The sequence below is a fragment of the Virgibacillus sp. MSJ-26 genome (assembly GCF_018918075.1).
In the GTDB taxonomy this organism is placed as follows: domain Bacteria; phylum Bacillota; class Bacilli; order Bacillales; family Amphibacillaceae; genus MSJ-26.
The window spans coordinates 57,672-115,342 of the sequence record NZ_JAHLPW010000002.1 but is presented as its reverse complement, the minus strand read 5'-3'; the positions used below and the strand labels follow the sequence as shown (position 1 = coordinate 115,342).

At 36.8% G+C, this 57,671-nt stretch carries 43 protein-coding genes (2 of these 43 cut by a window edge); 6 read left to right on the top strand and 37 right to left on the bottom strand.

Annotated features, from left to right (window positions below; translation table 11 throughout):
* The 20 genes from KQI49_RS01175 to KQI49_RS01080 all read right to left on the bottom strand — a co-directional run.
* Window positions 1–1,948, bottom strand: partial view of a glycoside hydrolase family 84 protein gene (locus KQI49_RS01175; protein ID WP_216485993.1) — the 5' end (the start) only. Its footprint begins 2,348 nt before the window's first position; the window shows 1,948 of its 4,296 coding nt (coding positions 1–1,948); its start codon is at window positions 1,946–1,948; the stop codon falls past the left edge of the window.
* Between the two features lie 66 nt (window positions 1,949–2,014).
* Window positions 2,015–2,602 (bottom strand): CalY family protein, encoded by a 588-nt coding sequence (locus KQI49_RS01170; RefSeq protein ID WP_216485991.1) that lies wholly within the window; start codon window positions 2,600–2,602, stop codon window positions 2,015–2,017.
* Between the two features lie 104 nt (window positions 2,603–2,706).
* Window positions 2,707–6,834 (bottom strand): endo-alpha-N-acetylgalactosaminidase family protein, encoded by a 4,128-nt coding sequence (locus KQI49_RS01165; RefSeq protein ID WP_216485989.1) that lies wholly within the window; start codon window positions 6,832–6,834, stop codon window positions 2,707–2,709.
* Between the two features lie 405 nt (window positions 6,835–7,239).
* Window positions 7,240–8,172, bottom strand: coding sequence for a 1-phosphofructokinase (pfkB, locus tag KQI49_RS01160; protein WP_216485987.1), 933 nt, complete (start codon window positions 8,170–8,172; stop codon window positions 7,240–7,242).
* Between the two features lie 142 nt (window positions 8,173–8,314).
* Window positions 8,315–9,172, bottom strand: coding sequence for a tagatose-bisphosphate aldolase subunit GatY (gene gatY, locus KQI49_RS01155; protein WP_216485985.1), 858 nt, complete (start codon window positions 9,170–9,172; stop codon window positions 8,315–8,317).
* A 100-nt stretch (window positions 9,173–9,272) separates the two neighbouring features.
* On the bottom strand, window positions 9,273–10,691 hold the full coding sequence (locus tag KQI49_RS01150) for a PTS galactitol transporter subunit IIC (RefSeq protein WP_216485983.1): 1,419 nt from the start codon (window positions 10,689–10,691) through the stop codon (window positions 9,273–9,275).
* A gap of 29 nt (window positions 10,692–10,720) precedes the next feature.
* A complete protein-coding gene (locus tag KQI49_RS01145) occupies window positions 10,721–11,023 on the bottom strand; it encodes a PTS fructose transporter subunit IIB (protein ID WP_216485981.1) in 303 nt (100 codons plus the stop codon).
* Between the two features lie 20 nt (window positions 11,024–11,043).
* A complete protein-coding gene (locus KQI49_RS01140; RefSeq protein WP_216485979.1) occupies window positions 11,044–11,517 on the bottom strand; it encodes a PTS sugar transporter subunit IIA in 474 nt (157 codons plus the stop codon).
* Between the two features lie 149 nt (window positions 11,518–11,666).
* A complete protein-coding gene (lacB, locus tag KQI49_RS01135) occupies window positions 11,667–12,182 on the bottom strand; it encodes a galactose-6-phosphate isomerase subunit LacB (RefSeq protein WP_216485977.1) in 516 nt (171 codons plus the stop codon).
* An 11-nt stretch (window positions 12,183–12,193) separates the two neighbouring features.
* Window positions 12,194–12,622: a galactose-6-phosphate isomerase subunit LacA gene (lacA, locus tag KQI49_RS01130; protein WP_216485975.1), complete on the bottom strand. Its 429-nt coding sequence runs from the start codon at window positions 12,620–12,622 to the stop codon at window positions 12,194–12,196.
* A 24-nt stretch (window positions 12,623–12,646) separates the two neighbouring features.
* The gene (locus KQI49_RS01125) at window positions 12,647–13,405 is read right to left on the bottom strand and encodes a DeoR/GlpR family DNA-binding transcription regulator (RefSeq protein WP_216485973.1); all 759 of its coding nucleotides are present in this window, start codon (window positions 13,403–13,405) and stop codon (window positions 12,647–12,649) included.
* A 176-nt stretch (window positions 13,406–13,581) separates the two neighbouring features.
* Window positions 13,582–14,445, bottom strand: coding sequence for an HAD family hydrolase (locus KQI49_RS01120; RefSeq protein ID WP_216485972.1), 864 nt, complete (start codon window positions 14,443–14,445; stop codon window positions 13,582–13,584).
* A gap of 80 nt (window positions 14,446–14,525) precedes the next feature.
* Window positions 14,526–15,695: an SIS domain-containing protein gene (locus tag KQI49_RS01115; RefSeq protein WP_216485970.1), complete on the bottom strand. Its 1,170-nt coding sequence runs from the start codon at window positions 15,693–15,695 to the stop codon at window positions 14,526–14,528.
* 71 nt (window positions 15,696–15,766) lie between these two features.
* Entirely contained in the window at window positions 15,767–16,483 is a 717-nt protein-coding gene (locus KQI49_RS01110; RefSeq protein ID WP_216485968.1) for a GntR family transcriptional regulator, read from the bottom strand.
* A 137-nt stretch (window positions 16,484–16,620) separates the two neighbouring features.
* On the bottom strand, window positions 16,621–17,037 hold the full coding sequence (locus tag KQI49_RS01105; protein WP_216485966.1) for a PTS sugar transporter subunit IIA: 417 nt from the start codon (window positions 17,035–17,037) through the stop codon (window positions 16,621–16,623).
* Window positions 17,038–17,151: 114 nt separating this feature from the next.
* Window positions 17,152–17,970 (bottom strand): PTS system mannose/fructose/sorbose family transporter subunit IID, encoded by an 819-nt coding sequence (locus KQI49_RS01100; RefSeq protein WP_216485964.1) that lies wholly within the window; start codon window positions 17,968–17,970, stop codon window positions 17,152–17,154.
* A complete protein-coding gene (agaW, locus tag KQI49_RS01095; RefSeq protein ID WP_216485962.1) occupies window positions 17,960–18,721 on the bottom strand; it encodes a PTS N-acetylgalactosamine transporter subunit IIC in 762 nt (253 codons plus the stop codon). The genes KQI49_RS01100 and agaW overlap by 11 nt, the downstream gene beginning before the upstream one ends.
* A gap of 92 nt (window positions 18,722–18,813) precedes the next feature.
* Window positions 18,814–19,293, bottom strand: a complete 480-nt coding sequence (gene agaV, locus KQI49_RS01090; protein ID WP_216485960.1) for a PTS N-acetylgalactosamine transporter subunit IIB — start codon at window positions 19,291–19,293, stop codon at window positions 18,814–18,816.
* Between the two features lie 401 nt (window positions 19,294–19,694).
* Entirely contained in the window at window positions 19,695–20,660 is a 966-nt protein-coding gene (locus tag KQI49_RS01085) for a LacI family DNA-binding transcriptional regulator (RefSeq protein ID WP_216485958.1), read from the bottom strand.
* Between the two features lie 49 nt (window positions 20,661–20,709).
* Window positions 20,710–21,984 carry a Gfo/Idh/MocA family protein gene (locus KQI49_RS01080; protein WP_216485956.1) on the bottom strand — a complete coding sequence of 425 codons (1,275 nt, stop codon included), beginning with the start codon at window positions 21,982–21,984 and terminating at the stop codon, window positions 20,710–20,712.
* Window positions 21,985–22,210: 226 nt separating this feature from the next.
* Here KQI49_RS01080 and KQI49_RS01075 point away from each other — a divergent pair, with 226 nt between their 5' ends.
* On the top strand, window positions 22,211–23,887 hold the full coding sequence (locus KQI49_RS01075; RefSeq protein ID WP_216485953.1) for a peptide ABC transporter substrate-binding protein: 1,677 nt from the start codon (window positions 22,211–22,213) through the stop codon (window positions 23,885–23,887).
* Between the two features lie 501 nt (window positions 23,888–24,388).
* Here the strand turns inward: KQI49_RS01075 and KQI49_RS01070 are convergent.
* The 10 genes from KQI49_RS01070 to KQI49_RS01025 form a co-directional block, all read right to left on the bottom strand.
* Window positions 24,389–25,375, bottom strand: a complete 987-nt coding sequence (locus tag KQI49_RS01070; protein ID WP_216485952.1) for a formylglycine-generating enzyme family protein — start codon at window positions 25,373–25,375, stop codon at window positions 24,389–24,391.
* A gap of 12 nt (window positions 25,376–25,387) precedes the next feature.
* Window positions 25,388–26,848 carry an arylsulfatase gene (locus tag KQI49_RS01065; RefSeq protein ID WP_216485950.1) on the bottom strand — a complete coding sequence of 487 codons (1,461 nt, stop codon included), beginning with the start codon at window positions 26,846–26,848 and terminating at the stop codon, window positions 25,388–25,390.
* An 82-nt stretch (window positions 26,849–26,930) separates the two neighbouring features.
* Window positions 26,931–27,668 carry a GntR family transcriptional regulator gene (locus KQI49_RS01060; RefSeq protein ID WP_216485948.1) on the bottom strand — a complete coding sequence of 246 codons (738 nt, stop codon included), beginning with the start codon at window positions 27,666–27,668 and terminating at the stop codon, window positions 26,931–26,933.
* A gap of 271 nt (window positions 27,669–27,939) precedes the next feature.
* Window positions 27,940–32,055 carry a discoidin domain-containing protein gene (locus KQI49_RS01055; protein ID WP_253286598.1) on the bottom strand — a complete coding sequence of 1,372 codons (4,116 nt, stop codon included), beginning with the start codon at window positions 32,053–32,055 and terminating at the stop codon, window positions 27,940–27,942.
* A 422-nt stretch (window positions 32,056–32,477) separates the two neighbouring features.
* Window positions 32,478–34,637 carry a 1,3-beta-galactosyl-N-acetylhexosamine phosphorylase gene (gnpA, locus tag KQI49_RS01050; RefSeq protein WP_216485946.1) on the bottom strand — a complete coding sequence of 720 codons (2,160 nt, stop codon included), beginning with the start codon at window positions 34,635–34,637 and terminating at the stop codon, window positions 32,478–32,480.
* Between the two features lie 70 nt (window positions 34,638–34,707).
* Window positions 34,708–35,610: an ROK family protein gene (locus KQI49_RS01045; protein WP_216485944.1), complete on the bottom strand. Its 903-nt coding sequence runs from the start codon at window positions 35,608–35,610 to the stop codon at window positions 34,708–34,710.
* Window positions 35,611–35,681: 71 nt separating this feature from the next.
* Window positions 35,682–35,849: a DUF6903 family protein gene (locus KQI49_RS01040; protein WP_216485942.1), complete on the bottom strand. Its 168-nt coding sequence runs from the start codon at window positions 35,847–35,849 to the stop codon at window positions 35,682–35,684.
* A 68-nt stretch (window positions 35,850–35,917) separates the two neighbouring features.
* Window positions 35,918–36,799, bottom strand: a complete 882-nt coding sequence (locus KQI49_RS01035; RefSeq protein WP_216485940.1) for a carbohydrate ABC transporter permease — start codon at window positions 36,797–36,799, stop codon at window positions 35,918–35,920.
* 15 nt (window positions 36,800–36,814) lie between these two features.
* The gene (locus tag KQI49_RS01030) at window positions 36,815–37,600 is read right to left on the bottom strand and encodes a carbohydrate ABC transporter permease (RefSeq protein ID WP_253286610.1); all 786 of its coding nucleotides are present in this window, start codon (window positions 37,598–37,600) and stop codon (window positions 36,815–36,817) included.
* Between the two features lie 401 nt (window positions 37,601–38,001).
* Complete coding sequence (locus tag KQI49_RS01025) at window positions 38,002–39,363, bottom strand: carbohydrate ABC transporter substrate-binding protein (protein ID WP_216485936.1); 1,362 nt, start codon at window positions 39,361–39,363, stop codon at window positions 38,002–38,004.
* A gap of 159 nt (window positions 39,364–39,522) precedes the next feature.
* On the opposite strand from KQI49_RS01025, the gene KQI49_RS01020 reads away from it, so the two are divergent.
* Entirely contained in the window at window positions 39,523–40,377 is an 855-nt protein-coding gene (locus KQI49_RS01020) for an AraC family transcriptional regulator (protein WP_216485934.1), read from the top strand.
* Window positions 40,378–40,598: 221 nt separating this feature from the next.
* Here KQI49_RS01020 and KQI49_RS01015 read toward each other — a convergent pair whose 3' ends face one another.
* The 5 genes from KQI49_RS01015 to ganS all read right to left on the bottom strand — a co-directional run bounded on the left by KQI49_RS01015 (window position 40,599) and on the right by ganS (window position 48,669).
* Entirely contained in the window at window positions 40,599–42,857 is a 2,259-nt protein-coding gene (locus KQI49_RS01015) for a glycosyl hydrolase 53 family protein (RefSeq protein ID WP_371817491.1), read from the bottom strand.
* 195 nt (window positions 42,858–43,052) lie between these two features.
* A complete protein-coding gene (locus KQI49_RS01010) occupies window positions 43,053–45,125 on the bottom strand; it encodes a beta-galactosidase GanA (RefSeq protein ID WP_216485932.1) in 2,073 nt (690 codons plus the stop codon).
* Window positions 45,126–45,163: 38 nt separating this feature from the next.
* Window positions 45,164–46,015 carry a galactooligosaccharide ABC transporter permease GanQ gene (gene ganQ / locus KQI49_RS01005; RefSeq protein WP_216485931.1) on the bottom strand — a complete coding sequence of 284 codons (852 nt, stop codon included), beginning with the start codon at window positions 46,013–46,015 and terminating at the stop codon, window positions 45,164–45,166.
* Window positions 46,016–46,020: 5 nt separating this feature from the next.
* On the bottom strand, window positions 46,021–47,274 hold the full coding sequence (gene ganP, locus KQI49_RS01000; protein ID WP_216485930.1) for a galactooligosaccharide ABC transporter permease GanP: 1,254 nt from the start codon (window positions 47,272–47,274) through the stop codon (window positions 46,021–46,023).
* A 105-nt stretch (window positions 47,275–47,379) separates the two neighbouring features.
* A complete protein-coding gene (gene ganS / locus KQI49_RS00995; protein ID WP_216485929.1) occupies window positions 47,380–48,669 on the bottom strand; it encodes a galactooligosaccharide ABC transporter substrate-binding protein GanS in 1,290 nt (429 codons plus the stop codon).
* Window positions 48,670–49,150: 481 nt separating this feature from the next.
* On the opposite strand from ganS, the gene KQI49_RS00990 reads away from it, so the two are divergent.
* From KQI49_RS00990 to KQI49_RS00975, 4 genes are read left to right on the top strand one after another with little or no spacing between them, the layout of a single operon-like run.
* Window positions 49,151–50,332 carry a galactokinase gene (locus tag KQI49_RS00990; protein ID WP_216485928.1) on the top strand — a complete coding sequence of 394 codons (1,182 nt, stop codon included), beginning with the start codon at window positions 49,151–49,153 and terminating at the stop codon, window positions 50,330–50,332.
* Window positions 50,333–51,325, top strand: a complete 993-nt coding sequence (gene galE / locus KQI49_RS00985; protein WP_216485927.1) for a UDP-glucose 4-epimerase GalE — start codon at window positions 50,333–50,335, stop codon at window positions 51,323–51,325.
* Window positions 51,326–51,332: 7 nt separating this feature from the next.
* Window positions 51,333–52,826, top strand: coding sequence for a UDP-glucose--hexose-1-phosphate uridylyltransferase (gene galT / locus KQI49_RS00980; RefSeq protein ID WP_216485924.1), 1,494 nt, complete (start codon window positions 51,333–51,335; stop codon window positions 52,824–52,826).
* Between the two features lie 10 nt (window positions 52,827–52,836).
* Window positions 52,837–53,868 (top strand): aldose epimerase family protein, encoded by a 1,032-nt coding sequence (locus KQI49_RS00975; RefSeq protein ID WP_216485922.1) that lies wholly within the window; start codon window positions 52,837–52,839, stop codon window positions 53,866–53,868.
* A 111-nt stretch (window positions 53,869–53,979) separates the two neighbouring features.
* Here the strand turns inward: KQI49_RS00975 and KQI49_RS00970 are convergent, their stop codons facing one another.
* Entirely contained in the window at window positions 53,980–54,912 is a 933-nt protein-coding gene (locus tag KQI49_RS00970; RefSeq protein ID WP_216485920.1) for an ROK family protein, read from the bottom strand.
* A 160-nt stretch (window positions 54,913–55,072) separates the two neighbouring features.
* Window positions 55,073–57,671 carry the 3' portion of a GH92 family glycosyl hydrolase gene (locus KQI49_RS00965; RefSeq protein ID WP_216485918.1) on the bottom strand. 1,610 nt of this gene lie beyond the right edge of the window, so the window shows 2,599 of its 4,209 coding nt (coding positions 1,611–4,209); the start codon falls outside the window, past its right edge; its stop codon occupies window positions 55,073–55,075.

The following is a 57,671-nucleotide window of genomic DNA, read 5'->3' as shown; positions in this document are numbered from 1 at the left end:
TCGTTGATACGTCACTTATTAACGTTTTAATGAAGGGGACAATGTGCTGGACGCCGACTTCAGCGTATTCGTAATGATCAATGTAACTAAAGGGATGATTCTTTGATGCTTCAAAAGAAGCCTGTCCTTGACTATAGTTCTCCCATACCTCGGCTTCCTCGCCTTGTTCATCAGCAATTTCAGCGTTTAACAGATATATGGCTGCATCTGCAGTATCCAAAGCACTATCCAACCAGTAGATGATTTGATCTCTTATTCTTTCATTTCCAGGATTATCTTTATATGTTTGCGCCGCATCACGGATAACCTCAAATTCCTGAATTAAGTCTTGTGCTTTTTCAGTAATTTCTTCTTTCCCAAGAGCATCTTTAAAGTCATTTAATTTTGGTGCTAACTCTACTGACTCTTCCAATTTTGCCACACGACTATCCATATCTTGATTAATCATATGCTTGGAGAGCTCTCTCAAAGCATTGGAAGCAGGTGTTTCATTAATATTTAAATGATCCATATAGGCAAATGAATCATTCCAATTTTCCTGTGCTTGCTCTTCGTTATCCCAGATATTCCATGAGTAATCAGCATTGGCAAAAATAGCTGTTTTGCTTGGTTCTGACTGTTGCATTGGATTTAAGACAATTCCTTCAATGTTTTCAGGATCGACTCCTGGCTGTAGAAATACTTCATTTCCACCCATAATTAAATGATTCTTCGAGTTATCTGTTACGGGCCAGTTAATCCACATATAGGGTCCTCTGCCAGCATTTTCTGTAAATGTCTGAGTAAAATTATCAGAAACTTCTCCCCAAACTTTTCCACCTGTTTGAACTAAACTCACAGATTCAGGTAATTCTTTTAATGTTTGAATTTGCTCACTGTCTCCCCACCCCATATAATCATTTGGAGTGAAAATCATATCGGTTACTAACCCATCATAATTCTCTTCTTGCTCAATTAACCAATCCGTTAAATCAGTCATTAATGTGACATAGTTTTCTGCATCACCTTGAGGTACACCTGCATCATCACCTAATATGCCAAATTTCCTAACACCAGCATCTAATAACTGAGTGAATTTTTCTTTAATTATATTTAAATCGGTCTGATAGTTTTCTTCCGTATCAAATTTCATGGCATCATTCATAAATGGATGGAGGGTATAAACAAATCGAGTTTTACTCGCATTACCCGCTTCAGCAAGTTTACGAATATCCTCTAATTCATCTTCGGAATATAATTCTTTCCATTCGCCATTATGTTTCGGGTCATCTTTGGGTGCATAAACATAGGAGTTCATCTTAAAGTCGCCACCAAAAGTCATTAATTCGGCACGATCTTGCGTAGACCATGGCTCTCCATAATAACCTTCGATGAACCCTCTTCCTTTAACATCTGCATAATCGTTAATGGTCAATTCCTCAATCGAGCGATCCTCCATTTGTTTAAAAATATGCTTGATGGTTGTGACTCCATAAAAAGCGGAATCCACATCTTTGCCTAATACAGCAATCACATTATCTTTAATTGAAACAATATTGCTGTCCAACTCTTCTAAAGTCGTTTCATCGATCAAGCCATTATCTGCAAAATAATGTTCTACGTATTCATCTGACTGATATGTACCAACCAAAAAGTTTGTTGCCTCTGAAACGATTTCATCAGATTCGGAGTAGTCTATTCCTTTATCATTTAACAATTCTTCTACTCTATCCTTAGTATATGAATCTATTTTTGACTCATAAACAATATTTACCGTATCACTTACATCAAATTGTTGACCATGATAGTCAATATCATGTGGAGTTGGATAAATGGTATATGGTTCTGTTTCACTTGTGTTATCCGCTGCAAGTGCTGAAAAAGCCATTCCATTTGATCCAAATATCATACTTATGATCATGGTAAAAGCTAAAATTAAATTTAAGATTGGGTTTCTTCTTCTTTTCAATTTCCTTGCCTCCTCAACAATTGAATCACCAGTGTTTAAACACTGGTGATTCAATTGTTTTTTATTTTACTTTTCTTCTCCACTTCCTTGCTCAGCAACAAAAGTCCACTCTAATTCTAGTGAATCGCCTTGGAATTGGTTTTGATCTTCTCCATTATCTAAGAAATTAAACTTAACTACGAAATCATGATCATCCCCAGCTTCTAAGCCTTTTCCTCCAAGAGTTGGATAGAAAATATGCTCGTTTACCGCCTCTGGAGTCATATCTTTTAGCTCAGCTAAAGTCGTTTCATATATCACTTCATCTAAATTATCCGCGTTATATAAAAATTCTACTTGGATATGTTCACCAAAATCTTCCGTGTTATCTCCTTCTGCATCTATAACATTATAGTCTGTTTCTAGAAACACCTTTTCAATGTCTAGCGTCCCTGAGTTTTGTAGCTCGAAGTCTCGAACAATCGAATCTCCAGGCGCAAGATTGTCCACATCAATAATTGTTGTAGGCTCAGCTGTTAAATCTAGTGTACCAGCAGCAAATGTATTGTTCGTTTGTTCCGTATCGCTAAAATAAGCATAAGTTCCTCCACCAATTAACGATAAACCTAAAGCTAACGACATAACTCCTACACCTAGTTGTTTTTTTATTTTCATTTTTATATTCTCCCCTTATTTTTTGTTTTAGTCTCCGGACTACCAAGTCATGATTAGACGATAATCCGAAGACTTAACTTGTTTAATATCTCTTTGCTTATAGCTTAATCTAGTTTTTCAATTAACGTATCTGCACCTTTTGTTAAAGTTTCATAGGCTTCTTCAGAAATCTGTTCTTCTTCATTTTGATGACTGAGTAAGTCTTTAAATCCATTCAAATGCTTGACTACCTTTTCATCATTTCCGATTCTTTCAAAATGTTCTAATGCCGTTAAGTGAAGTTTTAATGCACGGGCTGCTTCATCACTTGAAATGTCGCCTGTTTCTTCAAACTCTTCAACTAATTCTTTTAAGTCGGATATCGTTGACACAGGTGGAGTTGCATCCAGTTTTTCAATGCGTAAGTTATCCAACATAAACGTCCCTTCGCCCGTATGCATATTTACTTCGGTTCCATCATTAAATATACCGATATAGGTTTGTCCATTGTCAGATCCTATAACAGTGAATTCTACTCTGTTTGTATCTGTTGACGAGGACAGTTGTTCATTCACACTCAAACCTTTTGCATCGTCGATATCTTTCACATCGATTTCTTCATCTCCGGAAATAAATCGGTAAGAGTCAGCCGTTGTTTGATAGTCAAAACTAACCTTGTACTCTGCGCCAGGTTCAAATTGATAGTGTTGTGGAATTGTACGGTAGTTCAGACCACTGTTACCGGTATTCACTTTAAGGGACCAGTTACCATCGATAACATCATCAACTAAATTGTCAGCCCAGCCTTTTTGTGTATATGGATCATGAAGCTCTGACAAGTGGATACGGTTATCCTCTACATTTTCCGTATTACCGATAACAAATGGGTAAATCCCCTGGACAACAGATTCAAAGTCTTGTACAAACACATCGTCTGATTCATAATTTGTCAACGTTTTTTGGACAATTCTAATATCATCAAATTTCGTTTGCCCTTCGCCTGCTTCACGGCCAAGCTTAAGAGTCGCTGTATCATCTACTGCTGTGAAGCTCACTTGCATTCGCTGCATTTTACTGTCATAGCCATTGTTTGTAGCATGTGAATCAGCTTTAACATAGTTTTTCTGTAAACTACGCAATGTAAAGTTACTTACGTCTTCTTCCCCACCAAGAACTTCAATCGTTGCTTTTACATCACTTTTATTTTCGACATAAACTTCTGCTACATAATCCTTACCTGGTTCTAAATCCGTTAACGTTCGCGTAACAGTTGTATCCTCATCTGGGTTTTCAAAATTTAAGTAATAATCCCCACTACTTAATTGACGAGCACTGCCTGTTTGATCTGTTCTATTAACACTTACAGATTCACTATCCCCGTCAATTGTTGTGTAATCATCATCGATTGTTCCCGTATTGAATCCTGAATCATGAATATGAGCATCCGTGCTCCATTCATCAACTTGGACACCGTCATCATTACTGGCTACAACAATATATGGTGTTGCTGCTTCAGCAGTTAATGTAATTTTATTATCGTTCACTTTAACTTCTTGTTTATTAGTTCTACCTTGGTCAGTCAACTCATACACATCGACACTTGAGACACCTTCATACTCTTCAGGTAAGGTCCACGTAGACTCACCACCTTCTAAATTCCAATGATATAACTTATCAGAATCAGGAGTAGGTGTGTCAAAATCTTGTTCTACCCAAGGAAGTAAATATTTGTGCTCATCAAGAACGACATTATCATTTAGCGTTATGACGCGTTCTCTGGAATCGTCTTTTCTTGTAACTGCAACAATGTCTCCATTGCTAGGATCTTTCAATTTAATTTCCTTTTCTAGATTCGTTTCTGTTGGATCCCCATCCGTTTTTTCCCAATTCGTTACATAATATTTCTGTAAAAACTTAGTTGGTAAGTTCGTATCAAATGTCATATGGATAAAGTTGTCAAAGTTTTTATCAGATTGCCAACCTTCAAAACCAGCTAATTCAAATCCACCAAGTAATGGGTGATCAGCCGTTCCGCCGGCTTCTGGCCAGTTTAATACCCAAGAATCCTTTTGGTGATTGCTGACAAAACGTAATGCATCGGAGTTGAGTCCCTTGCTTTCTGGTCCCCCATAGTTCTTATCTGTCGCCCAATGCTGCCAAGTCGAGTTATTTGGTAATGCATCACCAAATTCTGACGTTAATCTTAAACCCATGCCATTTAGTTGTTCTGCAATTCGATTAGATTCCCATTGATCCTGATACCAGACATCTAAATAAACAAAGTCAAGACCTGGTGCTGCTTCGTCTAGTTCAGCAAGTCTCGCTGCCCGTCTACCAGAGGATAAGTCATACAATTTATCAATGACGTAAGATTGATCTAACCAGCCCCAACCGTGGGAATTTGGACCTTCAATGAGGTCTTCATCAAATGCTTTTGCTTCTGGGTAAGTTTCTTGTGCGTTAATATGGACACCAATTTCAGCATTGTATTTATGTCCTTCATCAATGAGAGTATTTAAATCTTCTTCACCACCCATTTTTTCACCAACATCCCCATAATCAGGATGGGCACTATCATGTCCTTCGTTTCCATATCCTTTTAATAACACAGGTTGTCCCAATCCATCTGTTGCAAGGGCTACTTTTTTCACATTATCCAAAGTTTTTAGGAATGGTTGTTGTGCTTGTGAACCAAAGTTCATAGCGATCCGTGTACCCACATTATTATTGACATCTTCTGAACCTTGAATGTCTTGCATGATATCCCGATAAGCAATCGCAGCATCCTGCCAGTCGACTTTATCATCATCATTTAAATCTTCTGCAATCGCAATTTTGATAGTAGGTTTGTTTGATGAAGGTTCTGGCATAAAGTCTCTGTGATAAAAGAGTGTGTTAGAACTTATCCCCATCGCCTTATCACCATCTTCAGTTTCATAACGATTTGCGATCAGGTTATTGTGTCCATCAACCTCAGAACTGGACCATACCCCTGCACTTAATTCCCCTGTTGTTAAGAATGCCATATAATGACCAGAGGAAGTCCCTAGATTATCTAATGATGAATCAATATCAACATCAGTATCACCAGGCTTAGTAACGTCAGTGCTAATATTTGCTAATTTTGCTTGAGCATCAGATTGACTTGAATCAGCTGAAATAAGATTCATATCAGCAAATTCAATTTTTTCGATGTTAGCGTCTCCATCATTTGTAATATCTTCAAAACTATAAATTACTTTGTTATCCTCTACTTTTAGTAACAATGTAAATTGAGCATCAATGTCTTCATAACTGTCTTCAACAGTCATTGTGTATTCTGCTTCACTTTCGCTCACCTTTTCAAAGCTAACTTCAGGGTAGTATGGCATGTCGTTTATTTTCAGCCCATAAACAGGTGATTCTTGTCCAGACATTGTTTTATCATCCACATCATACTTAATGACTCTTGGAAACGTTTCGTCTATCGTGACATCCATATAATCAGAACTTAGAACTTGTTCGACTGGATCCGTTTCGGGTGGATTGGGTGCGTCATATTCTTCGACTTTAACATTGGATATAGTAATATTTGCTGTACCGCGGGATTTTTCAAAACCAATTGCACCTGCCTTGTCGACTCCTTCTGCCTGTGACCAAGACCCTATTTTTTCATCATCTATATACAAAGCAGCCATATCATCTATAAATTTAATTCGCAGACGATAGGTTTTATCTGCTTCAAGTGGAATCCCCTTGGTCATAGAGGTCCAATTGTTTTCTTCACCAAAGATTTCGCTGAAGTACTGGTTGTTCTCATCTCCAGTTCCAACATACTTATATTCTGACGTATCTTGGACTCGATAAATAAAACCAAATCGATTCAAATTTTTGTCTGCCTTTATATCGGCCTCAAAAATACCATCTTTTATTTCATCCGCTTGATTATATACAATTTTGTTCTTTTCATTAGAATCAACTCCAAAGGTTACGGAACCATCGTCATTATATGTTAAGGTACCATCGCCCTGAATAACCTCAAAGTCACCTTCTTCAAGCTCACTACTTTCTGTTATGGTGTTGATGCTTACATTTTCATAACTATTTACCTCATCGTCTGATTTACTATCACTCTCTGTTAATTTTTCTGTATTTGTTGTCTCAGTGTTTTCATCCGCATGTGCAATAGATGAGAAGACACTAAACATTGGTGATAGTAACAACATGAAGGTAAATAACAAGGCAAAAGTCTTTTTTGTCAAGTTTTTTGACATTAATTTTTACCTCCCTAATTAATAATCATCTTAAACATGCTCTGCATTCTAAAATTTACTATTCACTCCTTCTTTAATAATATTTGCAGCGTGCACCATCTGCAGAGCAACTCACTAGATTAAAAGATAACTAAATAAAAGCGCTTTCACAATAAGGATGTTGTTGATTTTTTTATGTTTATTGCTAAATTATTTGACTCTTTAGAAATGTGGGTATATAGTACTGGGTCTTTCTTTAGACGGCATAGATTAAAAGTCCTCTACCTAAAAATGCAGAGAGACTAATCGACTAGGATGTTTCGGCTGGTCATTTTCTCTAAATATATAGTCCGCTCTTTTCTAAAAAAAAAGCTTGAAAACTAATCTTTATTAGTTTTCAAGCTCTTTTAGAGTGTTATTTTTTGCTTAACGTTTCTCAATTTGCAATTGTTCTTTACACCACTCAACCTTATCCGGATCAATATGTCCTGTCTTCTCTTCCATAGCATTAAGGACACCCATACTTAATCCATGTTTAATCAATTGATGTGGCTCAAGTTTTTTCGAGAGTCCATCCGCAAAGCCGGCGATCACAGAATCTCCTGATCCTACTGGATTAACTGCTTCAACCTTTGGAATCGATGCCCGGTAGATATTTTTCCCATGTTTAATAATGGCACCTTCCGCACCGAGGGTGACGACTACCCATTCAACACCGGCAAATAATGAATCCTTTAAAGCCTCAACAACATCATAGTCAGTCGTTAGTTCCTTCCCTAGTAAATCTGCTATTTCTGTTTCATTCGGTTTGATTAAAAACGGCTTATCGTCGTGATGCAAAGCCTTTTCTAGAAGTGCACCACCAGTATCAAGTAGAACAGGCGTATCATTTTCACTGGCAATCGTAAGCAACTTATTGTAAAAGTCTTTATCTAAGCCTTGTGGCAAACTTCCAGACATCGTCACAATTTCTGATTCTTTGACAGCCGAACGAAACTTCTCCATAAAATCTTGTGGTTCTGATGATTTAATTTCGGGGCCACCTTCAAGAATTTCGGTTTGATGCCCTCCATCATGAATGACTGCAATACAATTACGGGTAGCACCATCACAATCAACAAAATAATCCTTAATGCCGTTTACCTTTAGTTCTTCACGGATAAACGCACCTAAACTTCCTCCCAAGAACCCCGTTGCTCCAACCTTTTGGTCGAGCTGCTGGAGCACTCGACTTACATTTAAACCTTTCCCACCGGCTGTTTTGGATACATCTTTTACACGATTACTTGCATCAATATCAAATTTCTCTAGTTTATAACTAATATCAACCGATGGATTTAAGGTAACTGTTAAAATCATTTAATGACACCTCTTTTGTTAAGTAAGAATAAAATTAATCTTTGCTCATAGGGATTTTATTTTTAAAAGGCAGAAACATAATACATCAAGCAGCTTCCCACTTCATGATTGTTCCTGCCTTAATAGATTACAATATTTCCATTTATGCTTTGCCATCACTCATACAGATTAATATTTTTTCAATCGCTGCTTTTTTCATAGCGTCTTTAGCAGGTCCAAAATATTTACGTGGATCTGTTTCATCAGGATGTTCAATCATGTGATTGCGTAAAGCATTTGAGAATGGAATCTTGAGTTCAGTTGACACATTCACTTTAGCGCACCCTAAAGAAATACACTTTTGTACATCTTCTTTTGCTATACCAGAAGCGCCGTGAAGTACGATTGGAATGTCAACTAAATTCTTAATTTTTTCTAAGCGGTCAAAATCAAGATTTGGTTTTGATTCATAAACACCATGTCCTGTTCCAATGGCTACAGCTAGTGAATCAACGCCAGTACGTTCAACAAATTCCTCAACAGTATCAGGATCAGTATAGATTGCGTCGCCTACTTCGACAATCATATCGTCTTCTTGACCAACGAGTCGGCCAAGCTCGGCTTCAACTGTTGCACCGTTGGCATGAGCAGCTTCAACGACTTTTTTCGTTAATTCAATATTTTCATCAAACGTGGAATGCGAGCCATCAATCATGACTGACTTCGTACCAAGTTCCAATGATTCTTCAATTGATTCTAACGTTTCATGATGATCTAAATGCAGAGCAATCGGAATGTCATTTTCTTTAGCTGCGACTTCAGCGATAGCTTGCACATATGCACGTCCCGCATAATTCATCGTCCCAGGCGTAGCCGCTAAAATCACCGGTGATTTCATTTCAACGGCAGCTTCTACAACCGTTTGAATGGTTTCTAGATTGTGTATATTAAAAGCAGGAACAGCATATCCTTCTTTTCTAGCTTTGATGAGCATATCTTTTGTATTTTGAATATTGGCCATGTGTTTCACTCCTAAGTTACTTATAAAGTTACTATTTTAGTTGTTTACATGATAGACATAAAATGATTAACTACACTAAGAAACTATTAAACTAAATCTTTTATTGCATTTCTGCTTGTTTTTCTTCTTCGTATACTTTATTGCGTTTCTTCATTTGTTTTACATACCAGAAGAATAGGCCAATATATGCTGCTAGAGCACCTAAAGCGGCAAGAACTGGTCCTAGATTAAATCCATCAGTTGCTTTACCTATTAAAATAGCAAGGAATTTCTCAACTGGTCCTTCAAGAGTAGAGTGTGTAATAAGTGCGCCACCTTCAATTCCTGATGGCATTGCTCCAACAGAGCTTGCTACATCTGTAACAAATGGTGCGATGGCAGTACCTGACCATAAGAATACAGGGATCATAATCGTACCAATAAGAATCATACGAATGATTTTACCGCGACAAACAACAAGTAAAGCAGGTGTTAATCCGATAGCGATAATACCACCCAAAGGAAGAATACCATTACCAGGTAAAATTAAGGCAATGAAAAGCATAATTGGAGCTAACACGTTTGCTGCAGCCCACATTTCTGGACGTGCGGCAAGGAAAGGCCAGTCAATTCCAATATTAAAAGTTCTGCCTTTTAGACGTTTACTCATAAAGTCAGTAATACCTTGTGATATTGGTTCCATAGCAGCAATAAACCATGTACCAACGATAGAGAATAACTCAAGTGCTGTACCACCGATAAACGCTAATGTGAAAATAGTTGAAGGTGATTGTTGACCTAGTAAACCTACAAACGCACCTAAATAAATACCGATAGCAAACTTACTTCCCCAGAATCCAATTTTTTCATTAAGCCATGCTGCGTCAAAGTCATACTTGTCTAAGAATGGTAAGACTTTTTCAAAAATCTTATCAAATAACATGATTAACGGATTAAGCATAAAGTTTAAATGTGTTGTCGTTGTTGGGTTTGCATCAGGCATATCCAACAAATCATTAAAGGTTGGTTTCATTAAGTCAGCATTGATAAATTTCATTACTCCTAATAAAATAACAAGTAATGTAGCGATTAATAGGTTGTTAGAATAATGCATGACGAGTAAACCGATGATAGATAAATGCCAGAAGTTGAATATGTCTACGTCAAGTGTATTCGTTTTATTCATACCTAATAATACTAAGTTGACAATCACTAAAATCATTAGGAAAAAAAGTGTATATGCTGAACCCCAAGTGATTGTTGCCAGTGGCGCCCAACCTACGTCGGTGATGTTTAGTTCAATCCCAGTTGACTTAACAAAGTCTTGTAGGGCCGGAGCAAAATTTCCTGTTAGTATATCAATAACAGCTCCAATACCTGTTAAAGCAATCGCTAACTTTAAACCACCCTCAAGGGCTTTACTTACTTTAACCCTCATTACGACGGCTAGCAAAGTAAGCAAAATAAACATCATGGGTGCTGCACCTAAATCAATGATCGGCTGAAAAATAGCGTTTGCAAATTTTATTATCGCATCCATCTGTTAGTACTCCCTTCTCTTGAAAATCTTTATTTTTCTAAGTCTTTGATAACGTTTTCTAATTCGTCAAAAACAGGATCCGCCATGGCCGGGATACGATATAAAATTGGGCCTGCTTCTACGGTAGGAATATTAACATCGAAACTAAACTTCATTTTTGAAATTGGTGCAAAGACATCATATTGATCCATCATATCTTTATTTATGTCTTTTACTACAACAGCATCTACTTTGACGTCATGACCTCTCTTTTTCATTTCTTCCTCAATTGCTGATTTAATTTGGTGACTAGAGTTAATACCTGCTCCACATGCTGCTAGAATTTTAATCATTTAAAATCTCTCCTTTTATATTAATTATTTATTAAAAACTCATAAATCTCCTCAGTTGTTTCTTTTTGTTCTAAATTTCTCATATTCTCTTCATTAGTCATAAAAGCCATTAAACTTGATAATACATTAGTTTGGTTTGTTTTTTCGTCATTGATAATAAAAAATAAATAATTAACCTTTAGTTTTTGATCAGGTGCAATCATATTATGAAATGCAACGTCGTGTGCCAATTTCACAAATACAACCGCTTTCGTCTTACAGTATTCTGTCTCTGTGTGAGGTATTGCTACATTGGGTAAACCCTCCGCAACAGGGGCTAAATCTAATCCTGTTGGGTAATTATGTTCCCTTTCGATGATGGCGTCTATAAATTCGTCATTAACAAGTTCTTTATCTAATAGAAATGATCCAACTTCTTTAAAAACTTCTTCTTGTGTCTTTGCGTCGCTTTTTAAAATTAAATCTTTATTGTATAAGGATTGAACAGTTGCCATCTACTCACCTCCTTTATGAGATTAGGATAAAACTAAATATTAGTTATGAAATGACGAACAATTTTAAGTGAGTGCTATTCACTTTGAAAAATACTTCGCTTTCATGTTAACTAAATACTTCTGTCCCAATCTCTGTTATTCAACATCTATTAATCGTGGTATTCCCCACGGTCCCACTTTTCAAGAAATTCATCGAAAAAATGCTCATTATTTATCTGATCTTTATTTCCACCAAGTGCATTGATTTTTTCAATCATTCGTTCATTTTCTTCTGTTTTCTTATATTCAGTTTCGAGAAATACATCAATAATATTTTCCATCAAGCCAACACCAACAATTCGACCACCCATAGCGAGAATATTGGCATTGAGATTTTCCTTAGCATATCTGGCCGTTTCGACGTCTCCCACAAGTGCAGCTCGAGCTCCTTTTACTTTGTTGGCACTTACGGATATTCCAACACCTGTTCCGCATATTGCAATTCCTAAATCGGCTTCACCTGAAACAACTTTATCTGCTGTCTTCTTACCATAGATTGGATAATGAGTTCGCTCTTTGTCGTAAGTCCCATTATCAATCACTTCATGGCCTTTATCTTCTAAATATTTAACAAAATGATCTTTGATTTCAGTTACAATATGATCGCAACCAATTGATATTTTCATCTTTTTCACTCCTAACACATTTTATTTAGCATATCGACACGAACTTGGTGCCGGCCACCGTCATATTCAGCTTTAACAAATGTTCCTGCTATTTTTTCAGCCAATTTTTCTCCAACAATTCCTGAACCGATTGTAATAACATTGGCATTATTATGGCCTCTAGTCATAAATGCTGAATGTTCATCAAACGTATTGGCACAAATAATTCCTTTGTGCTTATTTGCAATCATGAACGGACCTGCGCCATATTCATCAACCACAATACCTTTATCTGCTTTTTCATTTTGTATGACATTGACCACACGGGTCGTTGCATCATAAAAATCTAAATCTTCTTCAGGTGTTTCGTCTTGAACACTATATCCTAAATCAGTAAGATAACTTTTTAGATGTTCTTTTAACTCAAAACCTTTTGCATCACTGCCTATAACTAATTTCATTTTGAAGCCTCCTAATCATTGGTATTATTTAACAATGTCACATTTATCTTTATAAAAAACCTCATACTCTGGTGGAAGTTCTGGATCTGTAATAATCGCATCTATAATATTTACATCACATAATACTTGAAAAGCTTCTACACCAAACTTGGTACTATCGGCTAAGACGTAATTTCTATCAGAGTTTTTTAAAATAATCTGTTGCACAACACCTTCTTCTTCTTCAGCTGTTGTTATGTGATTTTCTTTAATCCCGTTTGTACCAATAAAGACCTTATTTACCTTAATATCCTGCATCCACTTTCTAGTGAAGTACCCAATGAATGTACCTGTTCTTTCTCTAAGTTTTCCACCAATCAAAATTAGATCAAATCTAGAATCCTCTTTAAATCGGTTAAAAATAGAAATAGAATTTGTAACGACTTTTGCTGAGTTAACATTGATATAATCATAGATTTGCTCAGTTGTAGTTCCAGATCCAATAAATATAATATCGTTATCTTCAATTAAGGCTGCAGCTTTTTTGGCGATATGTTTCTTTTGCTTAATATTTAGGGATTTTTTTTGCGTATGAGAAAGTTCGGTATATTGATCTGTTTTCTTTTGTCGTTTCTTCGCACCACCATGTACTCTTTCGATTAACCCTTCTTCCTCTAATTCAACTAAATCTCGACGAATTGTCATTTCAGCTACATCTAACAGTTGGGAAGCGTCTGATACTTTCAGAAAACCTTTTTCATCAATTAAGTCAATAATTTGATTTTGTCGATTTACTTTTAACATTTCTCGCCTCCTTACTGTTCTTTTATGTTCTAATTTGTTTTACAATGTAATTATAATATATGAAAGCGGTTGAATCAAGAGGGAAATATGTTCGTTCAAACAAAAGTCATAGATTTATTCATAAAAAAAACATCGAGCCTATCAAATAAAGCATAGGTTCGATGTTAGTTCACTTATTAATTGTTTAACAAGCCGCTCGTAGTAATTTCACTTAAAAACTGATATAAACCATGATTATCATAAGGTTCTTGAGTAACGATACTCGTTCTTTTTTTAACCACATCAGGCGCATTTTTCATTGCAACCGAATACGAACACAATTCGAACATCGGTAGATCATTTTCTCCATCACCAATGGCCATCAATTCATCTTCTGAAAGATTAAGCTTATTAAGCAAAATCCTTAAGCCAGTAGCTTTGTTGACACCCTCCTTCATTATTTCTACGTTATGAAGAGAAGAAGAGGAAGTTGTAAAAGGTTTATGTTGTTTCACATCCTCTAAAATTTGTTTCCATTTGTTCATTTTCTCATAATTCATGCTAAAGAAGTATATTTTTACGATATTACTATAATCTAAGCGCTCAACCCAACTGATTCCAGATTTAATAGCCCATTTTCGTGACTGGATTTCATTTTCCTTTAATGTGTCTGGAGTAGATTGTTTCATTTCAGCTTGTAACACTTTTTTATCTTCTTCTAGAGCGTGTCGTCCCCCATGAATAGAATGGACTTCATAATAAATTTGATGTGTTTGCGCTAGCTGAATGACTTCTTTCACTAATTCGCTATCTAAGTGATGTTGCATGACTTCCGTTTCTCCGATATAACATCCCATACCATTAGAAGTGACTGCACCATCATACGGAAACTGATCAGGTATAATTTCCTCTATTTCCTCGAATGTTCTACCAGTTACCAAGAATACCTTCACATCTTTACGGCGGATTTCCGATAAAATTTCTACTAGATTATCATGTATTTTATTATTTGCATCTAAAAGAGTTCCGTCCATATCTAATGCAATTGCTTTGATGTTCATACACCTAACCACCTTTATTTACTTGTTAAAATTTAAAAAATCAAGCAGTTATTGACCGCTTGATTTTTTAATAAAGAAAATTATCTCTCGTAAATTGTCACACCTTTTACCACACGGTTAATTCGACCGGTAGGGCTTGGATTATCTGGGGTGATGCCAAGTTGTATAGACTTTCTCATTGCTAATGCTTGAGCAAATACTACGTACAGTAATGCTAATTCGAAATCACTATCAAAGGTCTTTTCTTCTGTGTTTACTTCAATCGTCCAATTGGCGAGTTCTTTAATTTCATCATCAGCCTGGTCAACTAATACAATAACATTTAAGTTTGATTCGTCAGCAGTAACTTCTCTTAATATATCCATATCATACTTGCGAGTATAAGGATCCTGAGACATAAACAATACAACTGCCGATTTATCATTTAAAATAGACTTAGGACCATGACGGAAACCTAATGAAGATTCATGTACTGCAACCACTTGACCTGATGTTAATTCAAGCATTTTCAGTGCTGCTTCATGAGATAACTGAGAAAGCAAACCAGATCCTAGGTAAATAATCCTTTCAAAGTCTGTCTCAACTATATCATCAAGGGTGACGCCAATATTTTCTACTAATTGATTCGCATTTGAAACCACATGGGCAAACGTATCTTTCGTAAATTCTTTCGGTGTAAATACAAAATAAGCTGCGATAATCATGCTTGAAAAGCTACTTGTCATCGCCATCGCTTGATCGTGTGCTTTTTCTGGAGTTAAAATAGTTAAACTGTTTTCATCATCTTTTGAGTTAACAGCTAACTTACCATCTTTATTACAGGTGATATTGATTTGATAAAAGTCATCAACAATATCCTGCCCTAGATTCACAGCCGCCACACTTTCAGGGCTATTCCCAGAACGTGCAAATGATACGAGTATGGTAGGTGTTTCTTTATATAAAAATTCAGTTGGATTTGAAACCAGGTCTGTAGTAGCAATGGATTCAAACTGAACGTGGCCTTGACTCTGACGTCTTAATTCAGGTACAAGGGTATCACCGGCAAATGCAGAAGTCCCAGCCCCAGTGAAAATAACGCGAACAGAATCATGTTTTTCATAGATTGATTTAATAAAGCCCCTTGTTGAGTCACTATTTTCAAGAAGCGAATCAATCATTTCTTGCCATACTTCTGGCTGTTGAAAAATTTCTGTTGCTGTATTCATCGCTTTATTTTGTTCGAGATCCTGTTTAGTTAAATTAAACATCGATATTCCTCCTGTTAAAGTTTTCCATGGTTATGTTGTCATAACCAGTTAAAGCAATATGCATGATTTCTTTAAGTTAGTTCCACTGTATAATAAAACTTATCACCTCGTGCAACACTCGTCGTATACTCAATTAGCGTCTCATTATAATAGGCAAGACGTTTTACAAGCATGGCAGGGTGATCTTCTCTCACCATTAAATGACTTGCTTCTTCGTGACGGATTGTTGTAGCTGAAAAACGCTCCATTGCTTTCGTGACAACAACGCCATACTTATCTGAGAAAATATCATACATTGGTTTATTCACTAGTTCATCTTTTATTAAATTCGGAAAAACCCTACATGGTAAAAATGAGGTTTCATACATGAGTGGTTCGCCATCTGCTAAACGTAGACGAGTGACTTGATAGACACTATCTAGTGGTTCTAACTCCATTTTTTCAGCAAGTCGTTCATCTATAGTGATTTTATTAAAAGATAGGACTCTTGTGGTTGGCTTTTTTCCAATTTTACTCATTTCCTCCGTGAAACTATAAAGTTTAACTAATTTTTGATTATATGATTTAGGTGCGACAAACGTGCCTTTTCCATGAAGTTTATAAATATATCCTTCTCTTTCAAGTTCTTGAAATGCTTGCCTTACTGTAATTCTACTGAGTTCATATATATTACACAACTCACGTTCAGAGGGAAGCTTGTTATGCTCTACGTAAGTTCCTTCATTAATTTTTTTGATGAGTTCCCTCATTAATTGTAAATATAAAGGAATCTTACTTGTTTTATCCATGTGAATCCCCCACCTCACTACCATCTAGCTGCATATCAAATCTCATTATATATTCAATCTTAGCAAAAGACAATCATGACACCATATCTTTTAAATTCTCTATTATAAAAAATCGTTCGATACCGAAGATCTATTGACTAAATTCCATCATTGGTTTCCTGTTCTTTTACAGTTTTCATTTTAAACTCTTTTATATTATTCTTTCCTTCTGCTAATACCAGTTCTACAAATGAATTAAGATCTGATTCACGTTGAAACACAGCTGATAAAAGCATGGGAGAGTTGGTTCCTCCAATAACTCGTACATTTTCTCTTTCAGCTGCTAATTTACTGCTTACATTAAAAGGCGTACCTCCCGCTAAATCTGTAAAACAAACTACTCCATCTCCATTATCAACTTCTTCTATCGCCTTTTCTAATTCTTCATGTAATTTATTTTGATCATTTTCAAATGGGATTACTTTAATTTGATCAATTTCTCCTGTAATTAACTGAATGGATTCTAACATTCCATTCGGGAAAGCACCGTGTCCTGTCAAAACTAAACCAATCATTTAAACCATCCTTTCTAACAACCTTTCTATGGAATATACCCACCCTTAAGAGATAAATATATTCCATAGTTTAAAATTAAGTTCTACTCAATAATATGAAATTTGTATGTCGTCTTACATTATTCCTAAGAAAGCTCCTAATAAACCTACTAAAACGGTTAACCCGATTAATAATAAAGGAGAGCGTCCTCGTTTTAATAGCCAATAAACTAATAAAGTATACACAATTGGTAATAGACCTGGCATGATATCATCCAAGACTTCTGTTTGGATGTCTAACTCTGCCTCACCAGAAACCCAAACATAGTCTATTTCGAATGCAACGAATGTCGCTATAAGTCCACCGACAACTGTCAAACCTACAATTGAAGCTGCACGTGAGATTTGTTGTGTACTTTCTTTTAATTTTGCAATAGCACTGACTCCTGCTTCATAACCGAACTTCATTAAACCAAAACGAGTACCGAAGTGAATAATATTAAATACGACTATAAAAATAATTGGTCCTAGTATATTTCCCTCTATTGCCAAGGAAGCACCAATACTCGCTGTAATCGGAAGTAAAGTTAGATAGAATAGAGCATCTCCAATTCCACCTAAGGGACCCATTGTCGCAATCTTTATCCCTCTAATTACTTCCCTATCTTCCTTATTTTGTTCCATTGCGAGAATAATTCCCATGATAAATGTAACTAGAAACGGGTGTGTATTGAAAAATTCTAAGTGATCTTTCATTGCTTTACTTAAGTCTTTTTTATTCTTATGCGCTTGTCTTAATCCTGGAAGAATGGAATATAACCAACCAGCAGCCTGCATTCTTTCGTAGTTAAAAGATGCTTGTAGAAGTAAAGATCTGTACGTTAACGTTCTTAGTTGTTTCGCATTCAGTTTTTCACTTGGAGTTGTATCCTGATATTCATAATTAGATACCATCTGTTATTTCCTCCTCTCGAGCGGGTGGATCTTGTTTACTTTTGTAGAAATCATACAATGCAATCGCTAGACCAATTAAGGCAATTGCCAATATTGGTAATTCTAAGTAGGCAGCTAATACGAACCCTACGATCATGAACATAATATATTCTTTTTTCAACATAATTTTCAGCAACATTGCAAATCCAATAGCTGGTAGGATACCCCCAGCAACACCTAATCCGTCAATAATCCATTCAGGGACAGATTCAACAATAGCTGCTGCTTGATTCGCACCAAAGTAAATAGGCAGAAATGCAATTAATGCGTTAAATACAAATAAAATAGCAATACCTAGATAGTTAATATACTCTATCCCTCGATAATTAGCGTTTAAAGCAAATTCATCTGCTTTATGCATGACTGGAGAGAAAGCTGTAAAAAACAAAGTAATTAAAGCTTGAACTGCCACTGCAAACGGAATAGCTACCCCTACAGCTACATTTGGGTCTTGACCAGATATAATCCCAAATGCTGTACCAATAACCCCACCGATTACAACGTTAGGTGGCTGGGCTCCTGCAAGTGGAACCATCCCCATCCAAATGAGTTCTAATGTACCCCCAACTATTAAACCGGTTGTCACATCTCCTAAAATTAATCCAACAACTAATCCACTCACCACTGGGCGGTGAATGTGGGTTAAACCAACATAAAGGTCAATCCCGATAATACCTGCCCATAAGGCGATTAAAAGCGCTTCCATTAACATTAAAATACCTCCTTTTATAAAGTTTTATTTTAGAAGCTTCTACTAAGTTAGAAGCCTCTTAAAGAATGAAGGGATGAATAAATCTATAACATTCACAGCAAGTCTAAAAGATTTTGCCCTCTATCATTTGGTACTTTTCTCAAATCAAGTTTTACACCTAATTTATCTAATTCTTTAAAATCTGATATATCTTGTTCATTAACTGAAACTGTAGAAGATATTTGTTTTTTACCTTCTTCATAATGCATATTTCCTACATTTAACACATCAATCGGTACTCCACCTTGTTTTAACTTCAATGCATCTTGTACATCCTTAACAACAAGAAAAATCTTTTGTCTAGGCGACGCTTTATGGATAACATCAATCGTTTTTTGTAAAGAAAAATAACGTGCTTGAATGGTATCAGGCAATACCATGTCCATAAGATTTTGTTGTACTTCATCTTCAGAAACCTTATCATTTGCCACAACTAATAAATTTGCACCAAGGTGATTAACCCAGGTAACTCCTACTTGACCATGAACTAATCGATTATCAATTCTTGTTAATAAAATATTTGGACCTGACATAATATCTCTCCTCTGATTTCTTACTGTAATTTTTTAATAAATTTGCATGGTGGTTATGTTGTCATAACCAGATAAGTTAACCTCCTCTCTTGAAACATTTATCTTAGATTTAATACAAACAATAGAATTAATATTTTAAGCTATTCACAAAGTGGTAATTACCACTTGATTAAATTATATATTAAAAATATTTTAATGTAAAGGCTTTCTTAAAATTACTATACGCTACCTGTCATAATACTAGTACTTTTATTTTGAATTAGTTTTAAAAACAACAAATCATCATCTCTATTTGAATTTACCAAACTACGGAAGATAACATTAAAAAATCCAAGCAGATTTAGCTTCTGTTTGGATTTTCATCTGAAAAACTACTATACAAAATGAACATAAAAAAACAACTACAACTTCCTCACACTTTCCCTATAAACAATCTCAGTCGAAATAACGACTTGCTTAGCTATGTCTCTTCCTTGCAGCTGTTCCAACATTAAATCCACTGCTGTTTCTCCCATTAGTTCTGTAAAAACGCGAACTGTACTTAACGGGGGATAGAGATGTCTGGAAACGGATATATCATTAATACTCATAATGCTAACCCTGCCAGGGACAGCGATGCCATATTCATGTAGAGCACGGAGGCTGCCGATAGCCATCACGTCACTACTGATAACAAAGGCTGTGGGCAAATTTCCTCCATGTTCTTCGATCGCTTCTTTCATCAAACGATAGCCTTCATCGACAGAAAAGGCACCTACATAGGAAAAACGGCAATCAAGCAGGTTTTCTTCTTTTAATTTCTCGCTAAATGCTTTTTCTCGTATATTTTCTTTACCACCAATAAATCCAATTTGCACGTGGTTATTAGCAATAAAATAATCGAGTATTTTTTTCGTAGCACGCTCAAGGTTAACAACGACGGAATCATATTTATCCTCATTAGGTGATTGATCAACAAAAACCAAATTCGGTGAAATTCCATGTAGTTTTTTCACCTGTTTCGATGTGAACTTACCAATAGCAATAATCCCTTTAATTTGGTCTGCTTGGATATCGTTAATTGCCTCAAAAAAGTACATTTCTGGGGTGAGTTGTAGCGCTTTACATCGTTGCTCGACACCTAAACGAATGGAAAGATAATAAAGATCATTAAGCTCTTCACTTTCCGTATACCAATGCACCACGGCAATTTTTCCACCAACAGGTTTCTTTACAGTATGTTTATTATAGGACAATGCTTCGGCCGCTTCGAAAATACGCTTCTTCGTTTCATCTGTGACAGAAAGTGTCATATCATAGTTGAGCACGCGAGATACTGTAGCAGAAGAAACACCTGCTTTGATTGCTATATCTTTAATAGTGGACACTATATTCCACTCTCCCTTATCGATTCATTTCTCCTATATTCTAGCATATTTAACTTGTAGTGTATTCTTTAGATAGTTCATTGTAGAATTGATCCAATTCGATTGATGTACCTTTCTTTAATCTGGATTCTTCAGCCGCAAAAGCCATTAAATGGCTATCAAGAGAAGCACTTGCTGATGAGATGCTTTCACGCTTATCTGTTCGTTTAATATCAGATAAGAAGTCTTTCATAATCCCTCTGTCTCCACCACCATGTCCTCCAGTCGGATGGTTAAATTTAATAATGGTCTCCTGCTTGGTAAGAAAGTCATAAACGGAAATTTGATTATCATCCATTTTTCCACGTATTTCTCCCTTGGTCCCCATAATTTGTACAATACGGGTCTGTTCTCGCGTAAAGCCACACATACTGAACGTTGCAGTTGCCCCATCCTCGAATTCCATATTGACGACTTGATGGTCCACAACATTATTATCAAGCTGATAAACACATTTACCGTAATCTGTTTCATATAATGCGTTGATGATTCCTTCATTAGAAGTATCCTCAGTAAACTTTTTAGCCCAGCCCCGTCCTTCGCCAAGATAATAATGTCCTGCATGGAAAGGACACGAGTCTTCTGCCGGACAACCGTCGAGACAGTAGAGTGGCGCACCTTCAGGTTTATTTTCACGACGAAAATGCATGAGTGAACCATATGAACTGATACGTTCGCATTTCTTATCCAAAACATAACGAATAATATCCATATCATGGCAGGACTTTTGTAAAATCATTGGACTCGATTCTTCTTTATTGCTCCAGTTCCCGCGTACAAAACTATGGGACATATGCATAGCCTCAACGTTTTCATTAAGTTGTAAAGAAGCGACATCACCAATCGTGCCTTCAGCAATGATATTTCTGATTGCGGTCCAAAATTCGGTGTATCTTAGCACATGACAGATGGTCAATTGACGATTATATTTTTCAGCTTGTTTTTCCATGGCTATACATTCTTTTGGATCGGGAGACATCGGCTTTTCAAGCAAGACATGGTAGCCTAGTTGCAACGCTTTCATTGTTGGCTCGTAATGTTGTCGATCCATTGTACAAATGATAGCAATATCAGCTACTTTTCCCATGTTGAAGATTTCGTTCCAGGAAGAAACACAATCTGCTTCTGAAAGGCTGTGCTCGACCTTAATTCTTTCCCTTCTTTCATCATTCGGCTCAGCGACAGCGACTATCTTCAGTTCATTTGGATAGTCAAGAGCATAAGGCGCATAAGCTCTTGCTCCTCTGTCACCAGCACCAATTAAAATCGCAGTTGTTGGTTGCATATAAAAACCCCTTTTCCTTTTTAGTAAATGTTTTACTCAACATATTGTTAGAAATGCATTAAAACATAGTGACATTAACTAAATTTACTGTATTCTATAATAATAACGTTATTTTAACATAAATAAGATAATTTATAAAACTCTAAATTAGAATTGCAAAAAGAAAACGCTTAATGTATTATATGGGTTAAGTAAATAATTTAGTAAATGATTCAAGGAGGTTACTATGAATAAAAGGTTCAGAACATTACTACTAGTGATTACAAGCGTTTGTTTTATTATGGCTCTCGCTGCGTGTTCAGGAGGCGAAGATGAACAAGTCGCAACAAATGAAAGCGATGACACAACTGGTGAAGAACAAGAGCAAGTCTTAAACCTTACTAGAAAGAGCCAAATTCCTACGATGGATTCTTCAATGGCGACCGATGAGGCTTCCTTTCAGTTTTTAGGTCTTTCAATGGAAGGGCTTTACCGACTAGGTGAAGATGCTGAAGTGAAAGAAGGCATTGCCATTGATCATGAAGAAAGCGATGATGGTATGCAATGGACCTTCAACCTACGTGACGATGCCAAATGGTCAAATGGCGATCCAGTAACAGCAGATGATTTTGTTTATGCTTGGAAAAGAGCGGTAGATCCTGAAACAGGCTCCGAATACGGTCCTTACATGATGAACGGAGTCATAAAAAATGCTGAAGACATTAGTAAAGGTGATAAAGATGTAGATGAATTGGGGGTAACCGCAGAAGATGACTATACTTTAGTTGTTGATTTAGAAAAGCCTGTTCCCTACTTCGAATCACTTATGACGTTTGGTACATTCTTACCATTGAATGAGGATTTCATTAAAGAGCAAGGCGATGATTATGCTCAGACATCTGACACTCTTCTTTATAACGGACCATTTAAAATAGATGAATGGGAAAGCACAAGCGATTCTTGGATTGTCGTCAAAAATGAAGATTACTGGGATGCCGATACAGTTGAGCTAGAAAAACTAACATATGAAGTCGTCAAAGACGTCAGTACATCAGTTGATCTATTTGAGACTGGGAAAATCGACCGAACTGAGCTCAATTCGGATTTTGTTGATCAATTTGCATCATCTGAAGAGTATGCTACACGATCAAAGCCTGTGACGTATTACTTAAAATTAAATCAAACTCGTAATGAAGCTTTAGAAAATGAAAATATTCGAGCAGCCATCAGCCGTGCCTTTGATAAGCAAGCCTTAGCAGACGAAATACTGAATGATGGATCACTTGCCATCAATGGATTGATACCTGAAGATTTCGCACCTCTACCAGATGGGGATGGAGATATCAGAGAAGCTAACGGCGACCTAGTCGAGTACAATGTTGACGAAGCTAAGGAGTATTGGGAAAAAGGATTAGAAGAACTAGGCGAGGATTCAATTGAAGTAGAGTTCCTCGGTAGTGACAGTGATACTTCAAAAATAATGAATGAGTATCTAGTCAATCAACTAGAATCTAATCTTGATGGTCTCGATGTAACGCTAAAAGAAGTACCTGGAGAGCAAGCTTTAGATCTAGCTAATAATATGGATTATGATATTCAACTCTCTGCTTGGGGCCCAGATTACCTGGATCCATACTCTTTCATGAGTCTCTGGATCACCGACGGGGAAAACAATTTGATGGGTTACTCTAACGATAAATATGATGAATTAATGGAAGAAGCACAAAATGAACTCGCCAAGCCTGGCAAAGAACAAGAGCGATATGACAACTTCATTGAAGCTGAAAAAATACTTTTCGAAGACGCAGCTATTGCCCCTGTTTATCAGGAATTCGTTGCCATGCTCGTCGACCCTAAAATGGAGGGAGTCATTACCAATCCAATCGGGCCTACGTATGAATATAAATGGGCTAAAGTTAACTAATAGATTCAAAGAAAACCAGACATAGAATGAAAGTAGAACAAAAGCGCGGGGCGCCCGTTTAGCAACGTACGGACTGGACTGAGCCGTAGGAGATAAAGGAAACACGGTGAACGTAGTGAGCCGATGTTGACTTATCGTACGGAGGCGAAGGAAGTCTCGCTAGTTGCTGGGCGCCTTGCGCTGGACGTGGCCAATTTCAGTATAAAATTATCCACAGAAGTTTTAATGTTATAGTACGCTAAACAATAAGAAAATCCGAACGCCGATTTCTTTATAAATCAGCGTTCGGATTATTTTTTTACTTAATTTTATAGTAAGTGGAGATTCCTTTGAATGGCTACGCTGATGATGGTCTTTTGCTCCGGATTTGCGTGCCCATTTCATAGGCATAGCCTCAATTATGGTCTTTCACACCGGATTTCCACGCCCATTTCATCGGCAGAACACCAATCAGGTTTTTTTACCCCAGATTTCCTACACCCATGTCATCATCAGTAAACTCTAATTAAGACCCTTCACACATCGAAATCCAAGATTTCCTGATGAACTGTCTGGGGTATTCGAGGTACGTGCTGCTACTCGGTATCGGTTACAATAAGAATGGTGGCATAAATATGAACCTCCACGCATCACTCGGGTAGAACCATTTTGCGGTCCCTTCGGATTCTCTAATGGCCTTTCATTTTTATGATGTCTTGTAAACCAGTCAGCGCACCATTCCCATACATTACCTGCCATATTGTAAAGCCCGTAACCGTTCCGTGGAAAAGACTCTGCTGGAGCTGTTCCAAAGTAACCGTCCTCTTGGGTATTTTCATGTGGAAAAGTGCCTTGCCATATATTGCAGAAGTGCTCCCCATTCGGAGTTAATTCATCTCCCCAAGGATACTTCTTCTGCGTGAGTCCTCCTCGGGCAGCATATTCCCACTCTGCTTCAGTAGGAAGTCTTTTTCCAGCCCACTGACAATATGCTTGTGCATCGTTCCAAGAAATATGAATCGCCGGATGGTCAAGCCGCCCATCAATCGAAGAATCTGGTCCTTCTGGATGTTTAAAATCTGCTCCTTCAACAACCCACCACCAAGGGGTTTGCTGTACTCTTTGAGTGACACGAGATGCAGTCGTTTCACTTATTAAGTATTCAAAAACAAAAGACCATCCGAATTTTTCCGCATCAGTGATATAGTTTGTTTCATTAACGAACGATAAAAACTCTCGATTTGTCACTGTCGATTGATCAATATAAAAATCATCAACAATGACTTGTCGAACAGGTCCTTCACCATCCGCTGGGAATCCCTCTTGATCATGCGTTCCCATTAAAAATGAGCCACCTTTTATAAGGATCATATCTTCACTTCGATCAGTAATGGCTTGTCTTGTTATCGACTTATTTTTTTCTGCCGACACAGATTTATCTAATTGCTCTACGGACTCCCGACTAGCACTGCAACAACTTTTCACATGTTGCCTTTCATCATTCAGCATGAGTTCAGCCTCCTACTTTTCCTTTAATTTATTTAAAGTCGGCTTGGCTACTTTACCACTAATTAATCTCTCTCCATCTGTATAACCTTCTTCACGTCCAGTTAATTCATGAATTAACTGGTTCCGACGTAATTCTACATGATCCACATAGTCAGAAGACGAGGCTAAATTAACTAGTTCCTGAGGATCTTTTTCAAGATCAAAGAATTGTTCTTCTCCAGTGCGCGAAAACCAAATATATTTCTCTTTTCCGTCCGTTATATAGTGATAGCTCTTTTCACCAAATTCATGTTCACCATGAATATAATCTCGCCAAGTGTCAGTTTGCTGTTTCCAAAGTGGCAGTAAACTCTCGCCATCAACGGTCGGTGGTATATTTATATTTGCAACGTCTAACAAGGTCGGCATGATATCCCTTAACTCAGCCACTTGATTCAATTGAATATTTGTGTCTAATTTTAAGTAATTACCTGGATCTGACATAATTAAAGGTACTTTAGCGCTACCTTCATATGGCAATGACTTTCGAAATAAATGGTGATCTCCTAATAACTCTCCATGATCGGAAACAAATAAAATCACTGTATTATCATAAACGCCATATTCCTCCATCGCCATTAAGAATCTTCCAATTTGATGGTCAATATGGGTAATCAGCGCATAATAAGCAGCTTGTGCTTGTTTTAGGCGACGTTTCGGAACAATACCCTTTCCTGTCACCGGATTAAATCCACTTCGATCATCATCTGCGGTTGATGCCCAATCCCCAACAGGCGGATCTGGTAATTCAAGATCACGGTACATATCATAAAAAGCTTGTGGCGGATCAAAAGGTGGATGCGGTCTAACAAATGACATCTTTAAGAAAAATGGTTTCGATGGATCACGGCGTCTTAAAAAATCAATCGATTGTGTCGTCACCCAATTGGTTGGATGTAAAGCTTCAGATAATTCCCAAGGCCTAGCGACTGTAGATGAATTACAATCGAGTCCTAAATCGGTTAAATCAACTTGACTCCCTGCTCTTTCACGCAACCACGGTAAATAGTCATCTGTTTGTTCAAATGACTCAATCGTTTTTGTGGTATGTTTAAAACGGTTATAATGCATATAGCCATCGTGAAGAACGACATTATGGTACCCACATAAATTTCTGGTTGGATATGTGTGCATTTTACCGATACTTTGGGTATGATAACCAGCTTTAGCAAATTCTCCCGGCATTGTATGCTCATAATTCCACGGTACTTTATCTTCGTAACCAACACGCCCAGTTTTAGTTTGCGACATTCCGGTTAAAACTGAAGCGCGCGCGGGGACACATGAGGGCGTCGCCGCATAAGCATTATTAAAAAGCACACCATTTCGTGCAAGTTGATCCAAGTTGGGTGTATCAACAACTGGATGATCCAATATACTTAAACAATCAGCGCGCATTTGATCAACCATGATTAATAAAACATTTGGTTTCATAATCTATCCCTCTCTATTATTAATTATCCTTCAGTATGTATCTCACTCTTTTGCCCAGTAAAAAGCTTCTAGCCGAAAAGCTTTAAATCAATTCCGTGTAAAACTTACAACGATCCCCTCGTACTATAGATTTGCAAAACTCTACGGGTTTTTTCTCTGAATCATACGCAACTCTTTCAAGCAGCAGAGCAGGAGAACCAATATCAACCTCCAGATAATATTTTTCCTCTTCACGAATTAAAATTGGCTCAAATGTTTCTTTGGCGGAATTGACAATAACGTTAAAATAAGTGTTCAATATATCATATAATGGTGTTTGACTAACTAATTTTAATTTAGCTTCATTATCGATAATTCTTTTTGGTAAATAGGAAACTTCTAAAATAATTGGTTCTTCATTGGCGTACCTTAGCCTCCGGAGAGTAACTACTTTTTCACCTTTTTCAATTTTTAATTCCTTTGCCACCTTATGTGATGCTTCAATTGTTTTCACATCTAGAACAACATCATGTGGTTGCAAACCTTTTTTTCTTAAGACTTGGCTAAAGCTATAAAAAGCAGATAAAGATTGTTCTATTTTTGGCATACTAACAAAAGTGCCTTTTCCTTGAAGACGATAAAGAGTTCCTTCTTGCACTAAATCCTCAATAGCTTTTTTTGCAGTATTTCTACTTACATCAAATTTCTCATATAATTGATTCTCTGAGTAAATTTTATCTCCAGGCTTCCATATATTTTTATCTATTTTTTCTATTATATGTTCTTTTAGTTGCTGATATAGCGGCACAAAACTCGATGGATCTAGTTTGAATTTCTCCATATAGTTTTTTCTCCTTAATCTATATAATAAAATTAATATTTAAATAATGGTTTATGTCTTTACATGAAAGCGAGCCTTCACCGATATTTCACTATAAATTATAGTATAGTACAAAACGCTTTTACCAGCCTAGCTTTTAATCTAAAAGCCATTAAAATAATTTATAATTTCATTTATCAAAGTTACTTCATAAATATGCCCTTCTAAAATAATAAAACCTCCCTATGTTTAATATTACCATAGGGAGGTTTTAATTGATTATGCAGAAGACTTATTTTTCTTCCCACTTCTCTATTAAAGAATCTGCTTTCTTGTCCAGAGTTTTAAACGTCTTTTCTGAAATTAATTGATGATCCCTTTGATGATTTAATAATTGTTTAAACCCATTCATATGCTTAATAACTTTCTCAGCTTCATCTTTTGATTCATAATGGCTAACAGCTGTTAAATGGATGGTTAGTGAATGAGCTACGCCACTATCGACTTCGCCTGCTTCCTCTAGTTCCTCTACAATCGACTTAATTTGTGATGCATTAATTTCTTCAGGTTCTAACACATCTCCAATCTCATCAATCGTATCAAAAGATGTATTTAAAAGCAGTGATCTCGTAATGTCCCCATCAAACTCAGCATCTTCTCTAGCCTCTAAAGTAACTGTAGCTACTGTTTGATCACCTTCAAGTGTTGATTGTGACCCTTTATTAGAAAACGCCGCCATAATTCTTTGTCCATTACGTTTAGAATAATTTAACATATGCTCACTAGCATCAGTTGCACTTATTCCGTCATCTACTAATTTAAATTTGCTTGTATCCAAGGTTAGCTCTAAACCAAATGCATTAATATCCTGTAGGTCATTTCCAATAATATCTACAGTGAACTGTTCACCTTTCTCAAGTTGTTGCTTACTAGGTTTGATATCCAAAGACCCATCTATGGACTCTCCGGTCTCCTCAAGAGGTTCATCCCCCAAGTGACTAGCCACGTACATTAAGTCATAGGCATCAATGACCCCATTATAATTAATATCACCTTTTTCCACTTGATTCCAAGCACTATCTGTTTCATCAACACCCATGTAACTTGCGAAGAAATTCAAATCATCTTCTCCTATTTCTCCTTCAGCTCCATCGGATATGTTTTTACCTACAACCCATCCTTCTGTCTTATCTTTTTTATAAGGACGGAACTCCCTTGCAGAACCAAAGTCACCTACACTATCTGTAATCGTTACTTTGATATATCTTGCATAGACTGTATCATCGAAATCTATCGTTTTAAGTTCATCGTTTCTATCAAATGTACCATCCTTCACAACATTTTTATATGTTTTGCCATCTAAACTAACATCTAAGTCATATTGTAGGATTGTACCATTTCCAGCATCATGCCTAGGTAGATATTCAAACTTATCTAAATCATAAGCAAGCTGCATATCAATTTCAAATGTGATTGGTAGATTTGGGTCATTCCAATTAGAATGCCATTGTGTATTAACGTCTCCGTCTATAGCCTTCTCAGGTTCTTCACCTGGTTGATGGCTACTAGCTGTTGCTGTCATATTTTTTGGTACATTTCTGTAAGGATCAAGATCTGTCCTAACTGTTAGTTCCTCACTCCAATCTGAAGCTCCTTTAGTATTCACCGCTCTTACTTTGTAGCTATAATCTGTATCGAATTTTAAATCAGAGTGAATATAGTAAGGGTCTTCATCTTTTTTAGTGAACACGTTACTGTGGATGACGCCATCAATCATTAATTCATACTGTACGTTCTCACCTTCCACTTGATCCCATTCTACCTTGATTTCATCAGCTGTGATTTCTTTCTCATCAGCTTGTAGGTTGGCAGGTGTTTCAGGCACTTCATCATCGATAACATCATCTATTGGTGTGTTGGTAAAACCATCTACAGTTAAAGTAACCTTATTATTTGTTATATCCGTTTTTTCTACTTTCACAAATAGTTTTGGTGTTGTAATAATCTCTGTATCTTCAAACTCAGAACCTTCAGTAGAATATTTATTCAAGTTAGGTTCTTCATTATAGAAGAATACATTATCAGATGCTTCATATTCTTCTTCTGTTGTGACTTCGCTCAACTCAACTTCTTCATTACCTATTGTAACAGTTAAGTTTTCCGGTTCTTGAAGTGTATTGACGATAAACTCTGTACCTCTGTCTTTAACCATGCCATCATATCCGTTTCCTTCTGCCTTATCAACGGTAATAATAGCTGTATTTTCCTCTTCAACTGAAGAAACCTTCGTTCTCATATTCTTATCATCTTTATAATCTAAAGTCTCACCATCATCTTCATACATTGTAAACTCTGATTCCCCTGAAGGATATACATCAAATATTCTATTTTCCGAACCATCTAACTCATCAGGCGAATTGTTTTCCGGTGCCATTGGAATAATTGCACCAGCTTTTACAAATACGGGAGTCTTCCATAGAGGCGCTTCAAAATTATGGACGACGGAGCCGCCTTTATACTGTTCACCTGTAAAATAGTCTATCCAGACTTGTTCTTCATCTGGAAGATATATTTCATTTCGTACCCCAGCTTCATGGTCGCTTTCCTTGTAAACAGGTGCAACTAAAAGATTAGGTCCCCACATATACTGATACTGTGTTTCTGTACCATAAGTATATGGATCCTCTGGATATTCAAGCATCATACCTCTTACCATTGGCATGGAATCTGTTGTTGATTCTTCAGCAATTGTGTAATTGTACGGTAACATTTCCGACTTTAACTTCAAATACATTCGATTGATGGATGCATATGGTTCACCATAGTTCCAAGGGTTTTTCTCATGTGTATAATCATCACCACTTGAAGCCCAACCATCCATATCTAGTTGTAGAGGAGTGAATGTTTTCCACTGGAAATCCCTCGTTTGAATGACTTCATCTCCACCAAATATTCCATCCATATCTGATCCAATATTTGGATTACCTGATAAACCCGCACCGATATAAGTGGGAATATGCATTCTAATATATTCCCAGTTACCTCCATATTGGTCACCTGACCAAAGACCTGCATATCTCTGAGAGCCTGCCCAACCATTCAATGAAACAACGAAAGGACGGTCTCCTCCAGAGTTTTCTACTTTTTCAATACCTTCTGCGGCTAGACGCTGGGCATCTAAAGCCATGGAATAGCCCGGTCCAACCCAAGCGACATCCGTCTTAATTCCTCTAACACCCGCTTTGACCTCTCCATCAAGGTCTCTACGTAATGGATCATCTTCTGGTAAACTCGGATCTGGTTCAAGTGTACTCTCTGTCCAGAGAGCTGTTTTAACATTTTCCTCTTTTGCAGCATCAGCAAATTCCTCTAAGTTATCTAACCCACCATATCCACAACTATAACCGTCATTTGGTGCAAACCATCCTAAAGGCATATCATTATCAACATAACGATTTAAGTAATTCATAGCATCATCCATGAGAGTTCTAATATCTCCATGTCCGTTATGCTTGCCATTAAAACAATCTAAATGTCCCAAGTAAAAAGCATATTCTGGCAACATAGCTGGTTTTCCTGTTAACTCTGTATATTCATTAATGATGTCAGGTATAGAATCTTCTACAAAATAATAGGCATCAAAGCGTTCTTCATAATGCTCAAATTTTGCAGTTTCAGAAAAATCATAAAATCCAGGTTGGAAAGTATTACGCATCACACCATATCCATCTGTACTTAAATAAAATGGCACTGGACTTGATGCAGCCCCTGCATCCCAGCCCCCACCGACTGAAATATTTATGGATTCATTTTTATGTGAATAATAACCATTTTGTTGTCCACCACCATAAAAATGTTCATCTTGGTTTGTGGATAGTGTTTGTACTGCTTTATTCTTGTCATATTTAAGAGGAAGAGCCTCTTCCCAAAGAACCTTGGATTGATTTTTATCATATAAACTCATTTTTGAAGTTGTTTTGTCAATCCTTAGTTCCACGGCATCAGTGGATATTTTATGAGATTCATCATCCTCTTCAATAGTTACATCGATTAATCCATATTCCTCTTTGTATTCGCTTTCATTTTTATCAATTATTGTAGTTGTATGGTCCGAATCATTCGGTTCAGGAGTTGCTGGGAACTCTTTCTCTGGATCTAAATGAAATCGAAAAAGATTATCCTTTAAAAAAGTTAACTTTATTCCTTCTCCTGTAGATAAATCGACATACACATCGCTACCATCTTGAGTGATATCTTCTACTGTACCAATGACTCCTTCTTCTTCAGCTGCATCTGCACTGTCCCCACTCAGGATTACCATGGGGATCATCATTAATAAAAAAACAAAAGCAACAATCATTACTAAATTTTTTAGAGAATTAACTTTACTCATCCCATTTAGTAGCATATAAACCTCCATATGAATTTTGTTATTAAGTTTTGCTTAGTTCAAGGCTGGCCAGTAAGATTTTTTTAATTTATTCGTCTCATGCTGATGTTCCTTCACTTCCTTCCTTTATTACCTTCAAAGATAAATAATAGAACTTCCTTGTCACCGTATTAAAACTGTTTTTAATCTCTTGAAGTAAATATAACTACAATATTCAATAATGCATGACAAGTATCATTGAAAGTAACCTATATTTCAAATTTTCAGTTCCTTCACTTCCAGTTTATATTTATAGGGTTGATGGGTCAACCCTACCAATTGCTTATTTATAACACAATAAAGAACATACTTTTGAATATAATGAACTGCTCCATATGAACTATCGCCGTGACAGATTATTATAAACAGAAATCCCCCCTCAAATTTGAGGGGGGATTTCTTTAAATTTCCAACCACTTATAACCCATTGGCTCAAGGGTTACCTTCATTTCTGTGCCATCATCTTTGTAAACGGTTGTTTCTTGTTTTTCATAAGAATTATTAATAACAACAAACTTGCTCGCTTCTGGATACGCAGCACATTCAGTTTGAATATTCGTTGTATACCATGTCTTGATATCCGCTTCTCGTGACGCTGCCCAGTAAATGGCTCGAAGTAATAATCTCGTATTTTCAGGGCTGTATGGTAGACCAGCTACATAAACCGAGCGTCCACGACCGAATTCATGAGCTGAAAGAGTGACATCGCCTTCTTCCATCGCTAGAACGGTCGTATTTCGATCAGCTTGGTAGACGTATTTCATGCTTTCTCCAAAATCAATCGATCCGTCCTGATCTTCCGTAATAAAATGGGCATCTTCATGAAGCTTATTGTATTTATCAAGGCTTAGACTAAAGCCGATTTCTTTTTGAACACCTAAGATATCCGCCAACTGGAAAAATTCACCTTGATGTTCTATAGCCGTTGGTTCACCTACACCAATAAAGCCACCGCCAGCATCAACCCATTCACGAATTGTACTGACAACCTTGTCGTCTAGCCACGCTTCACCACCGCTCCAGGACGTGCCTGCATCCCCTGCATTAATAATAACTCCAATATCATCGGAAATACCATTTTCTTTAATATCGTCAAAACTAATGAAGTCAACTTCTAATGGCATACCGCTTAAGCTCTCTAAAATACCATAATATGAATACACTTGCTTATACCAAATCGCATGATGAACATGATGGCTCATCCACTTTCTACTTCCGCCCCAGCTATTTAAAATAGCTACTTTGAATGGTGCTTTATAAGAAGCCGTTTCTTTAGATTGATTATGAATCTCTCTAAATTCATTCGTTATTTCCTCAACACGCTTGACAAAGTCTGGAAAGTCTAAAGCTAAACTTAGATAACCGCCATATCCCATGCGCTGAATCGGACTTCTCAAAATAGCACGACGCGCCTGCATCCAGTTTTGATTTGCTTCTCCGACCGGATCCCCTTCTTCATTAAATGTATCAGGGAAGAAGTATGGTAAAAAGCGGCCTTCCGTATATTTTACATGAGGCACATCCGAGATCATTCTTAGTGTTGTTCCGTCACCAACTGATCCAACAACGGCGTCTAATCCAATGTTTTCAAAATACTTCCCGTAAGGTTCGGTTCCGGCCCAATGATCACCTAGGAACATCATGGCTTCCTTACCATAACTATGGACGATATCAACACATTCTTTTGCAAGTTCACTCACAAATTTCTGTTGGAAATCAATCCAATCTAAGAACTCTTTACTTGGTGTTCTAAATGGGGAATTATAATAACCTTGATCAACTAAATCTTCTGGACGGAGCTTATAGCCTTTTTCCTTTTCAAATTCCTGTAAGGCAAGTGGACTGACGGTTGCGCTATAGCCAAACCAATCAACATATCTTTCCTCGGCTAAATCATTAAATACTAAGGTGAAATTATAGAAAAAAGTTGTAATCCTAACAACATCTGTATCTGGATGCTCATCAAGCCATGTTCTCAACTTATCTAAAATATATTTTCGTGTTTTAGGATATCTTGGATCATATGGCATTTGATGTTCTGTATCCCAATTATTTGTAATATGATTATACATATGAACCGGATCCCAGATTTGATAAGCAAGAAAATTCACCGTATAACGATGCCACTTCTCTGCATGAGTCAAAATAACTTCTTGAGTCGCCTCGTTATATGTCCATTCCTCAGGAGCAACAACCTGGCCACTCGTTCGATTAATAACTTCCCACCACTGTTTTGGATCATGATCGGTATCAGGCTTAAATTGTTGATCGAAATAGCCTTTCATAACAGGAATGGAGATTTCTTCTGACTTTGCCGTCACGGGCTCCGACATCAAATAAATATGTTGCAACTCATCAAGGTTTGCTTTTGCCCACTCTTGGTCGCCACGCGTGAAAAAGTACTTTGAATATACTTTATCAGCTAACGATTTCACTTCTTCTGGGATTTTTGTACCGTCCGAATCGCGAACCGCGTCTGCTCCCCATTTATCCACGATTTGTGTTATTTCATTCTCCAACCCTTCCTCTGCCGGAAGTGTCACACGTCCTTTTTTGCTCATGTCTTTTTCCTCCTGTAAACAACACTAAATTTGTCATTAGTTTAAGTACATTTTTTATCGTTTATTTTTCCTAAAATGTATCAAGAACACTCAAGCCCGCACCAATCATTCCCTGACCATTACCTAACTGGCTAATCGACATATTGTCTAAAATATGTCTTTGCTCATCGATTAAATAGTTATCAAGCTTTTCTTTAATGAGGTCTAGTAATAGAGGATTATGCGTAATAACACTCCCACCAAACACAATTTTGTGAGGGTCAAGTAAACTATTAATCATATAAACTCCCTGTACGAGCGATGATGTCAAATCATCTACCAACTCTTTTGCTAGAGGTTCCTTATTATAGAATGCTTGAAATAAATCTTTAGCTGTCATGGCATCAGAGTTCATCCGATTTTTAGCATGTTTTTCTAAAGCCGGACCTGAAGCTGTCTTTTCAAGCCGCTCTCTATTTTCTTTTTCATAAGGTGCATAAACCGGAATGAGCCCGAGCTCCCCAGCAAAGCCAGCGCCACGAACAAATTGACCTGCATTAATAATCGCCGATGAAATACCCGTACTAATCGTCATATATACAAATAATTCATTAGTTAAACTTGCTGCCTTCCATTCCGCATAGGTCGCCATATACACATCGTTATCAATCGTCACTTTATTTATTTTAAAGTGATCACGTATCCGCTCAGAAAATGGAAAATTACTCCAAGGTAGATTATTTTGGAAGATCGCTATTCCATTTTCCCGATTAATTTTACCCGGTACACCCGCGCCAATTCCGTCAATGTCACTAAGTGGAATACTAGAATGGTTCATAAGTTTTTCCACACAAAGCACAACTTTTTCAAACATTTTTTCACGATCGGAAGGGTCACTTTTGACAATTTCCTGTTGAATTAAATCTCCTTGCTGATTGACAATGCCACTTGCAATTTTTGTCCCACCAATATCAATTCCAATGGCATATTTCATTTGAATTCCCCCTCTAGCAGTCATTTTTCCGAAAACTCGAATTTAGTCCTATCCGCTTACCACCTTCTGTACTACACAAATTTCCGGTTATAATTCCAAAGTAAAAAGAGAAGACCGGCAAGGCCGACTAACTGCATTAATAAATAAAGCTTACCGACTGTTCGTTGTCCATAAATTATTAAAAACATGCAAAAAGCAAAGAAGACAACTTTTAAAACACTCAATATTTTATCATTCATTATAATCTTCCTTTCATACAATGATTCAGAGCCCAGTAACGCTAAGAACTAAAACAACGAACGATTAATTAACCCTTCACACCACCAACGGTCATACCTTGGGTTAAGCGTTTTTGGACGATCATATATAAAATAAGGGTCGGTAACATAACAATAACCATCCCAGCATACATAGGGCCATAGTTGACTGCCGCACGTTCAGCTGCGAGCAAATTCAACAATCCAACTGGTAATGTTTTATTGTCACCTGGCATCAGTGTTAAAGCTAGAATATACTCATTCCAGAATAATAAGAAGTTAAATAAGATGACGATGATAATACTTGGTGCCGCCATTGGCAACATAACTGAAAACATCGTCCTAAAATGTCCTGCCCCATCGATACTTGCAGCCTCTTCAAAGTCAGACGGCAATGTTTCAAAATAACTTGATAAAAGAAATATAGTAAACGGCAAAGCTGTTGAAGCGTAAATGAGTGCCAAAATGACTCGATTATTTAAAAAGAAGCCATCACCGATAAGTTCTTTTAACCCTGAATCCCAACCGAGCAACATTAAGAAAATCGGTACTGCAATATAACTGACATTAATAAACAAACCTGCTTTTACAAATGAATTTAAAAAACGACTTCCCATAAATTTAAATCGAGATAAAACATAAGCTGCCGGTAGAGCCACAATTAATAAGAAAAATAACGAAAGTGCTGTGACCATCACTGAGTTTAATAAATAATCACCCATATGGGCATCGCGGAAAGCTTCAATAAAGTTTTGGAAGTAAAAACCTTCAGGAAAAGCCCATGGATTACTATAAAACTCTTTATTTTCTTTTATCGATGCTAAGAAAACCCATGCAACTGGAATTAAAATTGATATGGCAAGGGCAGCCAAGGTGACATATATAAATATTTTAAACAGGGTCTCTGTGCGAATTCCTTTTGATTTATTCATGAATATTAAACCTCCTTAGTACTCCAATACGTCACGTTTTGTAATTCGACTTACAATCCCAGCAAGTGCAAATGAGAACGTAAAGACGATCACACCGATTGCCATTCCATAACCATATGTCGAGTTACCATAAGCTTGAGAGTACATATATGAAAGGAACACTTCAGTCGATCCATCCGGTCCCCCACCTGTCATCGCTTTTACAAGCAAGAAACTAAGATTAATAGTACTAATAATATAGAAAGTTAACGTCGTCCGGATATTGTTCCAAATTAAAGGAAGCGTAATACTCGTAAACTGTTTAAACTTCCCAGCTCCCTCTAGCTCGGCTGCTTCATAATAGCTCTCAGGTATACTGGCCATACTCGACATATACATAACCATATAATAACCGACAGCCTGCCAAACAAGCGCACCTGCAACACTATAAATAACAATATCCTGATTACCTAACCACATCTGCTTAAAGCTATCTAAACTAATCACACCAAATATGCTATTCAACAAACCACTAGACGGATCGTATACAGCAGAGAAAATACCTGCGATAACAACGATTGATAAAATATTCGGGATGTAGAATACAACCCTAAAAAAGTTGTTCCCTTTAACATTTTCTTTTGTTAACACTGCCGCAAAGAAAATAGCAAACACAAGTGTAATAATGGCTACTAAGACAATAAGAACGATTGAATTTTGAAAAGCTTGGATAAAGTTCATATCATTCCATAACACCTTAAAATTGTCTAAGCCAACAAATTCTTTTGTATTTGAAAACCCTCCCCAGCTATAAAGTGACATTCTGAAAACCTCAATTGTTGGCACAACCATGAATAAGGTAAACAAAATAATCGCTGGCAAAATACAGATTGTGATAAATATATTTTTCGATGTCTTACTGCTCACTTTTATTCACCTCTCTCTAATAAAAAAAGCAATTTAATTTTTTTATAACATTCTAGGAACAAAAGCTGAAGCGCCGGTTAGCCTCAGGCACAGCTTAAGCAAGAAACCGCAGTGGCGATCTTTGCCGCGTAGGATTATTGCTTAAGACCTCAGGCGGGCTGGGTGCTGAAGCTGAACGTGGTCAAACTCAGTATAAAGTTATCCTCAGAAGTTTTAATACTATAGTTTCCTAAGCTATGAAAAACGAAGCGGCGAAACTTATGATTGCTCGCCGCTTCAATATTTTATTAATCAGTTCACTTCATGGCTGGTCTTAATTTGTCACTAACTTCTTCAACAGATTTCTGCCAATCTTCAACCGATGTCTTACCACTCATGACACTATCAATCTTTTCATAAAGCTCTTCGCTAATATTCGCTCCTGGTACTGGATCAGTTGAGGCAAAAGTACCCATTGCAGGAAGAACATCTCCTTCTTCATAAATACCATAGTAAATTTCTTTTTCTTCATCTAATTTTTCCACGATACCATCAATTGGTTGAACAGCTCCAGCGTCTAAGAATGTATCTGCTGCCTCGTCAGAGTACATATAAGCGATAAAGTTCTTTGCTGCGTCAATATTTTCTGCTTCTTTTGGAATCCAAATTTGTTCAAAGAAAGTGAATGCATAGCGATCTCCACCATCTTCATATGCTGGGATAGGCATCATTCCCCATTTAAAATCATCTGCACGCGGTGCTTCCGACATTTCGTCAATAACCCATGAACCGTTTGGCATGAATAATGCTTCATTATCTAAAATAAGTTGTTGGTTTTTAGTGAAGTCATTCGGATTAGCGTTTGCAACAGTATTCGGGTGCAAGTAATCGGATAACTTCTCAACTGTTTCAAATACCCTTGTAGCATCTTCAGACTCCCAAATATCTTCTTCATATGTCATCGCTGAATTAAAGAAATCTGGTCCACCAGAAGCATACAACATAGAGCCTACTAATGTATCAAAATAGCCTGCAATTGGATAAGTGAATAATGAAATCCCTTCTTCTTCTGCCTTATCACCTAATTCGAACATTTCTTCCCAAGTTTCCGGTATATCCCAACCATGTTCCTCTAATAATGTTTCATTATAGAAAAGGCCTGTTGGGCTATAAAACATTGGCGCTAAATACATTTCATCATCACCATAAGGATTTGTCGCTAATGTATCTGTGAATCCATCAAGTAACTTATCTTCAACTTTAACGTCTTCACCTGGTACTTCCATTGTTAACACATCGGTAATATCTTCAACACCGTTTTCCTTAATCATTGTTTCTGTCAAAGCTTCTTCTCTATCTGTAGCTAGCAAAAACACATCAGGATAGTCGCCTGCCTGCATTTCTGGACGAATCACTTCTTCTAAATTTTTTGCAATCGTTAAATCGATTGTTACATTGTCGTTTAACGCTTCATATTCTTCAGCAACATTTTCCCAAACTTCTTTACCATATGCTGATTCAAGTGCTGCAACATGAAGTGTTACTTCTTCCCCATCACTGCCAGAACCGTCATCATTTGACCCTGAGTCGGCATTATCATCTTCATTCCCGCCGCAAGCTGCTAAACCAAATGCTACGAGGAGTAAAGATAAAGCTAATAAAAAGTTTTTTAACTTCATTAGGATTGCCCCCTATTTTTTTCAAATTTTGCTACAACTATATCTTATCCTTCATGAAGCGCTTTCACAATAAACATATTGTTACTTTTTTTATGTTTCTTGCTTTTTAAATATAATACCTATAAAATTAAAGTAGAAAGTGATAATGGAGGGATACGAATGTCTCATGAAGTATATACGATGCATGACTTTAATAAAATCCAATCACCGTTCAAACTACTTTATGTCACGCATTCTGAATATGATAAAGGCTGGCATAGTACATCGCATACACATCATTTCACCGAGCTTTTTTATATTGTAAGCGGAAAAGGTGCTTTTGTTTTACCCGATCAAGAAATCCCGGTAAAAGAAAACGACCTCGTTATCATTAATCCTCATGTAGAGCATACCGAGAAGTCCAATAAACAAGATTCACTAGAATATATCGCGCTTGGTCTTGAGGGGATTTCTTTTTCTCTGCCAGACGAAGAGTCACCGATTGGATTATTTACTTACCAAGGTGATCGCGAAGACATTCTCTTTTTTCTTAAAAAGTTACTGCATGAAGTTAAAAACAATGAAAATAATTTTGAAATCGTTTGCCAGAACATCATAGAAATTCTTATCATCAAATTACGCCGCAAAAAAAATATAAAGGTGACAAAAGAAACCTCCCAACGACGGATTAATCAATCTGTTGCCCTAGTTAAGCACTACATCAACCATAACTACTCAGATCCAATCACCCTAGATACACTAGCTAAAATAGGTAATATTAATAAATACTATTTATCCCACACATTTAAGGAAGACATTGGTATATCACCAATTGAATATTTAAATCAAGTCCGTATAAAAGAGGCAAAAACATTACTAGAAACCACTGACTTTACCATTGCAGAAATTGCGCGTTTTAATGGATTTTCCTCCCAATCGTTTTTTACGCAAGTGTTTAAGCGAGAGGTTGATCAGACGCCGACTGAGTATAGGAAGATGGCTTATCAAGAAAGTAAAGAAGCGATTAATGTGTGAATCTAAACTAAAAATAAAAAACCGAACAAACTCGAATGCGGAGCATTCGAAGTATTGTTCGGTTTTACATGACCATGCTCTTCTATGAGTATCTACAGGTTCTTAATTTATCACTCGCATTTTCATTAAAAGTGAGTTTTATCTAGAGATATATTTTAATTAGTGATTTAAAATAACTTACACACTTTATTTAACAAACGCAATCAAGAGGGTACACATGCTCATAATATTCTTTTTCTTCTCGCATAACAAAATATAACTGTACCATTTATGATTAATAGAAGTCCTACAAACAGTGATACATACATGCTTGTTGCTGTTTTAGGTAAGATTTCTCCTTCCTTGTTTTGTTTGTTGGTTTCTTTCTTTCCTCCTTCTATTGGTTGTTTATCTGTATCACTTTCGTGCTCATTTATAAAATTATCCTCGTCATGATTTTTTTTAGATTCAATCTGACCATTATGTTCTTTTTCAGAGCCTCCTACATCATCTTCCTCTGACTCTTCATATTCACGAACCTTATATAAATAAAAATCGTCTAAGCTTCCCCATGCGTCTGAATCGGCCTTAATTGATGCACCGATTGTAAGAGAACCGTCAGTAACTAAAATTTCATTTATTTCAGGATTATTCCAGTTTGCCCAACCATCGACAGAAGTAAATTCTTTATAGGAAGTTTCAGGTGTACCCGCATAAATATACATATCTGAATCATCAGCATCCCCACCTTGTAAAAACATGTTGAATGAATAATACCCGGACTCTAACCCAGTTATCGTTTGTTCAACCTTGAAATTAATACCATCTGATGAATGAAAGTGTAAAGAATAGTTACCCGTTTTTGCATCAGATGGGTTATTTTGGAAGTCTGCATGAGGTCTTACACCTTCTGGATATATAATATTCCACATACTTAAATCGCTATCTTCAAAACTATGGTTTTTAACATAATTTTTTGGTTCAATTTCAATTGTTGCAATGACAGTATCACCTGATTCTAGGGTACCATGAACTTTATAAGTACCGACTTCGCCTTTTTTCGCCTTTTCAAGTTGTTCTTGACTCCATGTAACTGTAATTGTATCTTCACTTCTATCATTGTAAGTGACTTGAACTGTCTTTGGTAATTCAATTTCTTCACCTATCGATACAGTCAAAAAGACATCATTAATTTCGTCAACCTGAAGTGGAGCTACTGCACCTGTATCTACATAATTAAAAACACTCAATGATGATAGTGGGTGTCCATTAAAATCAAATAACGCCTGATTATCTACAGCGCTCCCACCATACCATTTACCAGCATCATCTGGATCATACTCTTTTGCAAAACTTGAAGCCCATCCAGACCCATGCTGCTCCCAAAGGTCCTTATTTTGTTTCAACTCAGCAGGTGGCCCCACAGGAATCCATGCAGGTTCCCAATAAAATACACCAATCCCCGCATCTCCAACATCAACAATTGCTTGAACTACATCACGAATAGCAGTGGCTTGTCCCTGTACGGAAATGGGATAATGAAAATCTTGTCCTGTAGATTTTGGTGCTGTGTTTTCATGTCCGTCTCCATCCTGATTTGTGTATGTATAAGAAGTTTCAGCGACCATTACCTCTTTTCCATGTTTATCTGCTACGTGCTTTAAAACAGATGTTAAATTATCTAAGGTTCCATGCCAAAAGGGATAATATGAACTAGCAAACACATCATAATCAACCTGATTTTCCTCCAAGGTTTCAGCAATCGTTTGATATCTTTCAGAAGCTTCAGGATTGGTAAAGTGCAGTGCTACTTGTATCGTAGAGTCTACTTCCCGAATTGCTCTACTACCCTCGTTAAATAATTCACTAATTTCCCCCCATTCTGATTCGCCAATAAAAGAACTATTGGTTTCATTTCCAACCTGAACCATTCCAACATCGACACCTTCGTCGATCATTTTTTCTAAACTCCCTTTTGTATATGTATATACACTACTTTTTTTATCTTCAAAATTATGGTCAGTCCATGCCTTTGGTACTTGTTGTTTATCTGGGTCAGCCCAGAAGTCAGAGTAATGAAAATCAACAAACACCTTCATTCCATGGTTAGTTGCTCGTTTCCCAATCTCAATTGCCTTTGCTAAATCATTATTTCCACCACCATAACCGTTTCCATCTTTATCATAAGGATCATTCCAAACCCGAACCCTAACATAATTAATTCCATTTTCTTTGAGTGTTTGAAAAATATCTTGTTGTTTACCTATTTCATTATAAAAATTGACATCACTAGCTTCTAAAGAAAGAATACTAGATATATCAACACCTTTAATAAAACTCTCACTGATTCCGTTGACTTTTTCCACAAAAATATCAGCTTCCACTGGTTCAGAAGTTTTATTAGGACTTGTATCCTCAGAATCCTCTGCATATGTATTTAAATCAAAAAAACTAAAAACTAGCATAAGAATTATGAATATAGAAAAAGTTTTTTTAAACACTTTATAATTCTCCTTTTATGGATATTTGTAGAGTTTGTTTAACCTAAAACAATAATAAAAACCACGGATTGGTAAGCGTTTTCCAGTCAACCTATAAGAAAACATCCATTCCATAAAATTATCAATTTCATAGAACGGATGCTCATAAACTAAGACAAATCTATTCGAACTAATCCCTTTTCAAAAGATAATTCATCATTTGGTCGATTGACGAGGGCTAATCCCAATCTTAACTCCATATTTTTCTAATTGCATTTCACCTTTTAATTGTTCCCCCGTAATCATATCTTTTACTTTTTTTTCAAAGTTCACCGTTTGTGGTTTTTCCGTAAAGTTCATAATAAATATATAATCATTTTTATTATCGCGTCTAACTTGTACCGAGACGGATTTTCCAGATTTAACAGGTAAATCTTCCTCTAGGTCCAACTCTTCAATGAGTGTACTATAGAATGATTCATGAAATGCTTTGTCTAAACGGGCACCAATATAATAAGCTTTTCCATTTTTATAAGAATGGCTCGTTACAGCTGATGTATTTGCATAAAAATCTTCTAGATACATTCCTTCTGTCTTTGCACCTTTCATATCTAGAATCGTTGCATAATCTTTTAGTTCATATGATTCATTTTGATAGGAGACATGGTTTTTATCCTTTGGATATAACGTGTCAGTCTCTATTGGATTAATACCAAATACCTCCTGTAAATCAGAATGCCAACCACCCAAGTAAGTTAAATCATTCTCATTCACAATTCCACTAATATACGTCATAATCAATGTTCCACCATTAGCAACAAAAGTTTTCAAACGAGCAATCGTTTCTTCACTGACTAAATAAAGCATAGGAACAATGAGTAATTTGTAATTCATAAAGTCATTTTCCTTTGTGATAACGTCAACAGGAATATTCTTTTCCCAAAATGTACGATAATGCTGCTGCAATGTTTGTGGATAATGTTTCGTTTCCATTCCAAAACCTTGGGCATCGTTTAACGCCCAGTTGCTATCCCAATCATATAAAATAGCAACATCAGCGGGACGATTTGTACCAACAACTGAATTTAATTTTTCTAATGTTTCTCCAACTTTAGCCACTTCTTGAAACACACGATTTCCCGTGCTGTTATCGTGATCTACAACTGCGCCATGAAACTTTTCAGAAGAACCACGTGATTTCCTCCATTGAAAATACATAATACTATCCGATCCATGGGCGACCATTTGCATAGCTGAAAGTAAATGCATCCCTGGTCTTTTCGCCTTATTGACTTTATGCCAATTTACTTGGCTTGGCGTTGACTCCAGTAGTAAAAATGGTTGTTGTTTTAAACTTCTATATAAATCATCGATAAAACCAACCTTCATAGCCAAATCTGCTGTTGTTTCCCAATCATTATGCCATGCAGGGTAAGCATCCCATGTAACTACATCAACATATTTGGCAAACTTACTATAATCAAGTCCTTGAAACGGAATTAAGTCATCTGTATCAGCCATAAAGTTAGTTGTAACAGGTACATCTGGTGTTACTTCTCTAAGAGGGGCAATTTCATCTTTATAAAAAGAGATTGTTTGATCCGTAACAAAACGTCGCCAATCTAAATTCAAACCATGTACTTCTTTTTCACCAATTTGAGACGGAGATTCTATTTGCGACCAATCTGAATAGGTATGACTCCAAAAGGGTGTCCACCAAGCATTATTTAAAGATTGAAGGTCATTATTATATTTTTCTTTCAACCAGTTTCTAAAAGCAGATTGACATTGATCACAGTGGCATTCTCCCCCATACTCATTGGAAACATGCCACATCAATAGTGCAGGATGTTTTCCATATCTTTCAGCCAACATTCGATTAATCTGCTGTGTTTTTTCCCTATAAACCTTTGATGTAAAACAATGATTGTGCCTACCACCGTGCAACTGTTTTTGACGTTCTGCGTTCACCCTTAAAACTTCAGGATACTCTTGCGATAACCACGCTGGTCTAGCCCCACTTGGTGTCGCTAATAGTATTTTACCTCCAATTTGATGTATGTTCTCAAAAATATCATCAAGCCATTCAAAGTGATATACCCCTTCTTCAGATTCTAATGAACTCCATGAAAACATACCTATCGAAAAAGCATTAGTATGAGCTAATTGCATATATTTTACATCATCTGCTAAAACATCCGGACGATCTAACCATTGATCGGGGTTGTAGTCCCCACCATGAAGCATGGATTTTGAACCTGATACATATTTCTTATCATAATTTCGCATGTAATTCTCCTTTAAAATTATTTTCTATAAGTATTTCATTAACCTTTAATTCCACCTGCTGTTAATCCTGATACAAAGTTCTTTTGTAAGAGAACAAATACTACTGCAATTGGAATACTAATTAAAATAGCTCCAGCAGCAAACGTCGTATAGCTAGCCCCCATTACGTCATTCACTAAATTGTATAACCCTATTGGTAAAGTATAAGATTCAGGTGTTCTTAATATCGTGGATGCTAGTACAAAATCAGCAAGAGGAATAATAAATCCATTCATTGCAACAACGGCAATCATTGGTCTTGATAAAGGCATAATAATTTTCATAAAAATCTTTGTATTACTTGCCCCATCAATACGTGCACCCTCGTCTAACTCCATAGGAATAGAATCAATATATCCTTTCATCAAATAAGTATTCATTGGGATTTGACCTCCAATGTAAAGGAAAGTCAATAACCAGTGACTATTCATTAGACCTAGAAGTTGTGCAAAAACAAATAGTGCAATCAAAGCTGAAAATTGTGGAATCATCTGTAATAGTAAAAATAAAACTAAAGCGTTTTTCCTTCCTGCAAAACGAAATCGAGAAAAGGCATAAGCTGTGAACGAAACACATATTACTGTTCCAATCATGGTGAATACACTGATTTTTATAGAATTAATATACCATTGACCATATTGCAAACTTTCTTTACCTGCAAACAACTCTTTATAATGATCTAAGGTTGGATTCTCAGGAATAAGAGACGTACTAATCAAACTATTACCTGGATTAAAGCTTGCCCCGATAGTCCAAAGTAAGGGGTAAGCAATAATTACCACCGCAAAAATTAATATCATATAAGAGGTAAAGAGTTGAATGAATTTCTTATTTTTAATATTGGTAAACATATCTCTTACTCCTCCTTAAACGAATTGGTCCGTCTAAATTGCCATAATGCGATAGCAATAACAAATACAGATAACAAAATAGTTAAAGCAGCTGCAAGTGAATATTGACTTTCTTCTAGTGTCAATTTATAAATCCAAGATACTAAAATATCTGTACCTCCGGCTGTAGATCCAGGAACAGATGGCCCACCACCGTTAAATAAATAAATTATGTTAAAATTATTAAAATTAAAGGTATATTGGGTAATAATAATGGGTGCTATAGCCAAAAGTATCATCGGCATCGTAATATGTTTAAATTTGGCAAATATCGATGCTCCATCAATTGTCGCAGCTTCATATAAATCATCGGGAATCGACTGCAGAACTCCTGTTGTTACTAGGAATATATAAGGAAATCCTAACCACCCCTGCATAAGAATAAGCGCAATTTTAGACCAAGCTTCATTGGTCATCCACGGTATCGGATCAAGTCCAAAGAATGCTAAAATATCATTATTGATTGCACCAAAACTATCATTAAATAAACCAGCAAAAATTAAAATCGTTACGAACCCTGGGACAGCCCATGGTAAAACAAGAATCGTTCGAAAAAACTTTTTAAAACGCAATCTTGGCTGGTTAACAATGACCGCCATAAGAATACCTATTCCTACTTGTAATGTTGTAGCTACAAGAGTCCACACTACAGTCCATCCTAAAACATCAAAAAAGGTAGACCGCCAAATATCAACCGTGAAAATTTTTGCAAATGTATCAAATCCCACCCAATCTACTAAATTAGCTGGTGGAGAATGATATAAATCGTAATTTGTAAATGCCAATGCAACACTGAATAAAATAGGAAAAATAACCGCAAATACTAAAATAATAAGTGAAGGACCACTGACAACATAAGGATATCCTTGTTCCACTAAATTTCTGTATTGCTCTTTCAACGAACTTAAATTCATTTTTCTATCACGTAATACACCATTGCGATAAGCATCACGAAAGTTAAGAAAGTAAACAAACAATCCTAAACACGTAACTAGAATTGCTATAATTCCTTGTGCTAATAAAAACACTGAATTATCTCGAGGTACTTCTGTACCAAGAGTAAAAATTCCCCAGAACCCCATATTTAGCAAATCATAAAATACAACAAAAAACGAGAGGCCAAACCCAAGAAACACAAGACCTTTTGCCCATTGTCTATTGTAAAACTGTCCTAACCCGGGAATGATGGACAAAACACTTGCAATTGTACGATGTTGCACTTTTTTCACCTCTTTATTAGAATACAATCCATCGAGATTGTATATTGAAATTAAAATGCATGTGCCAAATACCATATAGCATTTGGCACTATTTTTTTAATAAGACTATTTATCGTTGCCGTGGTTGGCTTCAATTTGTCCTTTAATTGTTTCAACCGCTTGTTCTAACGCTTCTTCCGGACTAGACTTTCCTGTTGCAAGAGTTTCAAGTGCAGCATCAGCTGGATCCCATACAGAATTCATTTCGGGGATACCAGGCATTATTTCAGAATACATTGATTGTTCAGCAACTGCTTCAGCAGCTTCATTTTCTGTAATCGCAGGGTCATCTGCTAAAGAAGCTACTGCAGGAACTTCTTTTGTTTTTTCATATCTCACCTTAGAATTCTCTTCATTTGCTAAAAATTCAACAAGCCTTTCAGCAAGTTCCTTATTTTCAGAATATGAACTGACGTTATAACTTTTCACATTATTGAAAGAACTCATATTTTCACCATTTGATAATTCTGGTAGTTTCGTAACACCGTAGTTAATTCCCGCATCACTGAATGGCTCCACATTCCAAGGACCAGAAATAACAGCCGCTGCTTTCCCTTCTGAAAATAAAGAGTCAAGTACTTGGATACCTTGTTCACCTATAATTCCAGATGGGAATAGTTTTTCAGTGTAAAATTCCTGCATCAACTCAGCTCCCTCTATAGCACCAGTATTATTTAAACCGATGTCAGATGGATCATAATCACCGTTTTCATCTTCGCCAAAAATATAACCACCATAGCCACTTAAAACACTGTTCGCATAATAAATTTGGTCAAAAAGAGCTAAAAGTCCAAAATTTTCACCATCTGTTAACTCCTTAGATAAATCATACCAATCATCTAAAGTCTCAGGTAATTCATCTTCCGACACAATATCTTTATTATAAAATAATACTGTTGTTTCGACAGATTTAGGTAAACCATATATTTTCCCTTCTACTATTTGTGAATCCATCGCAACGTCAGTGTATATAGAAGTTATGTCTTCTTCGACGTTTAATTCTTCAATTAAACCTTCTATTACTGCTGTTCCTATCTGATCATTAGGCATCGTGAGAACATCCGGTCCTGTTCCAGCTGGCCCATCAAGCCGTAATTTTTCAATTTGCTGTGCATAAGTTTCTTCTACCACCTTAATTGTTACATCATTCTCCTCTTCAAACTTTTGAATCGCATCCTCTATACCTTCAGACTTCTCAACATCTTCCCAAACAAGCAAATCGTATTCGCTGTTTTTACTTCCCTCTTGTTCTCCACCCGCTTTCTCTCCACTGTCTTCTTGAGGCCCACAAGCAGCTAGTACAAAAAATAACGCTATTATACTGTAAATACCTAACTGTTTTATGTAAACTTTCATATAATCTTCATCCTTTCATTTTTTAAAACGCTTTCACACAAATTCAAAATTAAGTAAAAACTTTAAAACCCAATCAAATAACTAGGAACGCTTTTGTCAAGATTTTTTAGTTTTTACAATGATTAACGTGATAACTATTTTTAACTTTATTTTTTAATTAATTATCACTTCCTTTTCGCAAATGCTACAATCATAATTATTTATAGACCTCAACTGCTCTAAAGAAAATAATAGCTAAAAAACTTAATTAATTTAACTAATTATCTTCATATTAGACCTAATTATCTGTATTGTCAATAACATTTTTTGTTGATTGCTGTAAAACTCTATTCATAATACAACGAGAATCAGGTTCTTTTACCTTTACCTTTTGCCAAACTTACTTTCATCTAAATCGCACTTGATATCTTACAATAATTAGTGTAGCCTTAACTTAGTTAAATAATTTAATTAATTATTATATTACCTTAGGAGGCACACTATGTCAACACAACTAATGTACGAGGAATTTAAAAATAAATTTAATCCTGTGCACTCTCCCCGCCAATTCTTCGCCCCAGGCCGAATCAACCTGATCGGTGAACACACGGACTACAACGGCGGGCATGTTTTTCCTGCTTCCATCTCGTTTGGAACTTATGCATTAGCGACGAAGCGTTCTGATAATAAAATTCGGTTTTATTCTATGAATTTTTCAGATTTAGGGATTATTGAAGTCAATCTAGACAACTTGGATTATAATGAAGATGACAATTGGGCGAACTACCCTAAAGGCATGATTAAGTACATCCGTGAACATGGTTGTAAAATAGACTTTGGTATGGATATTCTTTATTATGGGAATATACCCAACAGTGCTGGTCTCTCCTCTTCCGCTTCCATTGAAATGGTGACGGGTGTTCTACTAGAAGGACTATTTGACTTTGACCTTGACCGAATTGAAATGATTAAGCTTGGACAAAAAGTTGAAAACGAGTACATTGGTGTTAACAGTGGTATCATGGATCAGTTCGCAATTGGGATGGGGAAAAAAGATCATGCCATTCACCTTAATACAGCGACACTTGATTACAGCTATGCACCAATCAAGTTACCTGATCATTCAATTGTGATAATCAACACAAATAAAAGTAGAACACTTGCTGGGTCGAAATATAATGAAAGACGAAGCGAGTGTGAGCAAGCTCTAGCTGATTTGAGAACTGAGCTCACAATTGATGGTTTGGGAGATCTTACACCTGAAGATTTTGAGAGCCATAAATATTTGATTAGAAATGAAACAAATCAAAGACGCGCGAAACACGCCGTTTATGAAAATGCTAGAACCTTAGATGCCTTGCAGAAGTTAAAAACAAATGATTTGGAAGCGTTTGGAAAGTTAATGAACGAATCACATTTATCGTTACAACATGATTATGAAGTGACTGGAAAAGAGCTTGACACCATTGTGGAAACTGCATGGGAACAAGCTGGTGTCACCGGCGCCCGTATGACTGGTGCAGGTTTTGGAGGTTGCGCGATTGCTATTGTGGAGAATGACAAAATCGATTCGTTTAAACAACAAGTCAGCCAACGATATATTGAAAAAATCGGTTATGACGTCAGTTTCTACACAGCCGCAATTGGTGACGGAGCGAAGGAAATTACAGAAGAGGTGAAATAAATGAGTATACTCGTTTTAGGAGGAGCCGGTTATATCGGCTCGCACGCTGTTTATCAGCTTATTGAAAATAATAAAAATGTCGTTGTCGTTGATAGTTTGGAAACTGGCCACAGAGAAGCACTTCATCCAGACGCCACGTTTTATGAAGGGGATATCCGTAACATTGATTTTCTCAGGGATGTCTTTGAAAAAGAAAATATTGAAGCTGTGATTCATTTTGCAGCCAACTCCCTTGTCGGCGAATCGATGGAAAAGCCGCTCAAATACTTTGATAATAATGTGTATGGCACCCAAGTTCTCCTGCAAGTCATGACAGAGTTCGACGTGAAACCAATCGTCTTCTCTTCTTCTGCAGCGACATATGGAGATGCTGATGTTGGATTGATCACTGAGGATGTCACACCCAATCCAACGAGTACGTACGGAGAAACTAAACTGATCATGGAAAAAATGATGAAATGGACAGAAGAAGCTCATGACATTAAATATGTATCACTCAGATATTTTAATGTTGCGGGTGCTCGGGAATCAGCCGAAATCGGTGAAGATCATCGTCCGGAAACCCACCTCATTCCTATTGTGTTACAAGTTGCCTTAGAGCAGCGTGATTACATTACAGTATTTGGCGAGGATTACGATACACCGGACGGTTCATGCATTCGTGATTACGTACATGTCGATGATTTGATTGAGGCACATTTATTAGCGCTTGAGTATCTACAAAATGGCGGCGAGAGCAATATCTTTAATTTAGGCAGCAGCCAAGGATTTTCGGTTAAAGAAATTATTGAAGCAGCCAGGAAAGTGACAGAAAAAAGTATCCCATCTAAAATAGGACCACGCCGTCCAGGAGATCCGGCAACACTCGTGGCAAGTTCTGATAAAGCACAAGATATTTTAGGATGGAAGCCATCACGTACATCAATTGAAAATATTATCAAAGACGCATGGCACTGGCATTCAACACACCCCCATGGATACGAAAAGGAGTGAAGCATGTATGGCAATTTTTGAAGATTTGACCGGATTGATCCACAAAGCGCAAGAAGTTCATTTAATAGAAAAGCAAGATGAGGTGTATGTCCGAAACCAAGTCCTTGACCTGTTAAACATTCAATCTTTTCCGAACGAAGAATTAACAGGTACAGAAGACACCATCCCTAATTTACTGGAAAAGTTGATTGCCTATGCGATTGACCATGATGTCATTGAAGATATTTTTGATGATAAAGAAATCCTTTCAGCTAAAATTATGAATTGCTTTGTTGCTCGTCCTTCAGTTGTTAACAATACATTTTACGACAAGTACAATGAAACGCCTGACGCAGCAACAGATTATTTTTATAATTTAAGTAAGAATAGCAACTACATCCAAATGAACCGAATCGCTAATAATGTGCATTATAAAGCAGACACAGTCTACGGTGAACTTGATATTACAATTAATTTGTCAAAACCCGAAAAAGATCCGGAACAAATCAAGCGCGAACGTGAAATGAAACAGTCATTAGACTATCCAAAATGCGTTCTTTGTCGTGAAAATGAAGGATATGTGGGACGCATCGGCTATCCAGCACGTGCTAATCACCGCGTCATAAAAGTCCCTATATTAAATGAAAACTGGTATTTGCAATATTCACCATATGTTTATTATAACGAACACAGTATCCTACTTTGCGAAGAACATCGTGATATGAAAATTGATAAACAAACGTTTGACCGATTACTTTCATTTGTGGATCAATTTCCACATTATTTTATCGGTTCAAATGCTGATTTACCCATTGTAGGAGGGTCTATTTTAAGTCATGATCACTATCAAGCAGGTCGTTATGAATTTGCCATGACCCGAGCGGAAGATGAATTTACCTTTAACTTGAATGGATTTCCAGAAGTCTCAGCATCTGTATTGAATTGGCCAATGTCGGTTATCCGCCTTCGTGGTGCTGATAAGGAAAATCTAGTAGAAACAGGTGCTCACATTTTAAATGTGTGGCAACAATATGAAGATGATGAAGTGAATATTATCCCTTTTACCGGCGAAACGCCGCATAATACAGTGACTCCGATTTCGCGTTTTCGTGACGGACAGTTTGAACTTGATCTTGTCTTAAGGAATAATCGCACGTCAGAAGACTATCCAATGGGAATCTTTCATCCGCATGAAGACGTCCATCATATTAAAAAGGAAAATATCGGCTTAATTGAAGTGATGGGTCTAGCTGTCTTACCTGCCAGATTGAAAGGAGAACTTGAAGACATCAAAGCATTTTTATTAGATAAGAATGCTGATGTCGCTCCTTATCATATGCCATGGGCAGAACAAATGAAAAATGAACATGGATTATTGTCGAGTCTAGAAGAAGCCGAGTCGATTTTACACAAAGAATTAGGCATCAAGTTTGCCAGAGTTCTAGAAGATGCTGGTGTTTTTAAACAGAATGAAACCGGACAAGATGCGTTTAAGCGTTTTATCGACACATTAAACAAGTAGGAATGATACTATGAAAATTGCACAAGAAAGAATAGTCAACGACTGGATTGAATATACCTTATCAAATAACACAGGTATGAGCGTCAGTTTTTTAAATTATGGTGGGATTATTACGAAAATGATAACACCTGATCAAAACGGTAAGCTTGAAAATATCGTCCTAGGCTATGAGAATTACAATGATTATAAAGATAACTCTAATTGCTTTGGCGCCATTATTGGTCGAGTTGCCGGCAGAATCGACAATGCACAATTTAACTTAAACGGGCAAGAATACAATCTTCAAAAAAATGAAGGTAATCACCAGCTCCATGGCGGAGAGACTGCTTTTCACCATACACTCTGGGAAGCTGCTCCCATTCACGAAGAAACTCGTGTCGGCGTCAAATTAACACATACGTCCCCCAACGGTGAAGGAGGTTATCCCGGTCGAGTTCATGCATCAGTCACGTACTGGTTAACAACTGATAATGACTTTATCATCGATTATGAGGCTGAATCCGATCAAGACACAGTTCTCGCGTTAACAAATCATACGTATTTCAATTTATCAGGTTTAAAAGAAACAGTCGGACAGCACGTCGTCACCATGAATAGTGACTACTTTTTAGAATTAGACGAAGAGCTCATTCCAACCGGGAAGTTAGTTGACGTTGCGAATACACCATTTGATTTGCGACATGGAAAAAGCCTTGAAGAAGGATTTGACTCTACCTATCCGCAAAACCTTATTGTCGGGAATGGCTATGATCATTATTTTCTTTTAAATGATACGGATCAGCCGAATATTTTAGTGGAAGAAAATCACAGCGGCAGGACGCTTTCCATTACAACTGATCAACCCGGCGTCGTGATGTATACCGCAAATGGCTTAGAGGATGGGTTAAAATTATATGGCCGCATGTCTGAAAAACACTTAGGTGTGTGCTTTGAAACACAAGGTCCACCCGCTTCACTACATCATAAAGATCTTCCGTCTATCGTATTAAAGGCAAATGAGACGTATGAAAAACAGACCGTGTTTTCGTTTGAGAGTAAGTAAAATAGGTAATATGTGAAAAGCTACTTTCCGTGAGAAAGTAGCTTTTAATTAGATACTTGATTATATTAAGATATCATTAATCAAGAACCGGATTATCCTTATAAACTTTATTCATATTTTAGAATTAGCAGATATTTTATCTAAGTAAAGTGCCGCTGCGCCAATAACACCTGCATTCTGATCTAACTCGGCTTTCACGATAGTCGTATTACGACCGTTAGGGTTGAGAGCATAGTTTCTCACATAATCACGAATCATCTCAAATAACGGAGCTTCAACTTGAGAAACGCCACCACCGATAACAATTTTTTCAGGATCAAATGTATTAATAATAGAGACACATGCGACACCTAATACCTTAAAAACTTTATTAATGAAAGCAACAATTTTTAAATGTCCTTCATCGTATAACGTGAATACATCTTTTGTCGTTACCTGTTTACCCAATATATCTGAACCTCGTTTTGCAATTGCAGTCCCAGATGCTATCGATTCCAAACAGCCATATTGACCACACGAGCATTGGCCAAATGATGGGTCCACAACAGTATGACCAATATCCCCCGCATTACCACTCGCTCCATGATATATTTTCCCGTCGGCAATAATACCAGAACCGATTCCTGTGCTGACTGTCATATATACGAAGTTCTGATTATCCTGTGCTGCGCCTAACCACTTTTCTGCTAATGCAGCTGCATTAGCATCATTTTCCAAAATAATAGGAACACTCCACCATTCCTTCATCCATTTAACGATAGGAACATTCCTCCAATTTTGTAAATTAGGTGGATGTGTGATAAGACCTTCTTTAGCGTCAAGTGGTCCTGGTGACCCAATGCCTATACCAATAATATCATTTTTAACTATTTCAGTTTGTGCCAGAATCTCTCTAATAGAATTACTTATTTTCATAATCATTTCTTTAGGAAGAATTGTAAGTTCCGTGGGAATAACATTTTGTTTTAGTATTTTACCTGTTTCTGACACGACGGCTATAGCTACTTTTGTACCTCCTATATCAACGCCGATAAAGTATTTCATTATGTTTAACTCCTTCTAAAGTTTCCAATTTAACAACCCCGTTCTTCCCCTAAACTATTAGCTAGATTAACCTCATTTATCTTATTACTCATCCAAGGACGGGAGAGTAGTATGAAAACATGCTACTCTCCCTAGTAATCTAACAGCTTATTCATAAGGATTACTGAAAAATGTTAATCATAAAATCAGCATTGGATTTCAGGATATCATACGCTTCTTTAGTTATTAGATCAGATTTTCTTTGGTGCTCTAATAATAAATTAAAACCTTTCATGTGCTTAACTACCTTCGTGTACTTCCCTTGTTTCTCGAACTGTGCCACAGCCGTGAGATGCATTTCCAGTGCTCTGGATTCAGCATTATCCAGTTCTCCTTCATTTTCAAACCGTTTAACCAGGTTTTCAATGCCTTCAGCTAATCCAACTGGTATCTCATCAATACCAAGTAACTCTATTTCTGATAATACAGTTAATGGTTGCCCCCCATTATCTGTTATTTCCAGTTGGTAAAATGAGTAGGCATCAGGGTTTTCTATTTCAAATGCTCGAGTATATTTTTCCCATTTAAAGTTTTCATTTTTCCTTTCATCTAACGTTTCCCAATTTTCTCCATCATTGGATCCTTTTAATAACCAACTTTTAGGACTGCCGACCTCTGATTCAGAGTTATTCAAAGGATTGACACCTGAAGTCAGTGTATACATTCGTACTTCTTTCTTTCCCTCTGTAAATTGAAACTGAATCAAAGGTTTTTCACTGTCAAAGTTAATTTGTGTATCAGACGTATTGTCAAATAAAAGGTTGGTTTCTTCTGATTCACTATCCGTTGCAGCGCCCTCTGATTGATCTGTCAAATCACGCATTAACACTGGGGTAGACAAACCATCTGTTGCAGCTGGTGTGATAGAATCCGGTAAATCAGTCATATTGCTCCCCCAATCGGACGGTTCCGGTCCCATGTCAAAATCCAGAACTGCACCATTCGCTAGATCTTCATGTGTAATATAATTTTTTGTGTAAGTTTCTCCATTTACTTTTAGACCCTGGACATATTGATTTTCTTTACTGTTATTCGGAGCATTTATAACAATGTCTTTACCATTCTCCAGATGAATTGTCACCTTTTTAAAAAGTGGAGCACCTATCGCATATTCTGAAGTTCCCATTTTAAGTGGGTAGAACCCTAGTGCACTAAAAATATACCATGCTGACATTTCACCGTTATCTTCGTCACCAGCGTATCCCTGTCCGATTTCACTACCAATGTACAGTCTATTTAGCACTTCACGAACTTTCTCCTGTGTTTTCCATGGTTTTTCAACATAATTGTACATATACGCTATATGATGTGCTGGCTGGTTACTATGTCCATACATCCCCATTCTAACATCCCTTGCTTCTCTCATTTCATGAATTAATCCTCCATAGCTTCCTGGATAGGCAGCTGTTTCCGGCGTGTTAAAGAATTCATCGAGCTTATTTTCAAGCCCATCCTTTCCACCATAAAGGTTGGCTAACCCCTGCCCATCATGTGGAGCATGAAATGCCATATTCCACGCATTTGTTTCTGTATAATCGTATCCCCATTCCGCGGGATTGAACTCATCGGGTGTTGAACGCCATTGTCCCGATGGTCTTTTCCCATTAAAAAATCCAATATTCGGGTTAAACATATTGTAATAATTTTGAGCACGATTTAAATAGTACTGATAATCTTCCTCGTAATATGACTGATATGGATCTTTTTCATTATCTCTTTTACTAAGTGCTTGTGCTAAATTTGCAATACCGAAATCATTGATATACCCCTCAAGTGCCCATGACATACCTTCACCTGTAGACGTACTCGTATAACCATCAAAAATGGAGGTCTCCAGTCCCTTCCTACCAACGTTATTATTGGGTGGAGCAACAGCAGCATCTTTTATTGCAGATTGATAGAAACTTTCAACATCGAAATTTGTTACACCTTTCATGTAGGCGTCTGAAAATGCAATATTCGCGCTTGTTCCTGTCATTAAATCAGCATACCCCGGAGAAGACCATCTGGATATCCAGCCACCATCTTTATAATGCTGAACAAATCCATCAATCATTTCACCTGTTTTAGTTGGAGTTAACAATGAATAGGCAGGCCATGTTGTTCTATAAGTATCCCAAAAGCCGTTATTCACATATACCTTTCCATCCTCTATTTCCGCGCACGTTTCTGTTGAGGTACTTGTTGAGCACGGATTAAGTGAGAGTTGACTTGCATACTTAAAATCTGGGTTTTCCAGAGTACCTGTATTTTCATACGCTGAGTTTGGGTATAGAAATAATCGATACATATTTGAATATAGTGTTGTAAGCTGATCTTCTGTCGCTCCTTCAACCTCGATCGTTCTAAGTAAATCATTCCACTCTTCTTCTGCTTTTTTCTTTATCGTATCAAATGTATCTTCGGGATTAATTTCTTGTTCCAAATTTTTCTTTGCTTGTTCCACGCTTATTAAAGAAGTTGCTATCTTCATAGTTACCTCTTTATCGTTTGTGGTATCAAATTTGTAATATGCGGTCACATCGTCTCTACCTTGATCAGTTAACATACTGCTATCTACAACAGGTTTATCAAACTCTGCGTAGACAAACATACGTGTTGCACCAGTGGACAACCCACTTTTCTGATCCGTATAACCTGATATTGTTCCATCGTCAGGGTCTAATGTAATGCCACCTTTATTACTGACATTATCAAATAATATATTCGAAGTGTCTCCT

Coding starts and splice junctions, on each gene's coding strand:
- KQI49_RS01170 (WP_216485991.1), bottom strand. CDS start 2,602: ATGAAAATAAAAAAACAACTAGGTGTAGGAGTTATGTCGTTAGCTTTA.
- KQI49_RS01165 (WP_216485989.1), bottom strand. CDS start 6,834: ATGTCAAAAAACTTGACAAAAAAGACTTTTGCCTTGTTATTTACCTTC.
- pfkB (WP_216485987.1), bottom strand. CDS start 8,172: ATGATTTTAACAGTTACCTTAAATCCATCGGTTGATATTAGTTATAAA.
- gatY (WP_216485985.1), bottom strand. CDS start 9,172: ATGGCCAATATTCAAAATACAAAAGATATGCTCATCAAAGCTAGAAAA.
- KQI49_RS01150 (WP_216485983.1), bottom strand. CDS start 10,691: ATGGATGCGATAATAAAATTTGCAAACGCTATTTTTCAGCCGATCATT.
- KQI49_RS01145 (WP_216485981.1), bottom strand. CDS start 11,023: ATGATTAAAATTCTAGCAGCATGTGGAGCAGGTATTAACTCTAGTCAC.
- KQI49_RS01140 (WP_216485979.1), bottom strand. CDS start 11,517: ATGGCAACTGTTCAATCCTTATACAATAAAGATTTAATTTTAAAAAGC.
- lacB (WP_216485977.1), bottom strand. CDS start 12,182: ATGAAAATATCAATTGGTTGCGATCATATTGTAACTGAAATCAAAGAT.
- lacA (WP_216485975.1), bottom strand. CDS start 12,622: ATGAAATTAGTTATAGGCAGTGATGCAAAAGGTTTTGAGTTAAAAGAA.
- KQI49_RS01125 (WP_216485973.1), bottom strand. CDS start 13,405: ATGTTAAAAGTAAATCGACAAAATCAAATTATTGACTTAATTGATGAA.
- KQI49_RS01120 (WP_216485972.1), bottom strand. CDS start 14,445: ATGAACATCAAAGCAATTGCATTAGATATGGACGGAACTCTTTTAGAT.
- KQI49_RS01115 (WP_216485970.1), bottom strand. CDS start 15,695: ATGTTTAATTTAACTAAACAGGATCTCGAACAAAATAAAGCGATGAAT.
- KQI49_RS01110 (WP_216485968.1), bottom strand. CDS start 16,483: ATGGATAAAACAAGTAAGATTCCTTTATATTTACAATTAATGAGGGAA.
- KQI49_RS01105 (WP_216485966.1), bottom strand. CDS start 17,037: ATGATTGGTTTAGTTTTGACAGGACACGGTGCTTTCCCGAATGGAATG.
- KQI49_RS01100 (WP_216485964.1), bottom strand. CDS start 17,970: ATGGTATCTAATTATGAATATCAGGATACAACTCCAAGTGAAAAACTG.
- agaW (WP_216485962.1), bottom strand. CDS start 18,721: ATGTTAATGGAAGCGCTTTTAATCGCCTTATGGGCAGGTATTATCGGG.
- agaV (WP_216485960.1), bottom strand. CDS start 19,293: ATGTCAGGTCCAAATATTTTATTAACAAGAATTGATAATCGATTAGTT.
- KQI49_RS01080 (WP_216485956.1), bottom strand. CDS start 21,984: ATGCAACCAACAACTGCGATTTTAATTGGTGCTGGTGACAGAGGAGCA.
- KQI49_RS01075 (WP_216485953.1), top strand. CDS start 22,211: ATGAATAAAAGGTTCAGAACATTACTACTAGTGATTACAAGCGTTTGT.
- KQI49_RS01070 (WP_216485952.1), bottom strand. CDS start 25,375: ATGCTGAATGATGAAAGGCAACATGTGAAAAGTTGTTGCAGTGCTAGT.
- KQI49_RS01065 (WP_216485950.1), bottom strand. CDS start 26,848: ATGAAACCAAATGTTTTATTAATCATGGTTGATCAAATGCGCGCTGAT.
- KQI49_RS01060 (WP_216485948.1), bottom strand. CDS start 27,668: ATGGAGAAATTCAAACTAGATCCATCGAGTTTTGTGCCGCTATATCAG.
- KQI49_RS01055 (WP_253286598.1), bottom strand. CDS start 32,055: ATGCTACTAAATGGGATGAGTAAAGTTAATTCTCTAAAAAATTTAGTA.
- gnpA (WP_216485946.1), bottom strand. CDS start 34,637: ATGAGCAAAAAAGGACGTGTGACACTTCCGGCAGAGGAAGGGTTGGAG.
- KQI49_RS01045 (WP_216485944.1), bottom strand. CDS start 35,610: ATGAAATATGCCATTGGAATTGATATTGGTGGGACAAAAATTGCAAGT.
- KQI49_RS01040 (WP_216485942.1), bottom strand. CDS start 35,849: ATGAATGATAAAATATTGAGTGTTTTAAAAGTTGTCTTCTTTGCTTTT.
- KQI49_RS01035 (WP_216485940.1), bottom strand. CDS start 36,799: ATGAATAAATCAAAAGGAATTCGCACAGAGACCCTGTTTAAAATATTT.
- KQI49_RS01030 (WP_253286610.1), bottom strand. CDS start 37,600: ATGTCACTTTATAGCTGGGGAGGGTTTTCAAATACAAAAGAATTTGTT.
- KQI49_RS01025 (WP_216485936.1), bottom strand. CDS start 39,363: ATGAAGTTAAAAAACTTTTTATTAGCTTTATCTTTACTCCTCGTAGCA.
- KQI49_RS01020 (WP_216485934.1), top strand. CDS start 39,523: ATGTCTCATGAAGTATATACGATGCATGACTTTAATAAAATCCAATCA.
- KQI49_RS01010 (WP_216485932.1), bottom strand. CDS start 45,125: ATGCGAAATTATGATAAGAAATATGTATCAGGTTCAAAATCCATGCTT.
- ganQ (WP_216485931.1), bottom strand. CDS start 46,015: ATGTTTACCAATATTAAAAATAAGAAATTCATTCAACTCTTTACCTCT.
- ganS (WP_216485929.1), bottom strand. CDS start 48,669: ATGAAAGTTTACATAAAACAGTTAGGTATTTACAGTATAATAGCGTTA.
- KQI49_RS00990 (WP_216485928.1), top strand. CDS start 49,151: ATGTCAACACAACTAATGTACGAGGAATTTAAAAATAAATTTAATCCT.
- galE (WP_216485927.1), top strand. CDS start 50,333: ATGAGTATACTCGTTTTAGGAGGAGCCGGTTATATCGGCTCGCACGCT.
- galT (WP_216485924.1), top strand. CDS start 51,333: ATGGCAATTTTTGAAGATTTGACCGGATTGATCCACAAAGCGCAAGAA.
- KQI49_RS00975 (WP_216485922.1), top strand. CDS start 52,837: ATGAAAATTGCACAAGAAAGAATAGTCAACGACTGGATTGAATATACC.
- KQI49_RS00970 (WP_216485920.1), bottom strand. CDS start 54,912: ATGAAATACTTTATCGGCGTTGATATAGGAGGTACAAAAGTAGCTATA.